The 44,503-nt window shown below is 36.8% G+C and carries 36 protein-coding genes and 2 tRNA genes (1 of these 38 running past the window's edge); 31 read left to right on the forward strand and 7 right to left on the reverse strand.

Annotated elements, in window-relative coordinates:
- From JK139_RS09605 to JK139_RS09660, 12 genes are all read left to right on the forward strand, one after another.
- Positions 1-2,546 carry the 3' portion of a TonB-dependent receptor gene (locus JK139_RS09605; protein WP_218331175.1) on the forward strand. It extends 325 nt beyond the left edge of the window, so only the last 2,546 of its 2,871 coding nucleotides appear in the window; its start codon lies beyond the left edge, outside the window; it ends in the stop codon at positions 2,544-2,546.
- Between the two features lie 131 nt (positions 2,547-2,677).
- Positions 2,678-3,664, forward strand: coding sequence for a pyruvate dehydrogenase complex E1 component subunit beta (locus tag JK139_RS09610; protein ID WP_068246497.1), 987 nt, complete (start codon positions 2,678-2,680; stop codon positions 3,662-3,664).
- A gap of 155 nt (positions 3,665-3,819) precedes the next feature.
- The gene (locus JK139_RS09615) at positions 3,820-5,883 is read left to right on the forward strand and encodes a TonB-dependent receptor (RefSeq protein ID WP_218331176.1); all 2,064 of its coding nucleotides are present in this window, start codon (positions 3,820-3,822) and stop codon (positions 5,881-5,883) included.
- A 68-nt stretch (positions 5,884-5,951) separates the two neighbouring features.
- Positions 5,952-7,112, forward strand: a complete 1,161-nt coding sequence (locus JK139_RS09620) for a sigma-54-dependent transcriptional regulator (RefSeq protein ID WP_218331177.1) — start codon at positions 5,952-5,954, stop codon at positions 7,110-7,112.
- A 122-nt stretch (positions 7,113-7,234) separates the two neighbouring features.
- Entirely contained in the window at positions 7,235-8,770 is a 1,536-nt protein-coding gene (lepB, locus tag JK139_RS09625; protein ID WP_218331178.1) for a signal peptidase I, read from the forward strand.
- Positions 8,771-8,869: 99 nt separating this feature from the next.
- On the forward strand, positions 8,870-9,349 hold the full coding sequence (locus JK139_RS09630; protein WP_218331179.1) for a cytidine deaminase: 480 nt from the start codon (positions 8,870-8,872) through the stop codon (positions 9,347-9,349).
- Between the two features lie 379 nt (positions 9,350-9,728).
- Complete coding sequence (locus JK139_RS09635; protein WP_218331180.1) at positions 9,729-11,024, forward strand: aminopeptidase P family protein; 1,296 nt, start codon at positions 9,729-9,731, stop codon at positions 11,022-11,024.
- A 27-nt stretch (positions 11,025-11,051) separates the two neighbouring features.
- The gene (locus JK139_RS09640; protein ID WP_074421081.1) at positions 11,052-11,822 is read left to right on the forward strand and encodes a CDP-alcohol phosphatidyltransferase family protein; all 771 of its coding nucleotides are present in this window, start codon (positions 11,052-11,054) and stop codon (positions 11,820-11,822) included.
- Positions 11,819-12,091, forward strand: coding sequence for a phosphoribosylformylglycinamidine synthase subunit PurS (gene purS, locus JK139_RS09645; RefSeq protein ID WP_074420570.1), 273 nt, complete (start codon positions 11,819-11,821; stop codon positions 12,089-12,091). Before JK139_RS09640 ends, purS begins: the two co-directional genes overlap by 4 nt.
- 7 nt (positions 12,092-12,098) lie before the next feature.
- Positions 12,099-12,806: a 16S rRNA (cytidine(1402)-2'-O)-methyltransferase gene (gene rsmI / locus JK139_RS09650; RefSeq protein WP_074420569.1), complete on the forward strand. Its 708-nt coding sequence runs from the start codon at positions 12,099-12,101 to the stop codon at positions 12,804-12,806.
- Positions 12,807-12,838: 32 nt separating this feature from the next.
- Entirely contained in the window at positions 12,839-13,285 is a 447-nt protein-coding gene (locus JK139_RS09655) for a PepSY-like domain-containing protein (protein WP_074421082.1), read from the forward strand.
- Positions 13,286-13,413: 128 nt separating this feature from the next.
- Complete coding sequence (locus JK139_RS09660) at positions 13,414-15,357, forward strand: M1 family metallopeptidase (protein WP_074420234.1); 1,944 nt, start codon at positions 13,414-13,416, stop codon at positions 15,355-15,357.
- Between the two features lie 44 nt (positions 15,358-15,401).
- On the opposite strand, the gene rsmG is transcribed toward JK139_RS09660, so the two are convergent.
- Together rsmG and JK139_RS09670 are read right to left on the reverse strand one after the other, a co-directional pair.
- On the reverse strand, positions 15,402-16,034 hold the full coding sequence (gene rsmG, locus JK139_RS09665) for a 16S rRNA (guanine(527)-N(7))-methyltransferase RsmG (RefSeq protein ID WP_074420233.1): 633 nt from the start codon (positions 16,032-16,034) through the stop codon (positions 15,402-15,404).
- 25 nt (positions 16,035-16,059) lie between these two features.
- Entirely contained in the window at positions 16,060-17,184 is a 1,125-nt protein-coding gene (locus JK139_RS09670) for a glycosyltransferase (RefSeq protein ID WP_074420232.1), read from the reverse strand.
- A 141-nt stretch (positions 17,185-17,325) separates the two neighbouring features.
- On the opposite strand from JK139_RS09670, the gene tgt reads away from it, so the two are divergent.
- The 5 genes from tgt to JK139_RS09695 all read left to right on the forward strand — a co-directional run bounded on the left by tgt (position 17,326) and on the right by JK139_RS09695 (position 22,300).
- Positions 17,326-18,465, forward strand: coding sequence for a tRNA guanosine(34) transglycosylase Tgt (tgt, locus tag JK139_RS09675; protein WP_074417675.1), 1,140 nt, complete (start codon positions 17,326-17,328; stop codon positions 18,463-18,465).
- Between the two features lie 457 nt (positions 18,466-18,922).
- Positions 18,923-20,026, forward strand: a complete 1,104-nt coding sequence (locus JK139_RS09680) for an LptF/LptG family permease (RefSeq protein ID WP_074417676.1) — start codon at positions 18,923-18,925, stop codon at positions 20,024-20,026.
- 228 nt (positions 20,027-20,254) lie between these two features.
- Positions 20,255-21,577, forward strand: coding sequence for a citrate (Si)-synthase, eukaryotic (locus tag JK139_RS09685; protein WP_074417677.1), 1,323 nt, complete (start codon positions 20,255-20,257; stop codon positions 21,575-21,577).
- Positions 21,578-21,748: 171 nt separating this feature from the next.
- Complete coding sequence (locus tag JK139_RS09690) at positions 21,749-22,165, forward strand: EamA family transporter (RefSeq protein ID WP_074417678.1); 417 nt, start codon at positions 21,749-21,751, stop codon at positions 22,163-22,165.
- Positions 22,166-22,226: 61 nt separating this feature from the next.
- Positions 22,227-22,300, forward strand: a tRNA-Ala gene (locus JK139_RS09695).
- A gap of 243 nt (positions 22,301-22,543) precedes the next feature.
- Here JK139_RS09695 and JK139_RS09700 read toward each other — a convergent pair.
- A complete protein-coding gene (locus tag JK139_RS09700) occupies positions 22,544-22,759 on the reverse strand; it encodes a hypothetical protein (protein WP_074420230.1) in 216 nt (71 codons plus the stop codon).
- Between the two features lie 269 nt (positions 22,760-23,028).
- Between JK139_RS09700 and JK139_RS09705 the strand changes: the two genes are divergently transcribed.
- The 6 genes from JK139_RS09705 to JK139_RS09730 all read left to right on the forward strand — a co-directional run bounded on the left by JK139_RS09705 (position 23,029) and on the right by JK139_RS09730 (position 29,628).
- On the forward strand, positions 23,029-23,178 hold the full coding sequence (locus JK139_RS09705; RefSeq protein ID WP_179853757.1) for a histidine kinase: 150 nt from the start codon (positions 23,029-23,031) through the stop codon (positions 23,176-23,178).
- A 402-nt stretch (positions 23,179-23,580) separates the two neighbouring features.
- Positions 23,581-26,211, forward strand: a complete 2,631-nt coding sequence (locus JK139_RS09710; RefSeq protein ID WP_074420228.1) for an MGH1-like glycoside hydrolase domain-containing protein — start codon at positions 23,581-23,583, stop codon at positions 26,209-26,211.
- Positions 26,212-26,611: 400 nt separating this feature from the next.
- Positions 26,612-27,067 carry a hypothetical protein gene (locus tag JK139_RS09715; RefSeq protein WP_141676736.1) on the forward strand — a complete coding sequence of 152 codons (456 nt, stop codon included), beginning with the start codon at positions 26,612-26,614 and terminating at the stop codon, positions 27,065-27,067.
- Positions 27,022-27,816, forward strand: a complete 795-nt coding sequence (locus tag JK139_RS09720) for a sensor histidine kinase (protein WP_081301301.1) — start codon at positions 27,022-27,024, stop codon at positions 27,814-27,816. The genes JK139_RS09715 and JK139_RS09720 overlap by 46 nt, the downstream gene beginning before the upstream one ends.
- Positions 27,816-28,490: a response regulator transcription factor gene (locus JK139_RS09725; RefSeq protein ID WP_074417684.1), complete on the forward strand. Its 675-nt coding sequence runs from the start codon at positions 27,816-27,818 to the stop codon at positions 28,488-28,490. The genes JK139_RS09720 and JK139_RS09725 overlap by 1 nt, the downstream gene beginning before the upstream one ends.
- Entirely contained in the window at positions 28,477-29,628 is a 1,152-nt protein-coding gene (locus JK139_RS09730) for a glycoside hydrolase family 130 protein (RefSeq protein ID WP_218331181.1), read from the forward strand. Before JK139_RS09725 ends, JK139_RS09730 begins: the two co-directional genes overlap by 14 nt.
- Positions 29,629-29,645: 17 nt before the next feature.
- Here JK139_RS09730 and JK139_RS09735 read toward each other — a convergent pair whose 3' ends face one another.
- Together JK139_RS09735 and JK139_RS09740 are read right to left on the reverse strand one after the other, a co-directional pair.
- Positions 29,646-30,818, reverse strand: coding sequence for a trans-sulfuration enzyme family protein (locus tag JK139_RS09735; RefSeq protein ID WP_218331182.1), 1,173 nt, complete (start codon positions 30,816-30,818; stop codon positions 29,646-29,648).
- 181 nt (positions 30,819-30,999) lie between these two features.
- On the reverse strand, positions 31,000-31,425 hold the full coding sequence (locus JK139_RS09740) for an OsmC family protein (RefSeq protein WP_218331183.1): 426 nt from the start codon (positions 31,423-31,425) through the stop codon (positions 31,000-31,002).
- A 67-nt stretch (positions 31,426-31,492) separates the two neighbouring features.
- Here JK139_RS09740 and metX point away from each other — a divergent pair, with 67 nt between their 5' ends.
- From metX to JK139_RS09755, 3 genes are all read left to right on the forward strand, one after another.
- Complete coding sequence (gene metX, locus JK139_RS09745; RefSeq protein WP_218331184.1) at positions 31,493-32,509, forward strand: homoserine O-acetyltransferase MetX; 1,017 nt, start codon at positions 31,493-31,495, stop codon at positions 32,507-32,509.
- An 84-nt stretch (positions 32,510-32,593) separates the two neighbouring features.
- Positions 32,594-33,862: an alkaline phosphatase family protein gene (locus JK139_RS09750; RefSeq protein WP_218331185.1), complete on the forward strand. Its 1,269-nt coding sequence runs from the start codon at positions 32,594-32,596 to the stop codon at positions 33,860-33,862.
- A 41-nt stretch (positions 33,863-33,903) separates the two neighbouring features.
- Positions 33,904-34,086 (forward strand): DUF6728 family protein, encoded by a 183-nt coding sequence (locus tag JK139_RS09755; protein WP_074417689.1) that lies wholly within the window; start codon positions 33,904-33,906, stop codon positions 34,084-34,086.
- Between the two features lie 76 nt (positions 34,087-34,162).
- Here the strand turns inward: JK139_RS09755 and lpxB are convergent, their stop codons facing one another.
- The gene (lpxB, locus tag JK139_RS09760; RefSeq protein WP_317196302.1) at positions 34,163-35,404 is read right to left on the reverse strand and encodes a lipid-A-disaccharide synthase; all 1,242 of its coding nucleotides are present in this window, start codon (positions 35,402-35,404) and stop codon (positions 34,163-34,165) included.
- A gap of 20 nt (positions 35,405-35,424) precedes the next feature.
- Between lpxB and JK139_RS09765 the strand changes: the two genes are divergently transcribed.
- A tRNA-Pro gene (locus JK139_RS09765) sits at positions 35,425-35,498 on the forward strand.
- A gap of 154 nt (positions 35,499-35,652) precedes the next feature.
- Here JK139_RS09765 and JK139_RS09770 read toward each other — a convergent pair.
- Complete coding sequence (locus tag JK139_RS09770; RefSeq protein WP_218331186.1) at positions 35,653-36,276, reverse strand: response regulator transcription factor; 624 nt, start codon at positions 36,274-36,276, stop codon at positions 35,653-35,655.
- 252 nt (positions 36,277-36,528) lie between these two features.
- Here JK139_RS09770 and JK139_RS09775 point away from each other — a divergent pair, with 252 nt between their 5' ends.
- From JK139_RS09775 to JK139_RS09790, 4 genes are all read left to right on the forward strand, one after another.
- Entirely contained in the window at positions 36,529-37,920 is a 1,392-nt protein-coding gene (locus JK139_RS09775; protein WP_218331187.1) for a hypothetical protein, read from the forward strand.
- Positions 37,921-37,931: 11 nt separating this feature from the next.
- Positions 37,932-41,834 carry a hypothetical protein gene (locus JK139_RS09780; RefSeq protein WP_218331188.1) on the forward strand — a complete coding sequence of 1,301 codons (3,903 nt, stop codon included), beginning with the start codon at positions 37,932-37,934 and terminating at the stop codon, positions 41,832-41,834.
- 24 nt (positions 41,835-41,858) lie between these two features.
- On the forward strand, positions 41,859-42,440 hold the full coding sequence (locus JK139_RS09785; protein WP_218331189.1) for a hypothetical protein: 582 nt from the start codon (positions 41,859-41,861) through the stop codon (positions 42,438-42,440).
- Positions 42,441-42,516: 76 nt separating this feature from the next.
- The coding region (locus JK139_RS09790) for a DUF6443 domain-containing protein (RefSeq protein WP_317196303.1) at positions 42,517-44,503 on the forward strand (1,987 nt) is incomplete at its 3' end.

Consider the following 44,503-nt stretch of genomic DNA (forward strand, 5'->3'; position numbering starts at 1 on the left):
TGGTAGTAGCTGCCTCTCGTGTTCCTGAAAAAATTATTGAATCGCCGGTAACTATTGAAAGGGTAAGTGCTGCTACCATTCGTTCTGCTCCTTCTTCTAACTATTATGATATTATCGGAACTTTAAATGGGGTAGATGTGGTAGCTTCCAGTTTAACATTTAAATCGGTAGGTACCCGTGGATTCAATGTTAATGGAAATTTAAGATTGAATCAAATTGTGGATGGTATGGATAACCAGGCCCCTGGCTTAAATTTTCCGGTAGGTGGTGTAATTGGATTAACTGAATTAGATGTAGAAAGTATAGAACTGTTGCCAGGTGCTTCTTCTGCATTGTATGGCCCTGGTGGTATGAATGGAACTGTTTTAATTAATAGTAAAGATCCATTCAAATATCAAGGATTAAGTTTTCAAATTAAACAGGGTGTAAACCATGTAGATAATTACCAACGCAATGCTGCTCCATTTTATGACTGGAGTGTACGTTGGGCCAAAAAAGTATCAGACAAGTTTGCTTTTAAAATAGCTTCACAATATGTACAAGCACAAGACTGGCTGGCCAATGATAAAAGAGATTATTCTCGTACTACCGGAACGCCCAATGGGCAAGTAATACCGGGTACCAGAGATTCTGACCCTGCTTATGATGGTGTAAATGTATATGGTGATGAAACAAACTTAGTAAGTGCTGGCGGTATTACTTTTAATTCGCTGGCGCAACAGGTAGGGCAGGGATTTATTGCTCAGGGTGTTCCCAGTTCAATCATTAATGGTATTGTTTCAACTATTCCGGCCAATCAGAATATATCCAGAACCGGATTTGATGAAAAATATGTGATTGCACCTACTACCTACAACTTTAAAATTTCAGGTGAAGCGGTTTATAAAATCAGTAGCCGAACTGATTTAATTTTTGATGGCAACTGGGGCACAGGTAGTACTGTGTATACGGGTTCTGACCGTTATGCACTGAAAAATTTAAAAATGGGTCAGTATAAAATTGAATTGAAAAACAAAAACTGGTTTTTAAGAGCTTATACTACGCAGGAAAATGCCGGTGATTCTTACAATTCAACCATTGCTGCCCGTTTGTTTAATGAGGCTTTATTACCCAGCGGTGGTGCCACCGGCTGGTTTTCCCAGTATACGCAGAATTATATTAAATCGCGTTTACCTGCTTCATTAGGTGGCGCTGGTTTAAGCGATGCTGCTGCTGAAGTGTATGCCCGTTCTGCTACCGACGCTGCTTCAGGAAGGCCGAACGGCGCTATTTATAATAACCCCTTGTTTCAAAAAATTGTACAAACCCCTATTTCTAAAGGTGGTGCACTTTTCGTAGATAAAACTGCATTGTATATGATAGAAGGTCAATACAATTTATCCCCTGCATTGGGGTTAGAAAAAACTAAAACCGATTTATTGATAGGCGGCAATTGGAAACAATATGCATTAAACTCACAGGGAACTTTGTTTGCAGATACTGCAGGTAAAATTTATATAAATGAAGTGGGAGCCTATGCTCAACTTTCGCAGCAATTATTTAATGATGTTTTAAAATTAACCGCTTCCGGCAGGTACGATAAAAATTCAAATTTTGATGGAAAGTTTACCCCTCGTTTTTCAGCAGTGGTAAAATTAGCTAAAAACCATAACCTGCGTTTTTCTTATCAAACCGCCTATCGTTTCCCTTCTACACAAAATCAATGGATTAACTTATTGGTGAGTGGCGGAATTCGTTTAATGGGCGGCTTGCCACAATTACGTAATTACTACAATTTTAATAATAATCCTTCTTACACTTTGGCCAGTGTGCAGGCATTTGGAGCATCGGTACTCAATGGCAGTCCTAATCCCGGTTTGTTGCAAGTGCAAAACTTCGGCAAATTTAAACCTGAGTCTTCCAACTCATTCGAAGTGGGTTATAAAGGTCTGATTGCCCAAAAATTGTTGATTGATGTATATGCTTACTGGGCAAATTATAAAGACTTTTTGGGTGGCGTTACTGTTGTTCAATCGCAAAATGGTTCGCCCTTGGGCTTGTTGGGCTTAAATCCAAATGGTTCATCCGGCAATGCGGCTGCTACAAGAACCATTTACAGCATTTCAGTAAATACACCGGGTAATGTAAATACCAACGGATGGGGTGCCTCTGTTCAATATTTATTACCCAGAAATTTTGCATTGAATGCCAATGTATACTCTGACCAAATAGGCAGTCTGCCTTCAGGTTTTGTTTCTTATTTCAATACGCCTAAAATCAGAACCAATATCGGTTTCAGTAATTCAGGATTTTTATTAGATAATCGTTTGGGCTTTAGTTTAATGTATCGTTATCAGGATAGTTTTTATTATGAAGGAACTTTTGGAACCGGTAATGTACCTTCTTTTGCAACCATTGATGGCGTAATTACCTTTAAATTGCCTGCTACCAAGTCAATGATTAAAATTGGTGGTACCAATTTATTAAACCATTACTATACCAATGGCTTTGGTAATGCACAGATTGGTGGTTTGTATTATGTAAGTTATGGGTATAATGTGTTTTAAAAATTACAACCCTGTTTTTAAAGCTCTTCGGTTGCTTCCGAAGAGCTTTTTTTATTACAGAACCGCTGTTTTTGGTTTTATACATGATAATCTTCTATTTTTGCTGCTCAATTTACTAATCGATATAAATTATGCGATCAATTGCTTTTAGAGAGGCACTCAGAGAGGCCATGCAGGAAGAAATGAGAAGAGATGAAAGGGTTTTTTTAATGGGTGAAGAAGTTGCTGAATACAATGGTGCTTATAAAGTTAGTCAGGGTATGCTGGCTGAATTTGGCGCTAAGCGTGTCATTGATACGCCGATTTCCGAATTAGGTTTTGCCGGTGTAGCAGTTGGTGCTGCACAGAACGGTTTAAGGCCGATTGTTGAATTCATGACTTGGAATTTTGCAGTGTTACCATTAGACCAAATTTTAAATACTGCTTCTAAAATGCTGGCTATGAGTGGTGGACAAATTGCCTGCCCCATCGTTTTCAGAGGGCCTAATGGCAGTGCCGGACAATTAGGAGCGCAACACTCCACCGCTTTTGAAAGTTTATATGCCAATATACCGGGTATTAAAGTGGTATCTCCCTCAAATGGCTATGATGCTAAAGGGTTACTGAAACAAGCCATTCGTTACGAAGAAGATCCGGTTATGTTTATGGAAAGTGAAGTAATGTATGGAGATAAATCTGAAGTGCCTGATGAAGAATATTATATTCCATTAGGAAAGGCAGACATAAAAAAAGCAGGAAGCGATATTACCATTGTTTCTTTCAACAAAATGATGAAAGTTGCATTGGGCGCAGCCGCAGAATTGGAAAAAGAAGGGATAAACGCTGAAGTGATTGATTTAAGAACCATACGCCCCTTAGACTGGCATACTATTTTAGAAAGTGTTAAAAAAACCAATCGGTTATTGATTGTAGAAGAACAATGGCCCTTTGCATCAGTAAGTTCTGAAATTACGTATCGTATACAAAAAGAAGGATTTGATTATTTAGATGCACCCATTCGCCGCATTACCAGTGCCGATGCACCCATGCACTATGCACCTAATTTAGCAGCTTTAGCTATTCCCGATGTGGAAAGAACTGTAAAACTGGCTAAAGAAGTGATGTATATGAAAAAATAAAGAAATAATTGTGTTAATGGTTATACTATTTAATCCCGAAACTCACCTTTCGGGATTTTTTTTGATATCAATCATATTACGTATTGGGTTAGGTATAATGCTGTGGGTTAACTTTAGGTTGCTAATCAATTAAAAAGCATATTGGTTTAATTTGCATGAAAAAATATTTCTATTTTATAGTGCTCGTAATTGTACAAAAAGCAACTGCACAAAACGAAGCATTGCCTACCTTTGGAAATGATACACTACAAGATGTAACGGTGCATGCCTTTATGCTGAATAAAAAATGGAAAGATGCGCCTGTTGCTGTGGCACTCATCAGTCAGGCCGATATTCAACGAAGTGCCCCCACCAGTTTATTACCGGTGCTTAATGCTGTTGCAGGTGTTAGAATGGAGGAACGTTCTCCAGGCAGTTATCGTCTTTCTATTAGGGGAAGTACCCTTCGCTCACCTTTTGGTGTTCGGAATGTGAAAGTATATTGGAATGATATTCCATTAACCGATGGTGGTGGCAATACCTATTTAAATCTGGTAGATGTGCGCCAGATCAACAATGCAGAAGTCATCAAAGGGCCTTCTTCCAGCGTATATGGTGCAGGTACCGGGGGTGTTTTGCTGCTCAATTCAGTACCCTCTTTCACATCAAAAAATCAAAGCCATTTTAATGTGGGTATTACCGGTGGTTCATATGGATTATTTGTACAAAATGCAGGATACACTTATCAAAATAAACGGTTTACTTCTTTGTTACAACAAAGCCATTTGCAATCCAATAGCTATCGTCAACAGTCGGCCGTTAGAAGAGATACATATAATTGGATAGCCAAATGGCAAACCGGTTCACAAATATTTGATGTGCTGGCATTTTATACCAATATGTATTATCAAACACCGGGCGGACTAACATTGGCAGAAATGTTAAAAAATCCCACTGCGGCAAGACCTGCAACAGGAACAACGCCGGGTGCGGTAGAACAAAAATCAGCTATTTTCGATAAAACTGCTTTTGCAGGAATACATCATTCTATACAAATTAATTCATCTCTTTCGGCAGTATCAGTAGTTTTGGTGAACGATAATGTTATTACCAATCCCTTTTTAACCAAATACGAAAACCGTGATGAAACCAATACCGGCATATCGTCTAAACTCATTTATCAACACAAAATTGGAAATGCTGCTTTACAATGGGTAAACGGGGGAGAATGGTTATACAATCATTCCAGAATAGATGATTATGTAAACAATGGAGGGGTACAAGGCAATGTACAGTTTAAAGATAATTTGTTTGCCAGTCAATGGTATGTTTTTTCTCAATTACAGCTTAGCTGGAAAAAAATTACACTCAATGCAGGCGTAAGTTTCAATAATCAGCAATTGCAGTATCGACGTCTTACTGACAGCACCATGTTACATGATTTAAGTACCCAAAATCAACAGGTATTCACGCCTCGTTTTTCATTGGGTTATCAATTAACGTCATCTGTTTCGTGGTATGCCATTGCAGCCAAAGGATTTTCTCCCCCAACACTGGCAGAATTTTTCCCACAGGATAGAATTTTTCACAGTAAACTAAAAGCAGAATATGGCTGGAATATTGAATCCGGTATTAAAGGCAGTGCGTGGAACAATAGTTTACAATTTGATGTAGCAGCTTATCATTTTCAATTACAAAATGCCATTGTAATGCGGGTAAATGCTCAGGGGGCACAGTATTTTGTAAACTCCGGCGGTGCGCTCGAAAAAGGTATTGAAGTAACGGGCAAATATCGTTTATGGCAAAAGGCTTCAGCTTTTATCAGTCAGTTCAATATATGGGGCAGTTTTAGCTATCAGCCTTATTATTTTTCAGATTATAAACAGGGCAATAACAATTATACCGGCAATGCGGTAACAGGTGTTCCCAAACATATTACCAATGCGGGCATTGATATGGCCACAAAAAATAAATATTATCTGCATTTGCTGCTCAATGCTACTGCTGCTATTCCTTTAAATGATGGCAATACAAACTACGCAAATGCCTATCAAAACTTACAATTAAAAATGGGCAGGTATATCCATTGGAAACAGGCTAAACTCAATATTTTTTGTGGTATTGATAACCTGTTGAATCAAAATTATAGTTTAGGTAATGATATCAATGCATTTGGAGGGAGATATTATAATCCGGCACCCAGTCGGAATTATTATGCAGGAATAAATTTTAGCTGGTAGCTTTATTCCGTATCTGTTATGTGCAAACAGTAACTAACACTTATCTTAGCAAAAACTTACCAAAAATTATGTTTCAAATTCTCGTAATTGATGATGAACGTGCCATTAGAAGCGTTCTGAAAGATATTTTAAGCAATGAAGGATATAAGGTAGAGGAAGCTATCGATGGTGAAGATGGTTGGAAGAAATTTATCGCAGCCAATTATGATGTGGTATTATGCGATATTAAAATGCCCAAAATGGATGGCATTGAATTTTTAACGAAAGCTTTGGAAGAAAAACCGGAAGTGCCCATTATCATTATTAGCGGACACGGTAATATTGAAACCGCAGTAGATGCTGTTAAAAAAGGTGCATTCGATTATATTGCCAAACCGCCCGACTTAAACAGGATGCTCATTACCATTCGTAATGCAATGGATAAAACAACTTTGGTAAAAGAAACCAAGGTATTGAAAAGAAAAATAGGTCGGGTTCAGGAAATTATTGGAGAAAGTGATGTCATCAAAAAAATTAAAGCTACCATTGATAAAGTAGCCCCTACTGATGCTCGTGTATTAATTACCGGAGAAAATGGAAGTGGCAAAGAATTGGTTGCCCGATGGTTGCATGAAAAAAGCAACAGAGCCAAGGCACCATTAATTGAAGTAAATTGTGCTGCCATTCCAAGTGAACTGATTGAAAGCGAATTATTTGGTCATGAAAAAGGTTCTTTTACTTCGGCCATCAAACAACGCATCGGCAAATTTGAGCAGGCCAATGGTGGTACGTTGTTTTTAGATGAAATTGGCGACATGAGCCTGCAGGCACAAGCCAAGGTATTAAGGGCATTACAGGAAGGTAAAATAACCCGTGTAGGTGGTGATAAAGAAATTAACGTGGATGTTCGGGTGGTAGCTGCTACCAATAAAAATTTGTTGGAAGAAGTAGAAGCAAAAAATTTCAGGTTAGATTTATACCATCGGCTGGGCGTAATATTAATACATGTACCTTCTTTAAATGAAAGAGCTGAAGATATTCCGCTGCTAATAGAAAAATTTTTGGAAGATATTGCCGAAGAATATGGCGAAGCCAAAAAAGCAATTGAAAAAAATGCAGTGTTGGCATTAAAGAATAAAAAATGGTCGGGCAATATTCGTGAATTGCGAAATGTAATTGAACGACTGGTAATTTTATCCGGTAAAACCATTACGGCCGATGATGTAAAAAATTATGCATTGGCCATGTAATGCAAGTTTGTATTTTGTTTAACAAAACTAAACTAAGCTTTGTAAACTTCATATTGCAAATCACATCATCATACAAACCAATGTATTACTGATGCATGATTTACTGTAACTAAAATATATTTATGGGTATAACATTATTTATTATTGGAATTATTGGCTGGCATGTAGGTATGTATGGTATGTTTAAAAAAGCAGGTATTGAAGCTTGGAAAGCATTTATCCCATTTTACAATACCTGGTTAATTACAGAAAAATGTAACATAAAAAAATGGTGGTTCTGGTTACAACTTATTCCCATTGCCGGGCAGTTCATTACAATATGGATTACTATTATTTTTACCATGTATTTTGATAAGTTTAATTTAATACACCATACGCTGGCGGTTTTTCTGCCCTTTATTTATTTTCCATATTTAGGTTTTTCGAAAGATGTGCGTTGGGTTGGCGAAAAAGCAGTAAAACAATACAAAAAATCGGTTGCACGGGAATGGATTGATGCGGCAGTATTTGCTATTGTGGCAGCTACCATCATCCGAACTTTTGTATTTGAAGCCTACGTAATTCCAACCGGTAGTATGGAGAAAACCTTAATGGTGCACGATTTTCTTTTTGTAAACAAAATGGCCTATGGCCCAAGAATTCCGGAAACGCCTTTATCTTTTCCTTTTGTGCATAATATTATGCCTTTCAGTGAAACAACCCCATCTTATTTAAAATGGATAGAATTAAAGTACATGCGCCTGCCGGGTTATGTGCCCATTAAAAGAAACGATGTAGTAGTATTCAATTTTCCTGAAGGTGATACCATTATTAATTTGCCCGGTTATGGTTCTGCCCAACCTTATTATGATTTTGTTAGAAGACAAGGAAGGGATGCAGTATGGCAACAATTTGGAGAACACATTTTAGTACACCCGATGGATAAAACTGATAATTACATTAAACGTTGTGTGGGTTTGCCGGGCGATACTATTCAGGTAAAAGAAAGTGTGCTGTATGTAAATGGGCAAAAGGCTATTCAGCCCGAATATTCGCAAACCACTTTTGTGGTGAAAACCAAGGGCAGACCACTTGATTTTGATATATTGAAAACCCAGTATAATATTGATGTGCGCAACGATGAAAAAACAGATCAACTACATGATGATTTGCAAAACATGTACCGGCAAAGTGGTGCCTATTATATGCCCTTAACACATAACGATGCCATGGCATTACAAAAAATACCCGATGTGTTATCAGTGGAGCGTTTCGTAATTCCTTTCGATTCTTCTGAAGCTGCCTACAGCATATTCCCTTATCAATTATCACGTGGTTGGGGTGTAGATAATTATGGTCCATTATATATTCCTAAAAAGGGTGCAACTGTTACGCTTACAACCGAAAACATTCCTATTTACAGGCGTTTGATTCATGTATATGAGCATCATAGCCTTGAAGAAAAAAATGGAACTTTTATTATCGATGGTAAACCACAAACGCAATATACCTTTCAATACAATTATTACTGGATGATGGGAGATAACCGCCACAATAGTCAGGACAGTCGTTTCTGGGGTTTTGTACCGGAAACAAATATTGTGGGAAAAGCATCACTCATTTGGTTTAGCTGGGATAATGGCCCCCGGTGGAACCGAATTTTTAAATGGATAAAATAGTTATCTTTATCCTCATATTTTTTTAAGTCCTTGTTACCTAAGTAACAAGGATTTTTTTATCGAATAAATTTAACCGCTTGAACCATAAAATATCTCGGAATGCAACAACAATATCAATTTAATTATCAGTTATTCCAACACATTCAGGAACTTTCTGAATCAGATGCACTTTTATTAGAAAAAGCAAGAATCAATACCAGTCTGGCTTATGCACCTTATTCACAGTTTCTTGTATCAGCAGCAGCCATGTTAAGCAATGGAAAAATAGTAACAGGAACCAATCAGGAAAATGTAAGTTATCCTGTAGGCATTTGTGCAGAAAGAAGTTTACTGGCATCTGCGGCAGCATTATATCCAAAAGCGCATGTGGTAACCATGGCCATTAGTTATCAATCGCTCAAAGGCAGTAGCAACAAACCTATTTCGCCCTGTGGTATGTGCAGGCAGGCTATTGTAGAACACCAAACAAGGTATCGGCAAACCATGCGTTTAATTTTAAGCGGACAAACAGGACTAATATTTGTAATTGAAAATGCAGCGGCCTTGCTGCCATTGGCATTTACCAGTAAAGAAATATAATGGAAGCCTAAAAAAGAGGAACCCCCGAAGAATCGGAGGTTCGATAATTATTTTGAAAAATTAACATTATGAATCAAAAGTACTGGGATACCTGTATACCTCATTGTTAAGAATTACAATTTCAGTATAATTTAATGGCTTTTAAACCACTATTCAGCATAAAGGTATCAATTATGTATTTTTTAATACAAAAAAAGCATAATATATTTTTGGTTTTAAATATATGTATGCAAAATGTGTAACGGTTTATAGCATCCATTCATGTAAGTGATGGTACAAACTATTGATTGAATTGCAGGATGTATAATCAGTAACCGTTCTATTTGATTGAATATTTTTTGGTATTAAAACTTTATCTTTCCACTTTAAATTTTTTTGTATGAAACACTTACCCTTGCCATCAAAACTATTTGAAGAAAATCGGCAACGCTTCATCAAGGCCATGCAACCCAACAGTATCGCCATATTTGTTAGTAATGATGCTTTCCCATCTAACGGAGACGCCTTACATGTATTTAAACAAAATAGTGATTTGTATTGGTTAAGCGGTATTACGCAGGAAGACTCAATGGTTATTTTATATCCCGATAATTCTGAAAAAAAATTTCGTGAAGTGCTCGTTTTGGTACGTCCGAATGATTTGAAGGAAAAATGGGATGGTAAGCGTTTAAGAGAAGCAGAAGCCCGGGCAATTTCCGGAATGGAAACTATTGTGTGGGCCGATACTGTTGATGCGCTATTGCAAGGTTGGATTCATGCAGCAGATACCATTTACTTAGATTCAAATGAAAACGATCGGAAAGCTTCCTTAATTCGCAGCAGTGAATATCGGTTTATTGATGAAATGAAGGCACTCTACCCATTACATGAATACAAACGGGCTGCTAAAATTTTAAAACAGTTACGCAGTATTAAAACAAAAGAAGAAGTAGCAGTAATTCAAAAAGCTATTGACATTACTGAAATTACTTTTAGAAGGTTATTGCAATTCATAAAACCGGGTGTTACTGAATATGAAATTGAAGCAGAAATTTATCATAGCTTTTTAAGTAACCGCGCAGAAGGCCCTGCTTACCATAGCATCATTGCCAGTGGCGATAATGCCCGAACATTACATTATGTTTTCAATAATCAGGAATGTAAAGATGGGGATTTGGTATTGATGGATTTTGGTGCGGAATATGGGGGCTATTGTGCCGATTTAACCCGTACAGTTCCTGTTAATGGTAAATTTACCAAACGTCAGAAAGAAGTGTATAATGCCTGTTTACACCTTCATAATTACGCTAAATCTATTTTAAAACCCGGAATACTTTTGGCAGATTATCACAACAAAGTAGGAGCGGAAGCCACCAAACAGTTTATAAAAATTGGCTTACTATCCAAAGCCGATGTAAAAAATGAGGATAAGAATAATCCCGCTTATCGAAAATACCTGTATCATGGCATCTCACATCATTTAGGAATTGATGTGCACGATTTGGCCAATAAACACCAACCGGTTACTGCCGGAATGGTATTTACCGTTGAGCCGGGTATTTATATTGAGCAAGAAAAAATGGGTATTCGTATTGAAAACAATGTTTGGATTACCAAAAACGGTAATACCGATTTAATGAAAAATATTCCTGTTACCGTTGAAGAAATTGAAAAATTAATGCATATTAAAAAATAATATTTATATAGCTTTTATACAGCCATTATGCGTAAACAAATTCCCAATGCTTTTACAATATTGAATCTGCTTTTTGGCTGTTTTGCCATTGTAGTAATACTGCAACCGGGTTTAATGTTAAGTGTAGATGAAACCGGCCAGCAAACTATTGAAATACCACAAAAAATTTACTGGGCTTCTGTTTGTATTGGTGTGGCTGCATTGGTTGATTTTTTGGATGGTATGGTAGCACGTGCATTGAAAGCCAGTTCAGAAATGGGGAAACAATTAGACTCCTTAGCCGATGTGGTAAGTTTTGGAGTGGCACCCGGCATGATATTGTTTGAATTTTTAAAAAGAGCCTACGCAGCTCAACCCAATGGATTAGATGTTTCCATTCTTTGGTTATTGCCTGCTTTTTTAATACCCTGTGCCGGAGCATATAGATTAGCAAAGTTTAACATTGATACAACACAAACGCATTATTTTAAAGGCGTACCCATTCCGGCAGTAGGTATTTGCATTGCTTCTTTTCCGCTTATTTATTGGTTTTCGAATACTGCCTGGATGATTGAGTTAATGGTGAATAAATGGTTTTTATACAGTTGTGCAGTTGTATTGAGTTTTTTGATGGTATCAAAAATGCCTGTAATGGCATTAAAATTTAAAAAACTTTCTTTTGCTGCTATATGGCCTTTCATAATTATTGTTGTTGTTGCAGTGGTGAGTGCATTGTTTTTAGGATGGATGGCTGTGCCGGTTAGTTTTATCGCTTATGTAGTTTTATCTTTGCTTTTAAAACAAAGGATAGTATCATGATATACCATGTTCAAATTAAGGTAATGCCTTTAAAAGATTTATTAGATCCACAGGGAAAAGCCGTATTAGGCGGTTTGCATAATCTCGGCATACTGGCGGTAAACGATGTAAGGGTGGGCAAACATATTACCCTGCAAATTGAAGCTGATTCTGAGAATACTGCAAAAAGTATTGCTGAGGAAGCCAGTAAAAAATTATTGGCCAATCCGGTAATGGAATTTTATGAAATTGAAATGATTCATTCAGGCATAAATAAAAAATTTTTATAAGCCGGCTATGGATGCTGAACAACAATTGCAACGAACCAACCAATCCGTAAGGCTCTATCTTGTACCAACCCCCGTCGGCAATTTAAAAGATTTTACGTATCGCTCCGTTGAAGTGTTGCAACAGGCAGATGTTATTTTGTGTGAAGATACGCGCACCTCTTCCCGCTTACTGCAGCACTATGGCATTCAAAAACCGGTATCGCCATATCATCAGCATAATGAACATAAAATAGTAGACCATTTGGTTACGCAAATGCTATCGGGTAAAGTTTTTGCATTAATTACCGATGCGGGTACGCCAGGTATTTCCGATCCGGCTTTTTTACTGGTGCGGGCCTGTGTGCAGCAGCAAATTCATGTAGAGTGTTTACCCGGAGCCACAGCTTTTGTTCCTGCATTGGTGGTAAGTGGTTTACCAACCAATCGGTTTGTATTTGAAGGTTTTTTACCACCTAAAAAAGGAAGGCATACTTTGCTTTCCAAGTTGGCTTTGGAAGAAAGAACCATCATACTGTACGAAAGTCCAATGCGATTGCAAAAAACATTACTTGAATTAATCACCTATTTCGGCGCTGAACGCCAATGTTCAGTAAGCAGAGAAATTTCTAAAATGTTTGAAACCCATGTGAGAGGTACTTTACAACAAGTGCATGATTGTTTTCAGCAACAAGTTGTAAAAGGCGAAATTGTTATAGTAATTGGAGGTATATCCTGATAACAATATTTTATTCAATTAAAACATTATCCATGAAACGTATTATGAGTTTTTTATTTGTTATTGTATTGTTGAGTTCGGTTCAAGTGCAGGCTCAATTTCGTAAAATACCGGCAGAGGTAACTGAAGCCTTTACTACACAATTTCCACATGCCACCAAATTGAGTTGGAAAGATAATATTACCAACTTTCAGGCAAATTTTAACAATGGCGATACGTTGATGCAGGTAAAATACAATAACAAAGGCCAATGGTTAGAAACCATTTCAAAAATGCCATACGACCAGTTGAATGATGCCATAAAAGATGGATTTGATAAAAGCAAATTCAACGATTGGGAAATTGTATTGGTACAGAAAATAACTTCATTAAACAATGAACTGCTTTACAGGATAGAAGTTCGTAAAAATGCATTTCGCAAAACCTTTCTCTATTTTAGTCAGAAAGGTCAACTTCAAAAAGATATACCGGCACTGTAAATTTTATTTGTAATAAAAATTTTACCTTGCCCAATAGCATTCATAAATTGAAAATGATTTTAATTTTTTATAAGATGAGGTTGAGTTTCTGTTAGAACATTCATTGATTTTTTAAAATTTTACGGCATATGATGAAACAATTTTTAGCCATTCTATTCATTGTTGGCATTGCACAGCAAGCTTTATATGCACAGCCCGATCGCTGGCAGCAACATATTTATTATCAAATTGATGTACGTATGAATGTGGTAACCAACAGGTTTACCGGTACTGAAAATATTGTATACACCAATAATTCACCTGATACTTTGCATCGTGTGTTTTTTCATTTATACTGGAATGCGTTTCAACCCAATAGTAGTATGGATGTTAGAAGTAGAGAACTGGGTAAAATTGCTACCCGCCAGGATCGCAATGGTAACCCCATACCTGATTGGGATGAAAGAGTGAAAGATCGAATCAGTAAACTTGAACCAAATGAAATTGGGTATGATAGTGTAATCAGTATTGTTATTAATGGTGTAGAACAAAAATTAATTTATCATGAAACCATTTTAGAGGTGCCTTTATCTACTCCAATATTGCCTAACAGTAAAACCAATATGAAGGTAGTGTTTAAGGCGCAGGTGCCCATTCAAATTAGGCGTAGCGGACGCGATAATGCTGAAGGTGTGCGTTACAGCATGAGCCAGTGGTATCCTAAAATGGTAGAATATGATTATCAGGGCTGGAATGCCAACCCTTACATTGCCAGAGAGTTTTATGGCGTATGGGGCAATTTTGATGTTAAAATTACCATTGATAAACATTATATGGTGGCTGCTACGGGTATATTGCAACATCCTGATGAAATTGGTTTTGGCTATGAAAAGCCGGGTATAAAAGTTCCGGAGCACAAGGGCAATACCATTACCTGGAATTTTATTGGTAATAACGTGCACGACTTTGTGTGGGCTGCAGATCCTGATTACAGGCATTTATCTAAAAAAGTTAGACCAGGGTTGGTATTAAATGTTTTTTACAAAGCAGGAGATGCTCATACTGACAGTGCCTGGAACAATGTGCTATGGTCGGCAGAAAAAGCACTACCTTATATTGAAAAACGTTTTGGCGCTTATGCCTATCCACAATATTCTTTTATTCAGGGTGGCGATGGGGGTATGGAATATGCCATGGCTACTTTAATAAAAGGGTCTGGTTTGGGTACTGTTTTTCATGAATGGATGCATAGTTGGTATCAGCACATGCTGGGTACCAACGAAAGTTTATATCCCTGGATGGATGAAGGTTTTACTACTTATGCAGCCTCTGAAGTGATGGCATGGTATAACCAGAATATTGCACAACAATCGCCTTATACCAGCATTCCCGTTAAAAATTATATTAAAAACAGAGTAATGGAAGATGTTGAAAAGTTGCCTAAAAATCAATATGATAGCTATATGGGGTATTTTGCCTTAGCCAGAAGTCCTTATGAAGAACCCATGAGTACACATGCCGATCATTATAATACCAACTTTGCCTATTCGTTGGCTGCATATAGTAAGGGGGCAGTTTTTCTTGAACAATTAGGATATATTATTAGTGATAGTTTGCGAGATAAAGTTTTATTGGCATACTACAATACCTGGCGGTTTAAACATCCCAATGCCAATGATTTTATAAGAGTAGCTGAAAAAGTTAGCAATATTGAGTTGGAATGGTATAAAGAATATTGGGTGTATACTACCAAAACAATTGATTACGGCATTGGAGATATTAATGTAGTGAATGGCAAACCACAAATAACTTTAAAACGTATTGGCAAGATGCCCATGCCCATTGATGTATTGGTAACTTATAAAGATGGAACCAGTGAGCTGCATTATATACCCATGAGCCTGATGTATGGTATAAAGCCTGCTGAAGATACAATACCCAGAATTATACATGAAGAATGGCGCTGGACACATCCTGAATACAATTTCACCATCAGCAAAAGTATTCGTGATATTAAGAGTATAGAAATAGATCCTACACAGCGTATGGCCGATGTAAACCGTAGCAATAACAAATTAGTAATACCTGAATAATTGATTGGATTGCATAGAATAGGAGGCACATAAAAAATTGCTTCCTATTTTTTTACATGTACTATATATTTTTCCTGAAAATAGGGTTCAGGAAAAATATCATAAATGCTGTATAGAGAGGGGCGGGTTAAACTTTCTGAAATTTCCTGATGCAAATCACCGCCTTTCAGACATATTAAGCCATTTGCCAAATTATCGGCAGTAACGGTATTCCCTTTTTTAAGGAGTGGTTTACTCCATTGCCATAAGTCTTTCAATGGTGCTACTGCACGGCTTATGGCAAAATCAAATTTTCTGTTTTTAATTTGTTCTGCACGGGTATGTTGTGTAGTTACATTATGAATTTGGGCTCCTTCACAAACAGCCTGTACTACAGTAAGTTTTTTAGCAATACTGTCTACCAAATGAAAATGAACATCGGGAAAAAATATGGCTAAAGGTATTCCTGGAAACCCGCCACCGCAGCCAATATCTATTATTTCCATACCCGAATCAAAATTGGTAATGGTAGCTATACTTAGTGAATGTAATACATGGTGTAAATAAATACTGTCTATATCTTTTCTGGAAACAACATTTATTTTTTCGTTCCATTCTTTATAAAGAGGCGCCAATGCCATAAGCTGATGCTGCTGTTGAGCTGTAAAATCAGTAAAATATTTTAAAATATTATCCATACAATAAAATTATGGAGCATTCAAATTAGCTCCATGTTTTTTTCGGCTTTTTCCATAATGCCGGGAAAAATAATATATAATAAAAAAACATCCAGATATCAAACAACAAATACATGGGCCATAAATCTTTTTCGTTTAATTTTTTCATGGCATTAAAATAAATAATACCCTGAATCAATAAACGTAATCCAAATACAGCCAGTGTTAGCCACCAGTTAAACAAAATAATACTGGCTGCTAATAATGGATAAATCCAAAAAAAACTAAAAGTATACAATCCCAGCCAGAATTTATGTTTGGCTTTATAATATTTAGAAGTAGAATAATGCCTGTTTTTTTGTTTCATCCAGTCACTCCATTTTTGTTTTGGCTCACTCAATGTAAAAGTATCCGGATCAATCACTACTGCGGTATTGTTTTTCCTGGCTACTTTATTAATAAATAAATCATCATCTCCTCCGGGTATCTGATTCATGGACGAAAAACCTTTGGTTCTAATAAATACATCCCGCTTATAACTTAAATTTCGCCCAACACCCATATACGGCATGCCGGCCAAAGCATAGGAAAAATATTGCAGTGCGGTATGAAATGTTTCAAAACGGATAATTTTATTCAGTAATCCCGGTTTTTTATGATAGGCTCCATAACCCAATACAATTTCAATTCCATCATCATAAGCAGCCTGCATTTTTTGAATCCATAATTCGCTGGCAGGAACACAGTCTGCATCAGTCAGTAAAAGGTATTCATAACGGGCGCTTTTAATGCCCATCGATAATGGGAATTTTTTACCGGCAATGAGTTTTGCTTCCTGCGTCAGTTCTATGTGATGAATATGCGGAAATGCTGCTTTTAATTCATCTAAAATATATTTTGATTCGTCGGTTGAATTATCATTCACTACAATTATCTCATGTATGGCATTGTATTCCTGTACCAGAATGCCAGGTAGGTTTTTTACCAAATTAGCTGCTTCATCTCTGGCACAAACAATAACAGAAACGGGTTTTTCTGCCTGCTCTGAAAAATCTTTGTTTTTATAAAATGCAGTTTTGCTAAATAAAAATAAATAATATAAAACTTGTATGGCAATGCAAGTGCAGAATGCAACAAAAATAAAGAAAGGTAAGGGTAAAGGTATTGTCATTATGCAAAAATAGCTTTCCCAATAACTTGCTTTAGTTGGTTGAACGCTTTGTGGATAACAATTGCTTAACCTGTAGTTATTTACAGGCAATCTGTATAATCTTGTTTTAAAAAACGGCCATACACTTATTTTTGCAAACTTATGCCGCAACTTCAATTTAGTATTCAGGAAACAGATGTTGCCTGTGCTGCCCGTGCCGGTACAATCATTACTGATCATGGTAGTATTCAAACTCCTATTTTTATGCCGGTTGGAACGGGTGGGTCTGTTAAAGCCATTACGCAGCAACAATTGCAAGATGATATTCATGCACAAATTATTTTGGGCAACACCTATCATTTGTATTTAAGGCCTGGAACCGATATTTTACAACAAGCCGGTGGATTGCATAAATTTATGGGTTGGAACCGGCCAATCTTAACCGATAGTGGTGGTTATCAGGTGTTTTCATTGGCTACCCAGCGAAAGATTAAGGAGGAGGGTGTTACTTTTCAATCGCATATAGATGGCAGCAGGCATCTTTTTACACCTGAATATGTAATGGATATACAACGCAGTATCGGGGCAGATATTATTATGGCTTTTGATGAATGTCCGCCTTATCCTTCTGATTATGCATATGCAAAGAATAGCATGGAGCTTACACATCGCTGGTTGGATCGGGGTATTGCCCGGTTAGCCGAAACCCCCGACTTATATGGCTATACACAAAATCTATTTCCCATTGTTCAAGGCGGTACATTCAAAGATTTACGAACTGCTTCCTGTGCATACATTGCGTCAAAGCAGGCTGCGGGTAATGCTATTGGAGGATTATCTGTAGGGGAACCTGAAGAGATGATGTACGATTTTACTGCTTTATGTTGCTCAATTCTGCCTTCAGAAAAACCACGATACCTGATGGGGGTAGGAACCCCCTGGAATATTTTGGAAGGAATTGCTTTAGGAGTGGATATGTTTGACTGTGTAATGCCAACCCGAAATGGCCGGAATGGGATGCTTTTTACCTCAAAAGGTATTATTAATATTAAAAATAAAAAATGGGCTACCGACTTTTCGGTTATTGACGATGGTATACCCGCATCCATCAGCAATTATTATTCAAAAGCATACTTGCGCCACTTATTTGCAGCAAATGAAATTTCAGCTTTGCAAATTGCCAGTTTACACAACCTTTCATTTTATTTATGGCTGGTTGCTGAAGCACGTACACAAATACTGCTGCGTAACTTTAATCCATGGAAGCAGGAGATGGTACCAATCCTAAAACAACGCTTATAAAATCATCATTCCATATGGAATGTAGTATTGGGGTTTCATAAAATTGTAACCGAAATTATACATATAAATTTTTTAAAACAAATGTGAACAATTGAAATACTAATTCATTACTTATCCACCAACTCTTCTTTTGTTTTGTATTCCGGCAAAATAAAATTAGTTTCATACTACATTACTAATCTGTTACCTGTGAAATGCATTTCCCCCTACATCCATTTTAATGGATGTTTTTTTCTCTGCTGCCGTCCATGGGGTTTAACAGCTTGTTGCCCATTGGTATATTTTCTCCCATTATCTTTGTGCCCATTGTTATTTGTATTACATCAATAAATTGATATTGGTGATGAATCAAAATCATTTCAACAATAATTGGAAACAATTACAGTAAATGAGTTGATTTTAACCTACACCCATTGCAAAAGCTTTAGTGCTTGTTTGTGCGGAAAATTAGAAAAGTATGAAAAAGATAGACTGGTATATTATTAAAAAATTTTTGTCCACCTTCTTCTTTTCCATTTTTTTATTTACCGTAATTGCCGTTGTTGTTGATATTAGTGAAAAGGCCGATGATTTTGCCAAATCAGGGTTAAGTGCCAGAGCCATAGTAAGCCAGTATTACTTTGGATTTGTTCCCTATATTCTTGCATTACTCTTTCCATTATTTATATTTATTGCAGTTATTTTTTTTACTTCCAAAATGGCCGGCAGAAGCGAAATAGTGGCTATTTTGGCCAGTGGTACTGCTTACAATCGCTGGTTGCGGCCTTATTGGATGGCGGGTATTCTATTGGCGGGTATTCTATTGGTTTCCAACTTATACATCGTTCCAAAAGCCAATGTTATCAGAGGAAATTTTGAGGCCAAATACCTTGATCCCAATTCTTCCTATGAAAACCTTACCAAAAGCAGAAACGGCAGTGGTAGTGATTTTTATATGAAAGTAGATTCATTTACCTATGCCGGTATTTATAATTATGATACCATTAGCAAAAGAGGTGGCCCCATTTTTTTAGATGAAGTTCGGAACAACCAAATGGTTAAAAACACCCGTGCAGAAGGCATTTCATGGGATACCCTTACCAAAAAATGGAAATTGGAATATGTTATTGAACGTGATATATTACCACTGGGTGAAAATGTAAGAATGCTGCCTGCATTGTATAAAAATTTAAACTTTACTCCAGTTGATATTCGACAGGATAAGTACACAAAAGATAAATTAACCTCGCCGCAATTGGCCCATTTTATTAAACTGCAGGAATTACGAGGTGCCGAAGGATTAAACGAACTAAAAGTAGAGGCAGGCAGAAGGTATGCCACGCCAATAACCGTTATTTTATTAACCCTGATTGGTGCTATCGTTGCCGGCAGAAAAGTGCGTGGCGGCAGTGGCTTGCATTTAGCCGTAGGATTTGTAATTGCTGCTTTATTTATTATTACAGATAAATTTTCAACCATTTTTTCAACCAAGGGCAACTTGCCCCCTGAAATTGCCTCCTGGATTCCTAATATACTGTTTTTATTTGTTGTGTTTTATTTATACCGCAAAGCACCCAAGTGATTCCGTTTATCAATTTCTTGTTATAAACAGGCAACTTACTGTTATTTGTTTTGTTACAACAATGAAGTTCTTTTACCTTTATAGCCGCTAATTATCATATTAAGGGTAGCAGTAAATTGCTAATTGTAATTCAACCATTATTGCTTAGCCACAATGCTGCATTTTTTTAAACAGGACTTGGCCAAATATTTTTAAATTAATTTTTAATAGAATATAAAATGTTGCACCATGGGAATTATTAAAGAGCGGTTTAGATTAAAAGCCGAATCTGCCAATGCAGAAATTAAAGATCTTTTAAAAGATCATGGTAATAAAAAAATTGGAGAAGTAACCCTTTCTCAAATATATCAGGGTATGCGCGGTATTACCGGATTGGTTTCAGAAACCAGTTTATTAGATGCGCAGGAAGGTATCCGGTTTAGAGGCTACTCTATTCCTGAATTGCAGGAAAAATTACCCAAAGTACATCCAAACGGAGAGCCCTTACCTGAAGGCTTATTTTATTTGATGTTAATTGGTGAGCTTCCTGGTGAAGAAGATGTGCAGCACGTTACCAATGTTTGGCAACGGCGCAGCCATGTACCTACACACGTGTTCAAAGCAATTGATGCATTACCATTGTCTACCCATCCAATGACGATGTTTGTAGTAGGTGTTATGGCCTTGCAAACAGAAAGTGATTTTGCCAGAGAATATGCAAAAGGTATCAATAAAAAAGATTATTGGAATCCGGTATACGATGATGTGATGGACCTGATTGCCCGGTTACCTCGTATTGCTGCATACATATACAGGCGCAAATACAAAAATAAAGAGCACATTGAGCCGGATGGACTGTTAGATTGGGCAGGTAATTTAGCCCACATGATGGGTTTTGAAGATGAAAGCTTTAAAGAACTGATGCGTTTGTACATGACCATTCATGCTGACCATGAAGGCGGTAATGTAAGCGCTCATGCCACTCATTTGGTGGGTAGTGCCCTTAGCGATCCTTATTTAAGTTATGCTGCAGGTATGAATGGATTGGCTGGTCCGTTACATGGTTTGGCTAATCAGGAGGTGATAAAGTGGATTTTTGAAATGCAAAAAGAATTGGGTACCGATAATCCATCTAAAGAGCAAATTGAGGAATATGTGAAGAGAACTATTGCTGATGGGAAAGTGGTTCCGGGTTATGGTCATGCCGTTTTACGTAAAACGGATCCACGCTTCACTGCACAAATGGAATTTGGCAAAAAACATATGCCCGATGATAAATTAGTAAATACGGTATGGAAAATTTATGAAACCGTTCCGCCAATCCTGCAGTCAATGGGCAAAATTAAAAACCCATGGCCCAACGTAGACGCCCACAGCGGCGCATTATTGGTGCATTACGGTTTGGTAGAATATGAATTTTATACGGTTTTATTTGCAGTAAGTCGTGCGTTGGGTGTATTGGCCAATTTGTGTTGGGACAGGGCATTGGGTTTCCCATTAGAACGCCCGAAAAGTGTAACTACTAATGCCATAAAACGCTGGTTAAAAGGCGAAGACGAAATTTGGGATTAATATTGTATCATACCATTTCTTACACATTACAATATTTGATTGAAAGGGAAACAATAATGGATGCAAATATTTTAGTAAACATGTTTGCCCGTTGCGTGGCAAGCAGTTTTTTTATTGTGGAACTTAAGCATCAACAACAAGAATTAGCCTTACTTTTAAATAAAAACTATTATGTGGTGGGTTTATGCACTTTTATCAGCCTTTTTTGCAGCCCTTACCGCCATTTTTGCCAAGAAAGGTATTAGCCATATTGACAGTGATTTGGCAACGGCTATTCGAACCTCTTTTATTTTATTGCTTACCTGGAGTATTGCTTTGTTTAAAGGAAATATGCAGGAAAGTATTCATTCTCTCAGCAAACAAAACTGGTGGTTTTTATTATTATCGGCCATGGCCACCGGCCTCTCATGGCTATTTTATTTTAAAGCATTGCAAATTGGTAAAGTATCGCAGGTGGCACCGGTTGATAAGGCCAGTGTGGCTATTGCCATTATTTTATCTGTTATCTTTTTAGGAGAAACCATTACCCTTAAAATGGCCATTGGAGCTACGCTGATTATTATAGGAACTTTTGTTCTAATAATTTAAATGAGAAAAATTTTGTGTAACAAACTACACGTTATACATTTGCAATCCCATCAAACAAAAAGGGGAATTAGCTCAGTTGGCTAGAGCGCTTGCATGGCATGCAAGAGGTCACCGGTTCGACTCCGGTATTCTCCACAACTCATCCCGTGAAAACGGGATTTTTTTCTCCACAACTAAACTTTATAAAGTCACCTCATACTTTTTTTACCTGCACATTTTCAACCTGTTTTTTCTGCCATTTTTCCTGTAATTTGGCCAATTCAGAATAGTTTAATTGCCGGTTAGTCAAAATTGAGGCAATTTAAACTTTCAAATTGCAATAGGGCAACTATCAGGAATTTTCAAGAATTGATAATTTGTATGATCGAAGAAGATGAATCAAATACCATTTACTGCAATATTGTTTAAAAATACAGCTTGCAAATAAAATTGTAGGAAGCATTCATTTCTGCTGTCTCTTACCGGCATTGTTTTCTTTTTTCTTTTTTTGGCTTCACTGGCCTTTATTAACACAGGAAGTCTTGCTCCTTTATTAGATATTAAAAGCATCGTCAGAGAGGGTTTCTTTTTATTGTTTGATGTGATAGCATCCATATATTTTGTGTATTATATTATTATTTTTTTAATAAAAAATTTGCTGCAAAAGCATGTCCATTCAACGCTATTCCATTGAAATCCCGGTAGTGTTCCTGGGTGGATTTGCATTGAAGCGTATTTTTATTTTTTGTTTGTACAATTAGTAGTAGTGCCTGAGGCCAATGCTGGTGCTTTAGAAATAAGATTGCATAATTTATTGGCCATGACACATACATATATTATTTATTATTTATGTAATGATTACCGGTTTTAATTCTTTTAGAAGCATGGAGCATAGAAAAACTAAAGTAAACAGATTAGAAAAAGAATATACGCAGTCAAAATTTGAAGCTTTACAAAATCAGTTAAATCCACACTTTTTGTTCAATAGTTTGAGTGTATTGTCTAATTTGGTGCATATTGATAAAAATACGTAATAAAAATTTATTATTCAATTAACAAAAGTCTATTGGTATACTTTAGATCAAAAATATTGAACTGTTTTCACTTGAAAAATGACATTTCTTAAAATTTATTTTTATGTAATGAAAATTCGAACAAACAGACAAACAATCGTAATATTAGTTGCAATAGATGCCCTTTTTGTATACCCAAATTGTAAATTGTAAATTCGATATACAAACTCCTTTTAAAAACAGATTTATTTGTATTTCTGTATAGGGTTATCGAAGGTATGGAACAGATTGGCAAATGAAAAGTAACTGGCTCGTTGCAAATTGTAATGAAATATATGCCTCAAAAAATATGATAACATTTTTCGCACATAATTGAGTTGAATCTGTTATTGAATGCGTTGCATACCTAATTTGCAGCCTGTTATGAATGCAGAAGAAAAACGGTTAAAAGACAATAGTGCAAAAAAAGTGCCCTTAGAACAATGGGGGCCGTATCTTTCTGAACGCCAGTGGGGAACCGTTAGGGAAGATTATAGTACCAACGGAGATGCCTGGAATTATTTTCCATTTCATCATTCCATTTCCAGAGCCTATCGCTGGGGAGAAGATGGGTTATGTGGTATCTCAGATTTTTTTGGAAACCTGTGTTTTGGCCTTACGCTGTGGAATGGGAAAGACAGTATTTTAAAAGAAAGATTATTTGGCTTGGGTAATTCAGATGGTAATCATGGAGAAGATGTTAAAGAATTGTACTATTATTTGGATAACCTGCCTACGCATTATTATATGCAAATGCTCTATAAGTATCCGCAGGAAGCATTTCCTTATGAGCAACTGATTCAGGAAAATAAAAAGCGCAGCAAATTAGAGCCCGAGTATGAAATTTTAGATACCGGCATTTTTAATGATAATAAATATTTTGATGTTTTGGTAACCTATGCCAAACTCAATAAAAAAGATATTGGAATTAAAATTGAAATAACGAACAGAGCAGCCACAGCAGCCCCTTTAACCCTAATGCCAACACTTTGGTTTTTTAATCGCTGGCAATCTAAAGCAACCGATAAGAAACCTGTCATTAAATTAACCAATAAACCCGGCCTTGTAAAAGCCATGCATGAGCGGTTAGGTAATTATTATTTGTATTATCCCGAAACAAATCTCTGTTTATTTACCGAAAATGAAACCAATACTGAAAAACTATTTGGTATACCCAACGCATCCCCATTGGTGAAAGATGCATTTCATGATGCCATCATTCATAATAAAAACAAAGAGCTGTTAGCTGCGCAGAAATCAGGTACTAAATTTTCGCCGGTATATGAATTGATAATAGAACCTGGCCAAACATCAACAACATATTTGCGCTTAAGTTCAGCTGTAGTTCAACATCCTTTTGGTTCAAATTTTGAACAATTATTTGTAAACCGTAAGGCTGAGGCCGATGAATTTTATCATGATATATTACCTAAACATATTTCAGACGATTTTAAAAATATACAACGGCAAGCCCTTTCCGGGTTGCTATGGAGTAAACAGTTTTATTATTATGATGTGGAAAGATGGCTGCAGGAAGGTGATGGAATTACCGCGCTTTCCTGGCAAAGAACCCATGGGCGTAATAGTGAATGGCAACATCTAAAAAATCAGGATATTATATTAATGCCTGATAAATGGGAATACCCCTGGTATGCGGCATGGGATTTGGCATTTCATTGCGTTTCTATGGCAATGGTTGATACCAATTTTGCCAAACATCAGTTAACACTCATTATGCGGGAATGGTATATGAAACCCGATGGGCAACTACCGGCATACGAATGGCATTTCAGTGATGTAAACCCTCCTGTTCAAGCATGGAGTGCGCTACAAATCTATCATATTGAAAAAGCAAAAACAGGGAAGGGTGATACCCGGTTTTTAAAAAAAGTATTTCATAAATTAATCATCAATTTTACCTGGTGGATTAACCGAAAAGACCCGCAGGGCAATAACATTTTTGAAGGGGGATTTCTTGGCTTAGATAACATAGGTGTATTCAATCGTAGTATTCAGTTAAATAACCAGTCAAAGTTAGAGCAGGCCGATGGCACCAGTTGGATGGGGATGTATGCATTGAATTTAATGGATATTGCCATTGAAATAGCTATGCAGGATGACGCTTTTGAAGATAGCGCCACGAAATTTTTTGAACATTTCATTTTAATTGCAGAGGCACTGAATCAATTAGGCATGTGGAATGAGGAGGATGAGTTTTTTTATGACAAACTTGGCCTGGCCGGGGGAGAAACATTGCAACTACGCATTCAATCAATCGTAGGATTAACCTCTTTATTTGCAGTTTCAGTGATTGATAGAAAAGTGTTGAAAAAATTACAGGATTTTGATAAACGTATTTCCTGGTACAAGCAATACCGGTTAAAAAACGATAAATTCTGGCCCAATGAAGAAAAAACAGATCAGGATAAAATATTAATATCTCTAATACCTAAATCAAAATTAGTAGGGCTGCTCAAACATTTGCTGAACGAAACCGAATTTTTATCAGATGGTGGCATCAGGGCTTTATCGAAATTCCATGAAAAAAATCCATATTCTGTTACCATTGATGGCATTCAGTATTCTATTCAATACGATCCCGGCGATTCAACTTCCGATTTTTTTGGAGGCAATAGTAACTGGCGTGGCCCGGTTTGGATGCCCATTAACTACTTAATTATCAAGAGTATTCAAAAATTTGGTGAGTTTTATGATGGTTCTTTAAAAGTAGAATACCCAACAGGTTCAGGTAATTTTTTAGAACTAAGCCGGGTAGCCGATGAGTTAGTAAAAAGGGTAATCCGTTTATTTACATTAAATGAGCAAAACGAACGAAATTTACATGGTAAGTATAACTGGTTTTACCGACTACCCGAAAACAGGCATCTGATGCAGTTTTATGAATATTTTCATGGTGATACCGGGCATGGGTTAGGAGCGAGCCATCAAACCGGGTGGACCAGTCTTATTGCTGAATTAATTGCCGAACGGGCCGGACTGAATAGCGGGGTATAAAAAAAAGAGGGAGGCCACATCCTCCGCTCTCCTATCCCCAATCAAAAACCAAAAAATATAAAGCTGTGGTTGGTTTAGAATTATGTTGCGAACATATTTTAAAAGGTGCATCCAAAAAAACGTATTTCTACGTAGTGAAATCACTTATTTTTACATATAATAACCCTCAATGACCGGATTTTTAGTGTATATCGAGCTTTTACTGCTGCTAATTGGCGGGTATTACCTTTTTGTTAAATTGAAAAATTCCAGGCTTCCCGGCCTGAATTTTTTAAAAATACTGTATGTTTTAACGTTTTTTACAGAAATAACCGGTAAAATTACGGCGCATTATGGCTTTCATAATATATTATTATATAATGTATTTATACCAATCGAATTTTTTTTACTGGTAAAAATTATGGAAAAGAATATTCCGGCCTATTTACAATGGCGTATATGGCCCAATGCCGGACTCTTTATTTTTTCACTGATATATATTAGTGAAATTATTTACAATAGAGGGTTTAACCATTCCTTCGTTTTTTTCAGTCATACTTTTACTTCCTTTTATTTTATGGTATTGGGTTTTGTATATTATTACAGGCTTATTCAGTTAGAAATTGCTGTACACGCCAAATCCGACTATGTTTTTTGGTTAGTTACCGGTTTATTTGTGTACCAATTTGCCAGCTTTTTTATCAACCTCTTTTTTTCCTATATTGTTGCCTTGTATCTTTCAGATGGCAATAACTTAGGTATTTCAATCATTAACACACTCCGGGTAATTTTCAACGTCTTTTTTTATGGTGCCTGGATTTATGCGTTTATATGCAAGTATCGGGAAACTATATCATCTTCATCATCCTATGCCTAACTGCTGTATTTCTACTGGTGGCTTTTTACATTGTAGTGCAGGTAATTGCTTATGCCAGAAAAAAAAAGAAATACGAGGCTGAAAAAAATCAAATGAGCCAATTGTTTGAGCAACAATTAATTCAAACCAAATTAGAAGTGCAGGAACAAACTTTACAAAATTTTTCAGCCGATTTGCACGATAATATTGGCCAGCTATTAAGCCTAACCAATGTTACCCTGGCTTCTGTAAATATTAAAGAAGATGCCAAAGCTGCCACAAAAATACAAGTTGCTCAGGATTTAATTAAGCGTAGCATTAAAGAATTAAGGCTACTGGCTAAATTATATCAGGGCGAGAAATTGATTGAAAATGGTATAGCAGAAGCTATTACACAAGAGGTACAGTGGTTTCAGCGGAACGATTATTTGAAAATTGAGTTCAAAAACAATTTACCCGAAAATTTTAATCTTTCTCATCCTTATGCAAACTTGTTTGTTTATCGCTTGGTGCAGGAATGTTTAAGTAATATCATTCGGCATGCCGATGCTACCGAAATTTTTATATTTTTAGGTATAAAAGAGAATAGTTTAATGTTAGAAATAAACGACAACGGTAAGGGCTTTGTTTATGATGAGAAAAACTTTCAGTCTACCGGTATGGGTATTCATAACATGAAACAACGCATTGCCCTTTTGAATGGAAACATGAATATTATTACCCGTAAGGGTAAAGGCACTTGTATAATATTTAATATACCCTGTGAATAATGGAAAGGGAACCTATTAGAATTGCTTTGGTTGATGACCATGCACTATTTAGAAGTGGTATTGCTGCTTTGTTGAAGGAGTTTGATGATTTAATGATTGTGTTTGAAGCCTCGAATGGCAAGGAATTACAGTTTTTATTACCCGAGCATCAACCCATACACGTTGTTTTAATGGATATTAAAATGCCGGGATTAAACGGGTTTGATACAACGGAATGGATTATCAGCAATTATCCCCAAACTGCAGTATTGGCCTTGAGCATGTTTGATGAAAGTACCGATATTATTAAGATGCTAAAAGCCGGAGCAGGAGGTTATTTACTGAAAGAATCTTCACTTGAGGAATTATATACAGCCATTACTACCATTCATCGTGATGGATTTTTTAGCAATGAGTTGGTATCTGATAAATTAATTAAATCCTTAAAATCTGGTCGCCATATAGAGGATTGGTATGAACAATACAATTTAAACCAAAAAGAATTAGAGTTTTTAAGATTGTGTGCTACGGAACTTACTTATAAACAAATTGCTGAGACCATGGGTGTAGCCGAACGAACAGTAGAAAACTATCGCCAGTCATTGTCAGAAAAATTAGAAATCAAAAATAGGGTGGGGCTGGCTTTGTTTGCCATAAAAAATAAACTGGTAAGTTTGGGGAATGAAACTTTGTAAGAAACTTTTGCCTGCCTATTGTTTTATTGTATGGATTATCATGCAGCCCTTTCTAAATAGACTATTGGCGCAAACTGCAGTATATAATGATGCATGGGCATTATTGCCCTTTACAAAAGCCAATGCGTACAACCCTATTTTATTACCCGGAAAACTCGCCTTTACTGATCCGGTAACCCAAACCAAAGTTTTTTGGGAAGCAGCACATGTGTTTAATCCGGCCATGATTGTAAAAAATGATTCGGTGTTTATGTTATACCGTGCGCAAGATAGCGCCGGTACCTCACGCATAGGCATGGCCATTAGTACCGATGGTTTTCATTTTACAAAAATACCAAAGCCCGTGCTGTTTCCAGATAATGATGCATTTAAAAAATATGAATGGCCCGGCGGATGTGAAGATCCTCGTATTGTTATGGATGAAAATGGTACTTATTACCTAACCTATACCGCTTTTGATGGGCATTTAGCCCGTTTAATGGTGGCCACTTCCACCGACTTAATGCATTGGAAAAAACAAGGCCCTGCATTTGTAAATGCGTATAGCGGAAAATACCTGAATGTATGGTCTAAATCAGGTGCTATTGTTGCTGCTTATACCAACAATAACATTATTGCCACCAAAATAAAAGGCCAATATTGGATGTATTGGGGCGATCAATACATATGGTGTGCTACCTCCCACGATTTAATTCATTGGAAACCGGTGGAAATGCCAAAAGGCACCCAAGCTGCTATTGCATTAAGAGGGCAGGCGCAAAATATGCCGCAATTGCAAATAGCATTACCCACCCGTAAAGGCAAATTTGATAGTGATTTGGTGGAATCAGGTCCTGCAGCAATGCTTACACCTAACGGTATTCGCTTGCTGTATAATGGCCGAAATATTCCTGCAATTGGCGATACCACTTTGCCGGAGGGTACTTATGCAGCCGGACAGGCCTTATTCAATAAAAATAATCCATTACAGTTACAACACCGCCTACAGCAATACTTTATGAAACCAACTGAGCCTTATGAAATCAACGGACAGGTAAACCATGTTTGTTTTATTGAAGGCCTCGTTCATTTTAAGCAACAATGGTTCTTGTACTATGGTACAGCTGATTCAAAAATTGCTGTAGCAACCTGTCCTTAACCATTATTACTTCATTCTTAACAATATTGCAAGGCTTGTTCAATATCGGCTAAAACATCTTCTTTGTGTTCTAAACCAACGCTAATACGAATTAAGCCGGGTGTAATACCAACAGCTAATCGTTCTGCATCACTTAATTTGGCATGGGTAGTACTGGCCGGATGTGAAGCAATGCTTCTGGTATCGCCTAAATTAGCAGTTAACGATAACATTTGTAATGCATCTAAAAATTTTCTGCCGCTATTTAATCCACCTTTTAATTCAAAACAAACAATAGCGCCACCATTCTGCATTTGTTGTTGTGCAATGGCATATTGAGGGTGCGAAGGTAAAAATGGATAACGCAGTGAAGCGATTTTAGCATGGCCTTCTAATGCATTTGCCAGAAAAAGCGCATTGGCACAATGCCTTTCCATTCTTACTTCTAATGTTTCTAAGCTTTTACTTAGTACCCATGCATTAAATGGCGATAGTGCAGGTCCGGTACTTCTGCAAAATGCATAAATTTCTTTGATCAAATCTTTTCGGCCAACTACTACACCACCCAAAACCCGGCCCTGGCCATCCATCCATTTGGTGGCAGAATGTATCACCAGATCAGCACCAAAATCAATTGGTTGTTGTATAATGGGCGTTGCAAAGCAATTGTCAACATTTAAAATAATCTGATTTTTTTTGGCCAAACTTCCCAGCATCGATAAATCTAAAATATCCAAACCAGGATTAGTGGGTGTTTCCACATAAATCATTTTGGTATTGGGTTTTATGGCTGCTTCCCATTCATTTGCTGAAGCATTAGTGCTGATATAACTGTATTCAATACCGTATCTGTTCAGGTATTTTGTAATAACAGTGTGGGTACTGCCAAAAATGCTGTTACAGGCAAGCAAATGATCACCCTGCTTTAATAAAGCCATGAAAGAGCCAAATACAGCACTCATGCCCGAAGCGGTAGCGTATCCGGCTTCAGCACCTTCTAAAGCACAAACCTTATCAATCAATTCCTGTACATTCGGATTACTGAAACGGCTGTAAATATTATCATTGGTTTCGTCGGCAAATGCAGCCCGCATGGCTTCTGCGTCATCATAGCAAAAGCTGCTGGTTAAAAATAGAGGCGTGCTATGTTCCATTTCATTGGTGCGTTCTGTTTGAATGCGAATGGCCTGTGTAATTTTATCTTGTTGCATAACCTACATTTTTTAATTTAAAAACATTAATCTGCTAATGCGTTGTTCTATTAAGCTCTGAAAAGCTTACTGGAAATAGGTTTCAATAAACCTGGCTCAACAGCCATTAGTTATACAGAGTTTACTGAAACACCATTAGCCATGAGTTTCAAACAAAAACTAATTTTAATAGCACAATACCTTAATCTGCTATTACTTCAGCATCCCATTCAATGGTGCACCCGGCTGCTCTTAAGGTGGCAGCAACCGAGCAGTATTTATCTATAGAAAGGGCACAGGCTTTTTTGGCCTTTTCTGCATCAACAGTTCCCTTAAAAACAAAGTGAATGTGTACATATTTCCATAAAGCCGGTTCTTTACCCTGTTCGCGTTCGGCCTGAATGGTCATAGTAAAATCATTAATTTCCTGCCTTTGTTTTTTTAAAATAGAAACAATATCAACACCACTGCATCCCCCTAAGCCTATTAAAAGGGTTTGCATGGGCCTAAAACCGCTGTTATGTCCGCCAATTTCAACTGCACCATCTGTTCTGATAGTGTGTCCATTACTGTCTGTACCTACAAAAGCATAAGCATTATCTGCTCTTTTCACTTCAATTGTTGTCATCTGTAAAAGATTTCTGCAAATGTAAATTAATCATGTACTTATTTTGCTGTTGAAACCCGGAATTAATATGACGCAACTTTTTGAATACCAGGATGATTTTAAAGTAGAGAATGGATCTGTATTGCCCGGCATAACCATTGCTTATACCACTTATGGTATGCTCAATGCAGCAAAAAATAATGTGGTATGGGTTTGCCATGCTTTAACAGCCAATGCTGATGCAGCTGCCTGGTGGAAGGGTTTGGTAGGTGAGGGCTGTTATATAGATCCGGAAAAATATTTTATTGTAGGGGCTAATATTATTGGCTCCTGTTATGGTACAACAGGGCCTTTAAGCATTAATCCGGTTACACAACAACCTTATTACGGAACATTTCCGGGCATTACCATTCGCGATATGGTACAGGCACATATCTTATTGCGCAAGCATTTGGGTATTGCCTCTATCCATTTATTAATGGGTGGTAGCATGGGCGGATATCAGGCTTTAGAATGGGCCGTAATAGAGCCTGCCGTTGTGCAACGTTTATTTTTGATTGCCACTTCACCTTCTGAAAGTGCCTGGGGCGTTGCAGTACATACCGCTCAGCGCTTAGCCATTGAAGCCGACTGCACCTGGCAACAAGCACATCCCCAGGCCGGTGCCAAAGGCCTAAAAGCTGCCCGAGCTATTGGTATGCTTACCTATCGCAATTATGATACTTTTCAGCAAAAACAAACGGATCCTGACCCTGAAAAAATAGACCATTTCAAAGCATCTTCTTATTTGAATTACCAGGGCGATAAATTGGTGAATCGTTTCAATGCTTATAGTTACTGGCTATTAACCAAAGCAATGGATAGCCATCATTTAGCCAGGGGCAGGGGAGGAGATTTAATCCGTGTATTGCAGCAATTCAAAACTCCAACCTTAATTATGGGCATTACCAGCGATATTTTATGCCCGGTTGCAGAACAGCAATTTATGGCACAACACATGCCCCATGCCACTTTGGTTGAAATTGATTCTGCATTTGGTCACGATGGCTTTATTATAGAAACCGAACAAATTGCCCGTTATTTACAACAATGGATGCAAGAATAAATTTGCCTTAAAAGCATGTTACAAATAAAAAAATGCATACAGAAATTTCTACATTATTGTTACATATAAATTTAAATATATTGCATGAAACATTTGCTGAAATTATTTTTTGGGTTCCTGTGTCTGTTTACGGCACAACAAGTTTTGGCGCAGGATACCCTGCAACATGTGGTTTCGGGACGGTTCAACAGTGCCGAACAACAACAAAAACCTTATGTTATTCTCATCTCGGCCGATGGTTTTCGTTATGATTTGGCCGATAGTTTTCATGCCACACATTTGCAGCAGTTTCGCGCTGCCGGTGTGCAAGCCGAATACATGAAGCCTTCATATCCTTCGTTAACTTTTCCCAACCATTATGCTATTATTACCGGATTGTATCCTGCACACAACGGTTTGGTGGATAATAGTTTTTACGATATTAACAAAGGCCAGTTGTACACCATGGGCAATAAAAAAGCAGTGGCCGACAGCTCATGGTATGGTGGCACACCATTGTGGGTATTGGCCGAGCAACAACAAATGCTTTCTGCCAGTTTTTATTGGGTAGCTTCTGAAGCAGCAATTCAAGGGGTAAGACCTACCTACTATTATATTTACAATGATAAAATTGGAATTGATGAACGCATTGCTGTGGTAAAAAATTGGTTGCAATTACCTCCTGAAAAGCGCCCCCACTTTATAACTTTCTATTTGCCGGAAGTTGACCATGCAGAGCATACGTATGGCGTAAATAGAAAGCAAACTGTCGATGCTGTTCATTTTGTAGATGAAGCCATTGCCAAATTAACTACCGCTATTGCATCTTTAAACCTGCCGGTAAATTATATTTTTTTATCAGACCATGGCATGGCCGATGTGGATGTAAACAACACTTTGCCGCTTCCTTCTGCCATTGATACCAATAATTTTATCATTCCCCGCAGCAATATGTTATTGCATTTGTACGCTAAAAACAGAGCAGCTATTTTACCTACTTACCAAAAATTAAAAATACAGGAGAAAGGTTTTAGTGTGTATTTGGCCAACGAAATACCCGAACGCTGGCACTACAACCAATCTAACGATTATTTTAACCGGGTGGGCGATATTTTATTGGTGCCACATTATCCTAAAGTTTTTAATTTAGGTTCCGGAAAAATTACTCCAGGCAAACATGGATATGATAATGATATGCCTGAAATGAGGGCTACATTTTATGCATGGGGACCGGCTTTTAAAAAGCATTATACCATTCGTGGCTTCGAAAACATACATGTTTATCCATTAATTGCCAAAGTGCTGGGTTTGCAGTATCAAAGCGATGCGATTGACGGGCAATTAAAAGTTTTAGCACCAATTTTAAAACAGTAAAACAACAAAACAGGCATCTGCTTGTTTCAATAAAAAAAATTATGGGCATCTGGAATCAAATACTTCAATATCTGTTTATTAAAAAACGCGATCCCAACCAACCGCGTACCACCTATTTAAAGTATATGCATGGCATGAACCGTATATCACTGCTTATGTTTATTGTAGCACTCATCATCATGCTGTTTAAATTAGTGATTATACCCATGATGCATAAAGGTTAAGATAGTTTATGTTACCGGATCCGGCACCACTATGTAACTGCCGTTGCGTAGCACTTTTGTACGTTTTGATTTTTATTCAGCTTTTTTGAGCTATTTCAAAAACCCACTTTGCGGCTTTGTAGGAAGCATGCCCGCCCGCCTGCAGCAATGTTTTTAGGGCAGCATAATCTGTTTTCATTATTTGCAATCTATGTTCATCTGTTAAAATTGCAGTAAGCTCAGTTATGATATTTGTCACATTCATATCCTGTTGTATCAATTCCTTTACAACGGGTTTATCCATAATCAGATTGACCAACGAAATATATTTTATTTTAACCAATTGTTTTGCTATGGCAAAACTAACGGCACTGCCTTTATAGCAAACTACTTCAGGCACGCCAAATAAAGCCGTTTCTAAAGTAGCTGTGCCGCTGGTTACCAATGCAGCTTTGCTGCTGCAAAGCAATCCGTAAGTATTATTTTTTACAATTGAAACGTTTTGATAAGGTGCTAAAAAAGGAGCGTAAAAAGCCTCATCCTGCCCCGGTGCCTGTGCTACTATAAATTCAAAATTGTGAAAATGCGCAGCTACCTGTAGCATAACCGGTAATTTAACTTCAATTTCCTGTTTACGGCTGCCGGGTAAAATGGCAATAATAGGCTTGTTCGCTGTAATTATTTGTGGTGTATTGTTTTGATATTGTTCAATAACATCTACCAGCGGGTGGCCCACATATTCTACCTGCCAGCTCCATTTTTGTTGGTAATAATCTTTTTCAAATGGAAGGATGACCAACATTTTATCAATACAGCGTTTCATTTGCTTTACCCTGTTTTCCTTCCATGCCCACACCTGCGGAGAAATGTAGTAAACTACTTTAATGTTTTTTGTTTTGGCCCATTGAGCAATGCGTAAATTAAATCCCGGATAATCAATCAACACCAGCACATCGGGTGCAAACTGAATAATATCTTGCTTGCAAAAAGCAATATTTTTAAAAATGGCAGGCAGGTTTTTAATAACTTCTGCAAAGCCCATAAAAGCCAGGTCACGATAATGTTTTACCAATGTTGCGCCGGCCTTTTGCATTAAATCGCCACCCCAGCACTGAATGGTTGCTGAGTGGTCTAATTGTTTTAATTCTTTAATCAGGTTACTGCCATGTAAATCACCACTGGCTTCACCTGCAATAACATAGTATTTCATGGCCGGGTAAAGATAAGCAGGTTGGGATGAGAAAGATAATTTTGAAAGCAATACATATTCATTGAGCAGATTTAAAACATGCTTCAGCTTTTTTTCTTTAATAGCGTATTGTTTGTATTTTTGCGACACTTATTTTAAATGGAATGTTACGGGATGTAGCGCAGCCCGGTAGCGCGCTTCGTTCGGGACGAAGAGGCCGCTGGTTCGAATCCAGTCATCCCGACAAAAGCTTTTAAAAAGGCAATCTTGTAAAAGGTTCTCTTTTGTATTGGGTGCTGTAATGCTTTGCTGTATATTGGCAGTGAACAACCGCCTTTTTTCCATTAGTTGAATTTACTTCCACTTAACCTGCCTTTTTTCTTGCAAAATGCAATGCATTATAGCATAAATATGCCCATCTGCAAAGCGTAGATTGCCAAACCCACTCTACTATGTACATTTAATTTTTTAAATAATTCTTCCCGGTATCTGTCAATCGTTTTAGGACTAATCCCCATTTTATCAGCAATTTCTTTGTAAGTTAATTCAGTGGCGCAATACCGCAATAATTCTTTTTCCCGTTCCGAAAAATTGTCTAATGGCACTACTACTTTATTTTCTTCCCCACCCATATTAATGCAAATTGTTTTTTGATTGTGTTGTATTTTTTCAATACTCTCTAAAATTTCTTCAGGATCTACATTTTTTTGAATAAACCCATAAATGCCTAATTTCAGCAAATCATTAATTTTTTCTAATTCTACGTACATAGAAAAAATAACAACTTTGATGGAAGGATATTGCTGTAAGAGCAGTTCACTGGTTTTATAACCGTCTAGTACAGGCATTCTTACATCTAATAATACAAAATCAGGGTATTGTTCACTTCCATGAATGAAATTTATCAAGGCTTTACCATTATCAAATTCAGCTAAAACCTTGTATTTCCCAGTTATTTCAAAAATATTTTTGATGCCCTCTCTAAGTGCGGGATGGTCATCAGCAATTACAATTGTTTGCATCAGAAAATTAATTTTAAATATAAAATTTAATGAAATAGTATATTTATAGATATAAAATTAATGTGAATGTAATAAAAATGATAATATTTTAAAGGCATTCATACAAAAATATTTTGACATAAACAATGGGTGTTTTTCCCCATTGTACAAATGAAAAGCAGACATTATGTTTACGCTCACAAAATATAATTGCTTGTGTGTAGTCTTTTTAAAATACTGCTTTTTGAATGCTTTTTCCTCTCTACATGCTTTATGCATGTTTTTGCATATACACCAATAAAGTATCCTTCAGATACCACCTATACTAGTAGCATAAATAATCGGTCAATCAATCAACTCAACAAAAAGTATGCGCAACTAAATCAACAACTCACCAAAAGAATGCAACATTATTTACAAAAAGCTCAGCGTTCAGAAAAAAAAATTTGTTTACAACTCTTAACAAAAGACAATGTTGCTGCTCAACAAATGTTGCATACTCCGACAGATTTTTATCAAAAGGCAATGCAAAAATCTAATAATTCGTTACAGAAAATCAGGCGAATTACAGCTTATATCGCCGGGTTAGATAGTATACATACTGCAACAGATTATTTGTTACTAAATGGTGCAATGTGTAATTCTTCAGCCCTATTAAATCTCAATCATACCACCAATAGTTTACAAAACAATTTAGAAGCGGGAACTGTAACCAGTCAGGAATTAGCGCAAAGAGTACAGTTATTGAACAGATTATTAACACAAGCAGGGATGTTGAAATTCTTGAAAAATTTTCAGCAGCAAGCCTTTTATTTTCAGCAGCAGGTAAATAGTTACAAAGAAATGCTTCATGATCAAAAGCAGTTAGAACAGAAAATGATGGCCTTAGTACGCAATTTACCCGCTTTTCAGGATTTCTGGCAGCGGAATAGCCTGTTGGCGCAGTTATTTCCTGCTACAGCCAATATTGGTACAACGCAGGCATTAGCAGGGTTACAGAGCAGGGCACAGGTACAGCAAATATTAACACAGCAGTTGGGCGGAACGGGAGTAAGTACAGGCAGTAACCCACAACAGTTTATACAACAACAAATGCAGTCTGCGCAAAATCAACTCAATACATTAAAAGATAAAATTAATCAATTAGGCGGAGGTAATAGTGCATTAATCATGCCTGATTTCACACCCAACCAGCAGAAAACAAAAACAATATGGCAAAGGTTAGAATATGGCATCAACATACAATCACAAAAAACTAATTATTACCTGCCTGTAACCAGTGATATAGCTGCAACATTGGGCTATAAACTGAATGATAAAAGTACAATTGGTGTAGGTGTTGCTTATAAGTTGGGTTGGGGTAATGGTATTAATGATGTAAAGATCAGCAATGAAGGTGTTGGCTTAAGAAGTTTTTTAGATATAAAAATAAAAGGTAGTATATGGGTTACCGGAGGTTATGAGCAAAATTACCAATCAGCCTTTACCCGAATCCCACAATTACAGGATTACAGCGCATGGCAAACTAGTGGATTAATTGGGGTTACCCAAAAAATGAAGGTGGGGAAAAAAGCCAGTAACGTACAATTATTGTGGGATTTTTTAAGCTATCGTACCATACCCGTTACACAACCTTTAAAATTTAGAATTGGATATAATTTTTAAAAAATAATACTATGTATGTTTTTATGAAACGCATTTTGTTTTTATTGATTTGTTTTTTCGCCATAAATGGTCAGATAGAAGCACAAAATAATCCATTGGCAGAAACCAATATAACCCCACCAACAGCAGCAGCGTTGGTAAAATATGCTGATTATCCTGTAAGTTATCATACAGGCATCCCCAATATTAATATTCCCATTTATACCGTACAAAATGGCCCATTGGAAATGCCCATTAGTTTAAGTTATCATGCTTCTGGTTTAAAGGTGCAGGAATTGGCCAGTTGGGTAGGTGCAGGATGGAGCTTAAATGCGGGTGGTGTTATAACACGTTCGGTTGTTGGTTTGCCGGATGATCGTGGATTCAGCAATACAAATGTTACAAATGGGCATTGGTCAGATTTTGGTTACAATAGTTATCTCGGCACAACAAATGGTAATATTGACGATGCTGGATTTTATCAGGGCAGGAAAGATGGAGAACCGGACTTGTACTTTTTTAATTTCGGAAAATATACCGGTAAATTTTATTTCAGAGATGATAGAACACCAGTGCTCGTTCCTGAACAGGATTTTAAAATTGAACCAGATTATACTAGTTTAACTACCCCTTATCAGAATGGAGTGTGCTTTCAGGGTTTTAAAATAACAACACCTGATGGCACACAATATTTCTTTGGAAATACCGGCAATACTGGAAGTGTAATGCCTTTGGAAGTTACCAGTCCATATTCTATGAAAAACGGTTTATCAAGTGGCTCCGCAGTTTCAAGCTGGTATTTAAACAAAATTATCTCGAAAGATAATATGTTCACCATAAATTTTTCTTATCAACAAGAAAATTATAGTTACTACACTTTATCTATGTTCCCAATATATAGCACCAATACCATTGGGCAGTATGAGTATGATGCAGTAAAACAGTTTGTACAGGGGGTTCGATTAAGTTCCATTACTTATAGTGGCAATACAATTAGCTTTAATGCCGCAGCAACACCAAGAACAGATTTAAGTGCATATACGCCACAAACAATGGCTGATAATGCAAATACTTCTGCAAATGCATTGGATAATATTACTATCAGTAATGCATCAGGATTTTGTAAAAAATTTCAATTCACTTATGGATATTTTCATGATGGTGTCAATGGACTTAATGGAATATTAGGTACCTATTTACCAAATATACAATCTGATACCTACCGTTTAAGATTAGATGCTTTACAAGAATCCTCTTGTGATGGAAGCATAATCGAACCACCTTATCAATTTAGTTATTATAGCGAAATGGTACCCAGATTATTGGCTTTTGGTATTGATCACTGGGGTTATTATAACGGAATTACGAATAATAATACCCTAATTCCTACATATACGGTAAATAATACCAGAACAGTCAATGGTGCCAACCGAGATGCACAATGGCCTGCTATGAGAGGTGGAGCATTACAACAAATTACTTATCCTACCGGTGGATATACCAAATTTAATTTTGAGCCCCACTATGTAACAAGGTCAGTTCCCGGTTATCAAACAATCAATGTTACCAATTCTTCCGTTTTATATGATGGCAGTACATATCAGACATTAAGTTTTACTACCCCGTCAGGATACACGAATTATACGCTTTCTTTAAGTAGTACAACAACCGGTGTAAGTGGTACCTATCAGGTTTTTGATCCAAATGGCAATATGGTGGTTAATGCTACTATTCAATCTGGTACTTCTACTACTCAGGCAATTACTTTAACACCCCGCACAACTTACACTTCAAGATTATACGGAACTACATCCACAACAGCTTGGGGAGGTTGCTCAGCTTCCATTTCATATCAAATGCCCGTAACGAATATAACCAATATTACTATTGGAGGACTTCGAATTAATTCTATGATACATCATGACCCATTGGCTACTCAGGATATTGTTACTAATTTTAATTACACTGCAGGAGGAAGTAGTTCAACAGGTATACTATACAGTATACCAACTTATGTTAATGTATTACGGAATGATATGTATGGACTAATTTGGGGTAATACTTCTAATGGCCTCTATAATCCCAACGGTTGTGCTACTTTAACCGGAGGAGGCTTTGAAGCTGCCTATTTAATTTCTCCCAGTTCCGTTTTGCCAATGCGTACTACAATGGGTAACCATATTGGGTATAGTGAAGTAGATGTTGCTCAAACAGGCAATGGTCACTCTGTATATTGTTATTATAGCGCTAATTATTGGGATGGTTTTCAGAATAGTGCTGATGTAGTGGTTCGTAATGTCAATGATTTAAGTTGCGATGCATCTGTTTCCAGTTATCCTTATGCACCGCTACCATTTGATTCCATTACAGGGGAATTAAAGTATGAAGCATATTTCAATCAAAACAATCAAATCTTAAAAGAAATATGGCACTATCCGACTTATTCAAAAGACCAAATTGGAACGCCAGGCTATATTTGTAAATTGCTTACTTTAGGTGGGAATACAACCCCCCTGTTTGGTACTGAATATCAGTTATTTTCATTCTTTAAAACGCAGGATAAATCAGTGGAAACAGATTATGATCCTCAGAACGGAACATCCATTACAACTACATCTATTACAAATTATAATAGCATTTTTCATCATCAGCCAACACAGCAAATCATAAATACCTCTCTGGGAGATAATTTAATAACCAATTATACTTATGCCTTTGATTTCAGGTTATCTAATTGTGATGGCATTGATAATGGCTATCAAAATTATCAAAACAATTTAAATACAGCCACTTCTGCTTTTTATAATAATGTATATTCTTGCACACCAACAACCAACGATGCAAATAACTGCAGGTGGATTAGTTATGAAAATTATCGTATAAGCAAGGCTCAGGCAAGAATCAACTATGTTAATTATCGCTATTCCAATTTTACAAGTCCAACCAGTACATTTATTACCTACCATAATCAGGATAAAAATAACGCAGATACAGAATTAAAACCCATATTGGAGTTGCAAGATGAATTTGATAATGCTTTAATTGAAACATCAAATTGGAAAAACAGTAGTTTAGTTGGCGCTGACTTTACTAGATATGACTATGTAACTAATCCCGCAGGTTTTGTTGCGCCACAAAAAACACAGAAAATAAATATCATAAGCCCATCTGCAAGCTTTACAAATGCTGTAACATACAATAATTCCTCTATTACAAAAGATAATAGATATGAAGATGAAAATATGTATATTTTTTATGGGGGTAATTTGGTGAGTATTACAAAAAAAGATGGTGTTAACAATAGTTTTATTTGGGGGTATAATCATCAATATCCTGTAGCCCAAATTAAAGGTTCAAACTTTTATTCAGCTTATAATTTATTGAACCAAAGCATTGTTCAAAATCCTGCCAGTGATGCACAACTCAGAACTGAATTAAGTAAGTTAAATCCGCAAAATTTACCCAATAGTCAGGCAAGTATTTACACTTATTCACCTTTATTAGGTATTACTTCTTCCACATCATCCAATGGTATATTAAATTATTATGAGTATGAGGGGCTTGGCAGATTAAAAGATATTCGTGATAATAGTAATAATGTTATTAAACTATTTGATTATCAATACCAAAAACCCGCTTATTCCAGTACAGTTCAGATGACATCCATTTCAGTGACCAATGTTGTTTCCGGTGCATTTTATTATTTACAATTAACGAATGTAGCTACAGGTCTGATTTATAATTTTAAAATAATTGGTACGGGTATTTATGGTCAGATTCCATATGGAAATTACAATATATCCCTACATGCATCCGACTATAGTGCCAATCATATGTGGATGATTAATAACACTTATTCTGAATCGGGTGTGGCCACTGCTACATTCAATAATATTCCCTTAACAACCGCTACAACAACAGTAGCCATTTATTAAATTTATTTTTTATAAATAATCATTATGAAAAAAAATGTTTCCATATTGCTGCTTCTAATGTTCATGAATCAACATTTCATTCATGCACAGGAACATACTATTTATGCCATTCAACAAATGGATATAGAACACCACCCGATGAATATCGGAAAATTAAAAGGACAGCAAATAGTAGTGGTTAATTTTTTAGCTAATACACCTAATGATATTCCATTTCAATTATTTTTTTCTTTAGATACATTATATCAACAAACTAAACATGCTTTTCAGGTTATTCTTTTGCCTGAAAAAGATAATAGCTCAATGCTAACAGATAGTGCATTGAAACATATTTTGTCGGATATGCTTCATTTCCCTTTTACTATTTCTGCCTCTTTTTCTAAGTATAACCTGAATGATACAACAAAAAATAGTTTGGTAAGGTGGTTAAATAATTCCGCCGATAACCGCCATTTTGAAAATGAATACAATCATGCTGCGTATAAAATTTATATCCTGAACAATAAGGGTGAATTGGTTTCTGCTTTTTATGAAAATCCAAAGTTTAACACTATACATCTTTTGAAAAATATATTTATTCCAAATAAACGGGATGATCACAATTAATTCGTAACCTATGCGAACAGAGGTATATTCAAAATTTTTATTCAACTCTTTGCTTCTCTTCTGTACATGTTTCGCTGTGCAATTTGCTGATGCACAAATTGCGCCACCTGCTGCATTCAGTTCAGCAGCAACAATAAATTATGTGCGTTCATGGGAGGCTTTGGCTCCCGAACAAAGTTCCTCCAATTTAGTCACCAGACCTGTTACTGATGTGCATCAGACTACCCAATACTTCGATGGGCTGGGCCGTTTGGTGCAAACAGTGCATAAACAAACCAGTCCATTACAAAATGATATGGTTACCGCCAATATTTATGATGCACTTGGAAGAGAACAATACCAATACCTGCCTTTTGCTGCAAACACAAGGGCAAATAGTGCCGACAATATTAATGATGGAAATTTTAAACTCGATCCAATACAACAGCAGGTTGCTTTTTACAATAATCAATTAAGTGGGCAAACAGGCGAAACATATGTAGGTACATCCGGCCTCAATTGGGCTTATAGTCAAACTGCTTATGAAGCATCGCCGCTTAACAGGATTCAAAATACTTATGCACCTGGAACAAGTTGGATAGGTAGTAACAGGGGAATTACGGTGCAACACCAGATGAATACGGCTGCTGAAAATATTCGTATCTGGACGATTGGTGCAGTATGGGGAAGTATACCTGTTTCAACTGCAAATTATGCCGATGGCTTGCTTTATAAAACTGTTACTATTGATGAACGAGGAAAACAGGTAATTGAATATAAAGACATGCAGGGTAAAGTGATTCTAAAAAAAGTGCAATTATCTGATACACCTGGCATTGATCATACAGGCTGGCTAAATACCTATTATGTGTATGATGATTTTAATTTATTGCGTTTTGTTATTACACCCAGAGCCGTTGAACTCATTAACAATAACTGGTTAATCAGCACATCTATTGCCGATCAATTATGCTTTCGTTATGAATATGACCAACGCCACCGCATGGTTATTAAAAAAGTACCCGGTGCAGGAGAAACCTGGATGGTGTATGATGGTCTGGGACGTTTGGTGATGATGCAAGATGCCAATCTCCGCAATGCACAGAAATGGTTATATACACAATATGACTATCTTAACAGGCCCATTGCCACCGGTTTAATGTACGACCCTGCCAATTACAATAATTTTAATTACCATCTTACCAATGCTTATAACACCAATAGTTACCCCACTTTAGCAGCTTACTCAACAGAACTATTAACACAAACCTTTTATGATAATTATAATTGGGTAAATGCCAACGGCAGTCCGGTACCGGCAACTATGGATGCCTCAAACACTACCAATAGTAATTATTTCGTTACTGGCTATAATAGTTCCCCAACCTATGCGCAACCTATTGTAGCCTATACCAATTCTACCGGTTTGCCGACAGGTACTATGGTAAAGGTAATTGGCAGTAACCCCGCACAATATATTTGGACAGTAACATTTTATGATGATCATAACCGGGTTATACAAACCCAAACAAAAAACTATACAGGCGGTATAGATATTTCTACTAATCAATATGATTTTAGCGGTAAAATATTGCGCAATCTGTTGCAACACAGTAAAGGTGGTAATAATGCACAAACCCATACAGTTTTATCCAAATATATTTATGATCAGGCAGGAAGACTACTTACTATTACAAAAACCATCAATAGCACTGTGAATGGCGTTGCTGTGAGCAGTCCTGAAAAAACGATAGTCAATAATCAATATGATGAATTAGGGCAGTTAAAAACAAAAACCCTGGGCAGTAGTATTGAATCGCTTACTTATGACTATAACATAAGAGGGTGGTTATTGGGTATTAACCGCAACTATATTAGCGGCAGCAGCACCAATAAATTTGGAATGGAATTAGCTTATGACAAAACCAATTCCGTTGCAGGCACAACTTATGCCAATACACAATACAATGGTAACATTACAGGTACAGTTTGGAAATCGGCCGGTGATGCCACTAACCGTAAATATGATTTTACTTACGATAATGTGAACCGGATAACAGCAGCCAATTTTCTGCAAAACAGCA

The organism is Hydrotalea lipotrueae (genome assembly GCF_019249625.1).
In the GTDB taxonomy this organism is placed as follows: domain Bacteria; phylum Bacteroidota; class Bacteroidia; order Chitinophagales; family Chitinophagaceae; genus Hydrotalea; species Hydrotalea flava.

What these genes read in the sequence shown, in the direction of transcription:
- JK139_RS09610 (WP_068246497.1), top strand. Translation starts at nt 2,678, where the DNA reads ATGCGATCAATTGCTTTTAGAGAGGCACTCAGAGAGGCCATGCAGGAA.
- JK139_RS09615 (WP_218331176.1), top strand. Translation starts at nt 3,820, where the DNA reads ATGAAAAAATATTTCTATTTTATAGTGCTCGTAATTGTACAAAAAGCA.
- JK139_RS09620 (WP_218331177.1), top strand. Translation starts at nt 5,952, where the DNA reads ATGTTTCAAATTCTCGTAATTGATGATGAACGTGCCATTAGAAGCGTT.
- lepB (WP_218331178.1), top strand. Translation starts at nt 7,235, where the DNA reads ATGGGTATAACATTATTTATTATTGGAATTATTGGCTGGCATGTAGGT.
- JK139_RS09630 (WP_218331179.1), top strand. Translation starts at nt 8,870, where the DNA reads ATGCAACAACAATATCAATTTAATTATCAGTTATTCCAACACATTCAG.
- JK139_RS09635 (WP_218331180.1), top strand. Translation starts at nt 9,729, where the DNA reads ATGAAACACTTACCCTTGCCATCAAAACTATTTGAAGAAAATCGGCAA.
- JK139_RS09640 (WP_074421081.1), top strand. Translation starts at nt 11,052, where the DNA reads ATGCGTAAACAAATTCCCAATGCTTTTACAATATTGAATCTGCTTTTT.
- purS (WP_074420570.1), top strand. Translation starts at nt 11,819, where the DNA reads ATGATATACCATGTTCAAATTAAGGTAATGCCTTTAAAAGATTTATTA.
- rsmI (WP_074420569.1), top strand. Translation starts at nt 12,099, where the DNA reads ATGGATGCTGAACAACAATTGCAACGAACCAACCAATCCGTAAGGCTC.
- JK139_RS09655 (WP_074421082.1), top strand. Translation starts at nt 12,839, where the DNA reads ATGAAACGTATTATGAGTTTTTTATTTGTTATTGTATTGTTGAGTTCG.
- JK139_RS09660 (WP_074420234.1), top strand. Translation starts at nt 13,414, where the DNA reads ATGATGAAACAATTTTTAGCCATTCTATTCATTGTTGGCATTGCACAG.
- rsmG (WP_074420233.1), bottom strand. Translation starts at nt 16,034, where the DNA reads ATGGATAATATTTTAAAATATTTTACTGATTTTACAGCTCAACAGCAG.
- JK139_RS09670 (WP_074420232.1), bottom strand. Translation starts at nt 17,184, where the DNA reads ATGACAATACCTTTACCCTTACCTTTCTTTATTTTTGTTGCATTCTGC.
- tgt (WP_074417675.1), top strand. Translation starts at nt 17,326, where the DNA reads ATGCCGCAACTTCAATTTAGTATTCAGGAAACAGATGTTGCCTGTGCT.
- JK139_RS09680 (WP_074417676.1), top strand. Translation starts at nt 18,923, where the DNA reads ATGAAAAAGATAGACTGGTATATTATTAAAAAATTTTTGTCCACCTTC.
- JK139_RS09685 (WP_074417677.1), top strand. Translation starts at nt 20,255, where the DNA reads ATGGGAATTATTAAAGAGCGGTTTAGATTAAAAGCCGAATCTGCCAAT.
- JK139_RS09690 (WP_074417678.1), top strand. Translation starts at nt 21,749, where the DNA reads ATGTGGTGGGTTTATGCACTTTTATCAGCCTTTTTTGCAGCCCTTACC.
- JK139_RS09700 (WP_074420230.1), bottom strand. Translation starts at nt 22,759, where the DNA reads ATGGATGCTATCACATCAAACAATAAAAAGAAACCCTCTCTGACGATG.
- JK139_RS09705 (WP_179853757.1), top strand. Translation starts at nt 23,029, where the DNA reads ATGGAGCATAGAAAAACTAAAGTAAACAGATTAGAAAAAGAATATACG.
- JK139_RS09710 (WP_074420228.1), top strand. Translation starts at nt 23,581, where the DNA reads ATGAATGCAGAAGAAAAACGGTTAAAAGACAATAGTGCAAAAAAAGTG.
- JK139_RS09715 (WP_141676736.1), top strand. Translation starts at nt 26,612, where the DNA reads ATGGAAAAGAATATTCCGGCCTATTTACAATGGCGTATATGGCCCAAT.
- JK139_RS09720 (WP_081301301.1), top strand. Translation starts at nt 27,022, where the DNA reads ATGCAAGTATCGGGAAACTATATCATCTTCATCATCCTATGCCTAACT.
- JK139_RS09725 (WP_074417684.1), top strand. Translation starts at nt 27,816, where the DNA reads ATGGAAAGGGAACCTATTAGAATTGCTTTGGTTGATGACCATGCACTA.
- JK139_RS09730 (WP_218331181.1), top strand. Translation starts at nt 28,477, where the DNA reads ATGAAACTTTGTAAGAAACTTTTGCCTGCCTATTGTTTTATTGTATGG.
- JK139_RS09735 (WP_218331182.1), bottom strand. Translation starts at nt 30,818, where the DNA reads ATGCAACAAGATAAAATTACACAGGCCATTCGCATTCAAACAGAACGC.
- JK139_RS09740 (WP_218331183.1), bottom strand. Translation starts at nt 31,425, where the DNA reads ATGACAACAATTGAAGTGAAAAGAGCAGATAATGCTTATGCTTTTGTA.
- metX (WP_218331184.1), top strand. Translation starts at nt 31,493, where the DNA reads ATGACGCAACTTTTTGAATACCAGGATGATTTTAAAGTAGAGAATGGA.
- JK139_RS09750 (WP_218331185.1), top strand. Translation starts at nt 32,594, where the DNA reads ATGAAACATTTGCTGAAATTATTTTTTGGGTTCCTGTGTCTGTTTACG.
- JK139_RS09755 (WP_074417689.1), top strand. Translation starts at nt 33,904, where the DNA reads ATGGGCATCTGGAATCAAATACTTCAATATCTGTTTATTAAAAAACGC.
- JK139_RS09770 (WP_218331186.1), bottom strand. Translation starts at nt 36,276, where the DNA reads ATGCAAACAATTGTAATTGCTGATGACCATCCCGCACTTAGAGAGGGC.
- JK139_RS09775 (WP_218331187.1), top strand. Translation starts at nt 36,529, where the DNA reads ATGCATGTTTTTGCATATACACCAATAAAGTATCCTTCAGATACCACC.
- JK139_RS09780 (WP_218331188.1), top strand. Translation starts at nt 37,932, where the DNA reads ATGTATGTTTTTATGAAACGCATTTTGTTTTTATTGATTTGTTTTTTC.
- JK139_RS09785 (WP_218331189.1), top strand. Translation starts at nt 41,859, where the DNA reads ATGAAAAAAAATGTTTCCATATTGCTGCTTCTAATGTTCATGAATCAA.